This window comes from Tateyamaria sp. Alg231-49 (assembly GCF_900143535.1).
Classification (GTDB): Bacteria; Pseudomonadota; Alphaproteobacteria; order Rhodobacterales; family Rhodobacteraceae; genus Tateyamaria.
Window position 1 is genome coordinate 224,568 of sequence record NZ_FRFA01000007.1, and the last position, 57,671, is coordinate 282,238.

A 57,671-nucleotide genomic window follows, 5' to 3' on the forward strand; every position below is an offset into this window, starting at 1 on the left:
GAACACGGGGGCACACTGACCCTCGATGATGCGGCCGTTTTTGAAGGCCAAACCCATTCCGGGGCCATGGCGGTGGTGACACTGCCCAACGATGTCCCCGCACAATTTGAGGAGGAGCAGGTGGTATGAGCGATATTCTGATCGTCGATGATGAACGCGACATTCGAGAGTTGATTTCGGATATTCTGAAGGATGAAGGGTATGCAACGCGGCTTGCCGGGAATTCGGATGATGCGATGGCCGAGGTCAACTCTGAACCCCCGGCGCTGATGATCCTAGACATCTGGTTGAAGGACAGCCAGATGGACGGGATCGACATCCTGAAGGCCGTGAAACGTGACAATCCGGATGTGCCCGTTGTCATAATTTCGGGCCACGGCAACATCGAGATTGCCGTCGCCGCGATAAAGCAGGGCGCATACGACTTCATCGAAAAACCCTTTAATATTGATCAGTTGCTGGTCGTGATCCGGCGCGCAATGGAAACTGCCCGCTTGCGGCGTGAAAACTCCAGCCTGCGTCGTCCCGAGACCGCACAGTCCACGATGGTCGGCGCGTCTGCCAGCTTTCGTGGCTTGATTTCGCAACTGGATAAAGTGACCAAGTCCAATGGCCGCGTGATGCTGTCGGGCCCTGCTGGGGCAGGCAAGGAACTGGCCGCCCGCTACATCCATGCCAAATCGGGCCGCGCGCAGTCTCCTTTTGTCACGGTAAACTGTGCCGGAGTCGAACCAGAAAACATGGAAGACATGTTGTTTGGCCGTGAATCAACGGATAGGGGTCTGGAAAAAGGGCTGCTCGAACAGGCCCATGGTGGCGTGATCTATTTTGACGAAGTGGCAGACATGCCCATCGGCACCCAATCCAAGATCTTGCGTGTCCTCGTCGATCAACAATTCCAACGCGTCGGCGGCAATGACAAGGTGCGCGTCGATCTGCGCGTGATCTCGTCCACCAACCGCGATCTGGAACAAGAGATTGCGGCGGGCACTTTCCGCGAGGAACTGTACCACCGGCTCAATGTCGTGCCGATTTCCGTTCCAAGCCTTGAAGAACGGCGCGAGGATATCCCGTTGCTGGCGACCCACTTTATCGAAGAATGCAACAGCACCCAAGGCCTGCCAAAGCGTGATTTGAGCGAAGATGCGTCGGCCCTTTTGCAGACCATGGTGTGGCCCGGCAATGTGCGTCAGTTGAAGAATATGGTCGAACGGGTGCTGATCCTTGGGGACGGCACAGGTCCGATTGAGGCCCGCGAATTGCCAGGATCAGAAGAGCCGACCAGCGAAGAGGGGCGAGTGGTTCTATCGGGGGCGCTGGCCACCTTGCCTTTGCGTGAGGCGCGTGAGGCGTTTGAGCGCGAGTACCTTCTGACCCAGATCAACCGCTTTGGTGGCAATATCAGCCGGACTGCGAACTTTGTCGGGATGGAGCGATCTGCCCTGCACCGCAAGCTAAAGTCGCTGGGCGTGGTTACGTCGTCGAAGGCGGGCGCGCGTGTGGCGCATTTGGATGAAGAAGAGCAGGACGCCGAAGCCAGCTGACCGGATACCGACACGGTTTCCGGACCGTTTTTGTGGCATTAAGCGCTATCTAGCGAGCGCGTACCGAAAGCTGTGCCAGCACGTCTAGCCCCTGCATGTTCAGGAAATGCAGCATGTCGATGAAGACCCAGTTTTCAGCCAGTTTGTCGCCATCACGCCGGTAAATATCGACCACCCGCATGTCCGCCCATTTCCCTGATGGTGGAAGTCCCAGGTAAGGCCCTGTGCATTCCATTGTCAGGTTCGCCCATCCGAAAAAGCCGCCATAGCTTCCTTCGGCCATGCGGCAGATGTGCCCGTTGAACTTGCGCGCGCCCAGTTGGGTGCGGAACGGCTGCTGGTGCTGCTGTATATATCGGTCGACGGTGTAGGTCGCCCCGATTCCGGTCGGACCCCACCAGATCATGTCGTCCAGCCAGTCTTGGGCCAGTTCTTCCTGCGGGGTTGGCGGGTTTTCTGCCTTGTTGGCGTTGTCGATCGCACCAATCATGCGTTCGATCAGGGCGAGAGTCTTGGCGCTCTCATTTGCGTCCTGTGCATCACGGAGCAGCCCGTCGTGAGTCATCGGCCCAGGCTGGACCAGTTGTGCCCCAGTCATGTCAGGCAGCGGATACTGACCCACTTGTGCCATCAGGTGCAGCAGGTCGATGAACAGAGCCTGTTCGATGATCTGGTCATTCTCAACGCGCGAAAACTCGGCATATCGGACCATGACGATCTTGCCTGTCGGTTGAATGCCCAGAAACGGCGCGTCAAAAAGCGCCATGAAATGACCCATGGAAGCGACCCATCTGCCGCCAGTTTCCAAATGGTTGTCCCCGGCAAAAAACACATCCTCACGGCGCTGAACCCGTGACATGGCCCGCAGGAAAGGGGCCCAGAACTCTTTTGCGACTGCACCGGGTCCGGTCTGAACATGGAACGGATGCATGCCGCGCCAGATCACCTCTGGCGCCAAGTGTTGGCCTAATGCGCTGGCAACCGTTTCTGACGTTGCTGCTGCCATTGCGGCGTGGTGGGCCTGCACGCAGGCCTTTGCACTTGAAAAGTCGGTCATTGGTTATCCTTGGGTCACGATCCGGAGCCCACCATCTGTCTTAATAGCGCAGCTGTTGGAATTCAGGCGAGGCAAAACGGGCGAGGGGCCAGGAGGCGAGGCTTCGGCCACGCCGCGCGGGCAGGCGGGCAACTCCACCGGGGAATAGCCAAGATCACTCATGCAAATCCCTTTGACGCGGGCCCGCAAACTCGCGTTCACGTCGACGGTATAGATTTCTCCCGGCACCCAGTATCCGCCCCGATTGTAGCAATTGCCTCTCGAGTCGCAGGCGCGGCGTGGAATGTATCGGGGGGCAGACTGGCGCGTCTGGTTGGCCACGGGTGCATCGCGCAGGGCCTGCACGTCGCAATTGGTGTCGTCGCGCGCAAATTGGACGGCTGTCACGCCTTCTGCATAGTAGGTCGAAACCGGCAGACAGCCGGACAAACATACAAGGGCGATGGCAACGAACGGAGCACGCATGTCAGCGACTCTGGCCCAACACTTGCGCGTTTACAATCATGATTTGCTGATTTTTGCACACGTTTGCAACCGTTGACCGGAAACGCCCGCTCTGTCATGCAAACGGGATGAATAGGGGCCTCAGGCGGGTCCAAACACCGGGGATACATATGAAGGTCATTATCTGCGGGGCAGGTCAGGTCGGCTGGCAAATTGCGCGCCATCTGTCGGGGGAGCGCAACGATGTCACCGTGGTCGACAGTGATCCGGACCTTGTGCGCCGTGCCACGGATACGCTGGATGTGCAGGGGATTGCGGGCTTTGCCAGTTACCCCGATGTATTGGACAGGGCCGGGGCGCGGGATGCCGATATGATCATTGCGGCCACCCATTCGGACGAGGTCAACATGGTCACCTGTCAGGTGGCGCATTCGGTTTTTGGCATCAACCGCAAGATTGCGCGCCTGCGCTCTCAGGCTTATCTGACCGCGATTTATTCCGATCTGTTCCGGCGCGATCACATGCCGATCGACGTGGTGATCAGTCCCGAACGAGAAGTGGCGGCCGCCGCCTTGCAGCGCCTCAGCGCGCCTGCCGCCTTTGACACGGAGATGTTTATCGACGGGCAGGCCCAATTGCTGGGTATTTCACTGGACCAGGACTGTCCGGTGGTGAACACGCCCTTGCGCCAATTGACGGACCTGTTTTCCACGTTGCGCGTGGTTGTGGTGGGCGTGCGCCGAGAAGGCACGCTTTTTGCACCCGAGGCTGGGGATCATCTGTTGCCGGGGGATGAGACGTACATCTTTTCCCATGTGGATGACGTGCCGCGCACGATGGAAGTGTTTGGCAAGACAATGACCAAGCAAGAGCGCCTTGTGGTCGTGGGCGGCGGTAACGTGGGGCTTGCCGTTGCGCGCGCACTCGAAAAACGCACCACCCGCGTGCGTACAAAGATGATCGAACGCAACCGCAAATGTGCAGAACTGGCCGCCGAAGCGCTGGAGCGCACAATCGTGTTGCATGGCGATGGTTTGGATGTGGCGTTGCTGTCTGAGGCAGGTGTTGCGCGGGCTGATGCGATGCTGGCCGTGACGGATGACGACAAAACCAACATGCTGGCGGCTGTGCGCGCCAAGGCAGAAGGCTGCCCCTATGCGATTGCATTGATCAACGATCCCACATTGGTGCCGATGATGGGGCCATTGGGAATTGATGCCTACATCAATCCGCGCGCCACGACCGTCAGTTCGATCTTGCGCCACATCCGTCATGGACGGGTACGCTCGGTTTATTCCATTGGGGATGCCGATGCAGAAGTGATCGAAGCCGAGGTGCTGTCCACCTCTCCGATGGCCGGTCAAAAGATAAACGAAATAGACTTTCCCGAAGGCGTGCTTGTCGGCTCGATCCGCAAGGGAGACAAGGTCATCCGCCCGGTCGGCAGGACGCGCATAGATGAGGGCGATGTGATTGCGCTGTTTGCGCTGGCCAAGGATGTGCCCGAGGTGGAGCGCCTGATGCAGGTCTCTATCGACTTTTTCTGATGCAACTGCCTGCACGACAGCCATCGCGTATCGGGGCCAACATTCTGCGTTTGCCGCTGTTTTTGCTGCTGGTTGGCGTGTTCTCGGCGTCGATGATGTTGCCTGCGGTCTACGGTGGCGTGGCACGTGACCTAGAGGCGGCGCGTGCCTTTCTCTACACAGCCATACTTGGCGTCAGCGCCTTTGCCATGATCGGACTGGCCCATGCGGGCCGCGATCCACGCCATGGGGCCCTTGGGCCACTCATGTCGTTACTCTGTGCCTTTGTCTTCCTGCCCTTTTTACTTGCTGTCCCATTTTACGAAGGGTTGGGTACAACCACTTTTCTGAATGCCTATGTCGAAATGGTCAGTGCGATCACAACGACCGGGGCCACGATGTTTGATGACCCCGAGCGGCTCAATGGCACGTTGCATCTGTGGCGCGCGCAGGTTGCGTGGATGGGTGGTTTGTTGATGTGGATTGCGGCCTCGGCCATTCTCGCCCCCCTGAACCTTGGTGGGTTCGAGGTCACGGCAAGGGCCGAACCGGGGCGCATGCAGACCCGTGACACGACCATGGCCGCGCCCGAAGTGCGGGTGCGCATTACCAAAGTCAGCACTGTTCTGATCCCAATCTATTTTGGTTTGACGGTGTTGTTATGGATCTTGCTGGCGGTTGGGGGGGATACGGGGTTGGTGGCGTTGTGTCACGCGATGTCGGTCATGGCGACCTCTGGTATTTCGCCTGTTGGGGGACTCACGGGGGCAAGCTCGGGCGTTACGGGCGAGGCGGTGATGATGCTGTTTATGCTGTTCGCCTTGTCGCGGCTGACCTTTTCGACCGACACGGTGACGTCCGACACAGGCGGTTTGCGCAGCGATCCCGAATTTCGGATCGGTATTGCGCTGGTTATCATTGTCCCGTTGGTTTTGTTTTTTCGCCACTATATGGGCGCGTTCGACGTGAACGCAGAAGACGACATTCAGGGTGGGGCCCGGGCGTTTTGGGGCAGTGCGTTTACGGTTTTGTCCTTTCTCACCACGACAGGCTTCATCTCGGCCAACTGGGGTGAGGCGCAGGCATGGTCAGGTCTTGGCACGCCGGGATTGTTGTTCATGGGCCTGGCTGTCATTGGGGGCGGGGTCGCCACAACGGCCGGCGGGGTCAAGTTGCTGCGGGTCTTCGCGCTCTACCTCAATGGACTGCGCGAAATGGAGCGGTTGGTGCACCCGTCTTCTGTCAGCGGCGGCAATCCTATGGGGCGGCGCTTGCAAAAGGGTGGGGCGTTTATCGCCTGGATCTTCTTTATGTTATTCGCGCTCAGCCTTGCGTTTCTGACCATCGCGCTGACGGCCACGGGCGTTGCGTTTGACACCAGTCTCGTGATTGTGGTCGCGGGCCTTTCTACAACCGGGCCGTTACTGGACGTGGCCGCTGGAGCACCGATTTCACTGGCGGAACTCAGCGGGACGGCCAAGGGCGTTTTTGTCGCAGCCATGGTGTTGGGACGTCTTGAGATGTTGGCCATCATCGCCCTTTTGACACCTGATTTGTGGCGTGGTTAGGCGGGCCTGTGCAACAGGTCCGTAACGGACTGTTTTTTGGGGTGGAATCTTCTGTGACCCCAAGACATACTCCGATCTTGAGGGGCGGTCTGATCCGCAGACCAAGCAAGAAAAAAGGGCGAACCCGAAATGGCTTCGGACAGACAGAATTTGCAGGATGCATTCCTGAATCACGTGCGCAAGACCAAGGTGCCCGTGACGATTTTCCTGATTAATGGCGTGAAATTGCAAGGCGTTATCACCTGGTTTGACAACTTTTGCGTGTTGTTGCGCCGTGACGGTCAAAGCCAGCTTGTCTACAAACACGCGATTTCGACCATCATGCCAAGCCAGCCGATCAGCTTGTATGAGGGCGAAGACGCCTCTTGAGCGAAACCGCGCCTGACGTCACCCGCGCGTGGGTGATCCATCCTGAAATCAAATCCGATCCTGACCGGCGCGAGGCTTCTCTTGCGCTGGCAGAGGCCGTTTCGCTGGCCCATGCCTTGCCTGAACTGGATGTGGTCGGGTCCGAAATTGCGCGGTTGCCGCGTCCTCGTGCGGGTCTGTTGTTTGGCAGTGGCAAGATCGATGAGATCGCCGCCCATTTGAAGGACAACGAGATTGAACTGGTTCTGGTGGACGGTGCCGTCACGCCGGTCCAGCAGCGCAATCTTGAGAAAGCGTGGAAGGTCAAATTGCTCGACCGCACTGGACTGATCCTTGAAATCTTCTCGGACCGGGCTGCTACACGCGAAGGCGTGTTGCAGGTCGAGATGGCAGCACTCAGCTATCAGCGCACGCGGTTGGTCCGGGCGTGGACGCACCTTGAACGCCAGCGTGGCGGTCTGGGTTTTGTCGGTGGTCCCGGTGAGACGCAGATTGAGGCGGACCGGCGCGCGATTGATACACAACTGGTGCGTTTGCGCCGGCAGTTGGACAAGGTTGTTAAAACACGCAGCCTGCACCGCGCCGCACGGGCCAAGGTGCCGTACCCAATTGTTGCCCTTGTGGGTTACACCAACGCCGGCAAATCCACGCTGTTCAACCGCCTGACGGGTGCGCAGGTGATGGCCAAGGATATGCTCTTTGCCACGCTGGACCCAACGATGCGCCGGGTCGAACTTGACTCGGGCCCCGAGGTTATCCTGTCAGACACAGTTGGGTTTATTTCTGACCTGCCCACCGAACTCGTCGCCTCCTTTCGCGCCACGCTTGAGGAAGTATTGGCGGCGGACATCATCGTACACGTCCGTGATATCTCGCATCCCGAAACAGAGGCGCAGGCCGAGGACGTGGCCGCCATCCTTAACGATTTGGGCGTGGATGAAGAGCGCACGCAGATCGAAGTATGGAACAAGCTGGATGCACTGCCAGACGATCTGGCCGATGCAGCGCGCGCGCGCGCCGTGCGTGAGGAAAACGTGTTTGCCATTTCTGCACTGACGGGCGAGGGGATCGCACCGCTGCTGGATCATGTGGCAGAAGTATTACAGGCGGCTGTTACGACAGAGACGCTGCATTTGCCTTATGCGGAGGGGCGCAAACGGGCCTGGCTATTTGAACAGGATGTGGTCGAAGAAGAACGTCAGAACGAAGACGGGTTCGAATTCGATGTGCGCTGGAGTGCCATGCAAAAGGCCCGGTTTGAGGGGCTGTAAATTGCCCTCGTAATCACGCCTGCGCTTTCTTTTTCTTCTTTGCCTCAATCACTTTTTCCGCCAGATCACGGGCGATTGCAAAAGCGCCTTTGATCTTGTCGCTGTCACGCGCCCAATCACGACGTACAACGATCTTGTTGTCCTTGACCTTGGCAAGCCCACGTTGATCCTGAATGAAGGTCACAAGGCCTTCGGGCGAGGCAAACTTGTCATTGTGGAACTGCACAGTCGCGCCCTTTGGTCCGCCATCCAGTTTGGCAATCCCGGCCCGTTTGCACATCGCCTTGATGCGCACGACCAGCATCAGCGTGTTAACCTCTTTGGGTAATTCGCCAAATCGGTCGATCAGTTCTGCGGCAAAACCTTCCAGTTCAACTTTGGTGCTCAACCCACTGAGACGGCGATACAATCCGAGCCGCACGTCAAGGTCGGGCACGTATGCCTCGGGGATCAGAACAGGCACGCCAAGGTTAATCTGTGGCGCCCATTGGCCGTCTTCTTCGCTGAGGCCCTCCATCTGCCCGGACTTGATCTTGGCGATCGCCTCTTCCAGCATGGATTGGTACAACTCGAAACCAACGTCGCGCATCTGGCCCGATTGTTCCTCGCCCAGCAGGTTGCCTGCACCGCGAATGTCGAGGTCTTGGGAGGCCAGCGTGAACCCGGCCCCAAGTGTGTCGAGAGAGCCGAGAACCCGCAGCCGTTTTTCTGCCGTCGCGGTCAGTTTCGCGCGCGGTTTGGTTGTCAAATAGGCGTAAGCACGGGTTTTGGAGCGTCCCACACGCCCACGGATTTGATATAGCTGCGCAAGGCCAAACATATCGGCCCGGTGCACAATCATCGTATTGGCAGTGGGGATGTCGAGGCCGGATTCCACAATTGTTGTGGCCAACAACACGTCATACTTGCCGTCATAAAAGGCGTTCATACGATCATCCAACTCTCCGGCGGCCATCTGACCATGGGCGATGACGTAGGTGAGTTCGGGTAATTGTTCCTTTAGGAATGCCTCGATCTCGGGCAGGTCAGAGATGCGCGGGACCACGTAAAACGACTGCCCGCCGCGATAGTGTTCGCGCAGCAGCGCTTCGCGGATGGTGACTGTGTCGAATTCAGAGACGTAGGTGCGGATGGCAAGGCGGTCTACAGGCGGAGTGCCGATGATCGACAGATCGCGCACGCCCGTCAGCGAGAGTTGCAGCGTGCGCGGGATGGGCGTCGCGGTCAGCGTCAGCACATGCACATCGGAGCGCATTTGTTTCAGCCGTTCCTTATGTGTGACGCCGAATTTCTGTTCCTCATCAATGACAAGCAGGCCGAGGTTCATAAACTTTACCCCCTTGGCCAAAAGCGCATGCGTCCCCACAACGATATCTGCGGTACCTTTGGCCATGGCATCGCGTGCATCGGCGGCATCCTTGGCAGATACAAACCGGCTGAGTTGGCGCACATTTATCGGGAAGCCGCGAAAACGTTCGGCAAAGCTTTTGTAGTGCTGCCGCGCCAACAGTGTCGTCGGTGCGATCACGGCCACCTGTACACCGGACATGGCGGCGACAAAGGCCGCACGCATCGCCACTTCGGTCTTGCCGAAACCAACATCACCGCAGATCAGGCGATCCATCGGAGCACCGCTGGTCAGATCGTCGATCACATTGCCGATGGCCGTCAATTGGTCGTCGGTTTCATCGTAGGGAAAGCGGGCCGAAAATGCGTCCCACATGCCGGGCGGGGGTTCGAGCACCGGTGCCTTGCGCAAGGCACGCTCTGCGGCGATGCGGATCAGCTTGTCCGCCATCTCGCGGATGCGTTCCTTGAGTTTGGCCTTTTTGGACTGCCATGCGCCTCCGCCCAAGCGGTCCAGCAATCCTTCTTCATGTCCGTACTTGGAAAGTAATTCGATGTTTTCGACTGGCAGGTACAGCTTTGAACTCTCTGCATATTCCAAAAGCAGGCATTCGTGGGCAGCGCCTGCCGCGGTGACGACTTCCATGCCCTGATAGCGCCCAATGCCGTGATCGACATGCACGACCAGATCGCCCGGGCTTAATGATTGTGTTTCGGTCAGGAAGTTCTCGGCGCGCCGTTTGCGTTTTGGTGCACGGATCAGGCGGTCGCCCAGCACGTCCTGTTCAGAGATCACTGTGATGCCGGGCGCTTCAAACCCGTGTTCCAAGGCCCAGACAACCAGATGCAGCCCACGCTTGCCAATGCGCGTGGCGTCTGTGATCGGGATGACCTCAGCCAGCCCCTCATCCTCAATGAGGCCCGTCAGGCGTTCGCGCGCGCCATCCGAATAACTGGCGACAACGACCGGACCAGCGTCCATTTTCGCTTTAATATGATCTGCCAAAGCGCCAAAAAGGCTCAAGGATTCCTGTTGGCGCTCTGGAGAAAAATTTCGCCCGATCCGCCCACCTGCATCCGTGACACCCAGTCCGGTTGCCTGTGGCAGTGCGCTGAATTGCAAGACCCGCTTGGCGGCCACTGCCGTTTCCCATGCAGAATCGTCCAGATACAGCCCTTCGGGCGGTGCCGGTTTATAGACCGAGTCCATCTTGGAGCGATGCGCCATCGCCAAACGCCGTGTTTCGTACTGGTCCGCAATGCTATCCCAACGGGCCAGCCGGGTTGGGGTTACCTGATCATCGAGCGAAATGCTTGCATCAGGGATGTAATCAAACAGCGTCTCAAGCCTGTCATGAAAGAAGGCCAGCCAGTGTTCAGCGCCTTGATGCTTGCGCCCTGCGCTGATCGCCTCATAAAGCGGGTCGTCGGTGCCCGCGGCCCCAAACTCAAGCCGGTAGGACTGGCGGAACCGCGTGACTGCGGCCTCATCCAAAATCACCTCGGACACAGGAGCCAGCTCAACCACATCCAGCTTTTCCGTGGTGCGTTGGGTTGCGGGATCAAAACGGCGTGCGCCGTCCAATACGTCGCCAAACAGGTCCAGCCGCACTGGCCCCAGATCGCCGGGCGGATAGATGTCGATAATGCCGCCGCGCACCGCATAGTCGCCGGGCTCCATCACTGTTGGGCTTTGCACAAACCCCATGCGCACAAGGAAATTGCGCAACGCCGCCTCATCCACGCGACCACCCACACGGGCAGAAAACGCCGCCTCGCGCAGCAGGTTGCGCGCTGGCACCCGTTGGCTGGCGGCGTTGATGGTTGTCAACAGCACAAACTTGTCTGGCATCCCGTGTGTCAGTGCCGCCAGCGTAGCCATCCGCTGGGCTGAGATGTCGGCATTGGGCGACACGCGATCATATGGCAGGCAATCCCACCCAGGAAAGACCAACACAGGCATATCTGGCGCAAAGAAGCGCAACGCCCCCTGCATGGCCGCCAGCCGCTTGTCGTCGCGCGCAACGTGCACAACCGGGCCACGCGCTGCGACTTCGTCCAAGATCAGCTTGGCGTCAAAGCCCTCTGGGGCGCCGGAAACGGTGATGTGGTCTGGCTGGCTCATGGGCTCGGGCGGTAATGAAAGCGAGCGCCTTCAATTGGGGCAATCGCGTTCTCTGTCAACCGCCGAAGGGGCCCACGGACATGTTTTGGTACATCCCCCATAGGGCTGTTGCGAAAATCGCGACCATCCCGATGGCCTGCACATAGGTGCGATGGCGGCCAAGGCGGCGCCAAAGTGCTTCGCCCGTCGCCTGTTCGATCTGTATCAACCGGGCGGTCGAGAGGTTCAGAGCGCCCACAAGGGACATTGGAAAACCCAGCAGAAACACCGCTTGCGCAAACTCGACACCATAGACAAAGCCCAACAGCGCAAGACCGGTGAGGAAAAAGCAGGTGAAGCCCAGCAGCCAGAGACCCGACACTTTGCTAATGAACAACAGCCGGTTTGTGTTGATGTGCACCAGCGCATCCAGATCTTCGGACGCTTGCCCGCCATAGCGCCGCGCGCGAGCCACCATGTCATAAGGCACGCCCAGCACCCAATGGCTGGCTGTCGACCACACAACCGCCAGCGCGATCCAGAACCACAGGTTCGAGAACGAGCGCATGTCGATGAGTTCAAAGATGGTTTCGTGCCAGTCCACGCGTCGCCTTGCTTGCCTCTTACGGGGCTTGCCCGCAGTGTTTGGCGACCCTCTTAGCGCGCGCGGGGCAGGATGCCTAGACTTGGCAAGCGCAAAATTCCATGCCACCCATAGCCTGTCACCCAAACTGGACAACTGCACATGCGCCCGACCCAAAGCCCCTTTCCGGCAACCCGCCTGCGCCGCACCCGCGCCACGCCGGCGATCCGCAACCTTGTGCGCCAGAATACGCTAAGCGTCGATGATTTCATTTGGCCCGTTTTTGTTCGGAGTGGCGAAGGGATAGAGGAGCCTATTTCTTCTATGCCCGGTGTCTTTCGCCGCTCGGTCGATAAAGTGGTCGAGGCCGCCCGCGAGGCTGCTGATCTGGGCATCCCGGCCATTTGCCTTTTCCCCTACACCGGACTCGAAGAGCGCACCGAAGACTGTGCGGGCGCCTGGGATCCGAACAACCATGCCAACAGGGCCATCCGTGCCATCAAAGCGGCGGTGCCCGAGATCGCCGTTATGACGGACGTCGCGCTCGATACCTACAACATCAACGGCCATGATGGGTTCGTCGAAGACGGAGAGATCGTGAATGACCGTACCGTTGAGGCGCTGGTCAAGATGACGCTGGCGCAGGCCGATGCGGGTGCCGACATCATTGGCCCCTCCGATATGATGGATGGCCGAATTGGTGCGATGCGGGCGGCACTTGAGGGCGCGGGCCATCAAAGGGTGATGATCCTCAGCTATGCCGCCAAATACGCCAGTGCATTCTATGGCCCGTTCCGGGATGCTGTCGGGGCGTCTGGTGCGCTCACGGGGGACAAGAAAACCTACCAGATGGACCCGGGCAATGCTGATGAGGCGATGCGCCTGATCGAACGCGATCTGGCTGAAGGGGCAGACATGATCATGGTCAAGCCGGGCCTGCCGTACCTTGATATCTGTCGCCGTGCTCGCGACACATTCGGAGCGCCCACTTTTGCCTATCAGGTGTCGGGCGAGTTTGCGATGATCAAGGCCGCAGGACAGAACGGCTGGATTGACGAGGAGCGGGTGATGCTCGAAAGCCTGATGGCTTTCAAGCGGGCAGGGTGCGACGGCATCCTCACCTATTTCGCGCCTGCCGCCGCCCGCCTGCTGCAAGGCGCATGACGCGATATTCGGGTCGCTGTCACTGCGGTTTTGTCCGCTTCGAAGTCGAGGCGGACATTGATCACGCGCGCATCTGTAATTGCAGCATCTGTCACAAGCGCGGAGCGCTGAACTTCCGTGTGCCCAATGATGCTCTGACCCTTCATACACCTTTGTCCGAACTGACGCTGTATGAGTGGGGATCGTTCACCGCCAAAGATTACTTTTGCCCACACTGCGGAATCCTTGCCTTCCGGCGCCCTGCGGCGCTGACACGGGGCGAAAGGGCACAAGGCCAGACAGAGTTCGATGGCTGGGCGGTCAACTTGCGATGTCTTGATGGATTTGACACCGACGGCATCCCAGTTCGTCACATTCCCGGGCGCGATATTGCGTTCGACGCCTAATCCTCAATCTTAACTCATAGCAAAAACCCGCCAAACAGTTGCAAACACGTGACAGGGGCCAGCAATAGGCGTATGGTTGCGCCAAGCGCGGGCAAACCGCGCAGCACATTGAGCAATACAGGCGGTTCAAACATGACACATTTAGGTATGTCGCGGCGTGTCTTCACGCTTGGGGCATTGGCATCTACAGGCGCAGTTGCAGCATGCGGCAACGGCGTGGGCAGTCGCGGCGCGGTCACAATCGACGCACGCGTTGGGGCCACGCTGGACGAGATGTATCGCAGCTATCCCAACACGCGCCAACTGGCAGACAAAGCGGATGGCCTGCTGGTCATGCCGCTGGTGACCGAGGCCGGGTTTGGTTTTGGCGGGGCCTACGGGCGCGGCGCGCTTTTGGTCAACGACACGACCGTTGACTATTATTCGGTCATCAAAGGATCAGGTGGCTTGCAAATCGGCGCACAGCAGTTCGCCCACGTGCTGTTTTTCATGACCAATGAGGCACTCACTGATTTCCGCCGTTCTCCCGGCTGGGCGGCAGGCGCGGATCTGGAATATGTGATCTCCGACAAAGGCGAAAGCGTTGCGGCAGACACAACCACAACCTTGTCTCCCGTGTTGGCTGCGGTCTTTGCCCAAGCTGGTCTGCGTCTTGGTGCGACATTGGAAGGCACGAAGTACACGCGCATCATTCCCTGATGCGCGATTTGCGTTGTAACGGTGGGTGAACGTTTGCGCGACTGCGCATATTGGCGCCACCCACCGGGCTACATCATCCCATCGCGCGCAATCGCTTGATCAGGCTCGATGTATCCCACCGACCGCCGCCCAGCTTTTGCACATCTTTGTAAAACTGATCGACCAGTGCCGTGACTGGTAGGCTGGCCCCGTTTTCGTCCGCTGTGTCCAGGCAAATCCCAAGGTCTTTGCGCATCCAGTCCACGGCAAAGCCATGATCAAAATGATCATCCAGCATCGTTTCGTAGCGGTTTGCCATTTGCCAAGAGCCTGCGGCGCCCTGACTGATCACCTCAACCACGGCACGCCCGTCAAGGCCCGCCTTTTCGGCAAAGTGCAGCGCCTCTGACAGGCCTTGAACAAGGCCTGCGATGGCAATCTGATTGCACATTTTGGTGGTTTGACCGGTGCCGCTTTCACCGATACGGCGGCACAGTTTGGCATAGGTGTTCATAACCGGTTCAGCGCGTTCATAAGCGCCGGCGTCCCCACCGCACATGATTGACAGGGCGGCATTCTCAGCCCCCGCCTGACCACCCGAAATCGGGGCATCCACATAGCTGATCTGCAAGGCATCTGCCGTAGCATAAAGCTCTGAAGTTACCGCCGCCGACACAGTGGTGTGATCGACAAAGACAGCGCCAGATTCCATCCCGGCAAACGCACCATCTTCCCCCAGAGTGACCGAGCGCAGGTCATCGTCATTACCCACGCAGGACATCACAAACTCTGCGCCTGAGGCGGCTTCGCGCGGTGTTGTTGCCATGGCTCCACCATAGGCCTTGACCCAAGCATCGGCCCTTGCCGCCGTCCGATTGTAAACCGTAACGTCGTGCCCTGCCTTTTGCAGATGCCCTGCCATTGGTCCGCCCATTACGCCCAGACCCAAGAATGCTAGCTTTGCCATGTTTTTCCCTCACGTTTTGCGCCAAGCCCCGCTTGCGCTTTTGTCCCTGTCTACCTAACAGTCATGAGCCAAGGGTCAACGCACAGCAAGGGGGACCGGTCGATATGGCAGTGGTGTTTCAGTGGCTTGTGCGCATGGCCGCGGTTCTGATTGTTCTGAGCGTGATGGCCATTGCGCTGGTGTATTACCTCGCCTCGCGGTCTTTGCCCAATTACGACGCCGTGGTGCGGGTCCCGGGGATCAGCGACACGATCGAAATCGTGCGCGACAATGCCAACGTGCCCCATATTTTTGCGGCCACCGACGCGGATGTATTTCATGGGTTGGGCTTTGCCCATGCACAAGATCGCCTGTGGCAGATGATGATGCTGCGGCGAACCGCACAAGGCCGCTTGAGCGAGTTGTTTGGCTCCGCCACTGTCGACGTGGACAGCTTTATCCGCCGTTTGGATATTTACCGGCTGGCTGTGCAGTCGGTTGAGGTGCAAGACGCGGAGACACTTACCGCCCTTAAAGCCTACGCCGCTGGCGTGAATGCCCGCCTTGATCAGATCAATGCGCAAGCGCTCGGGCGCGGTGCGCCTGAGATGTTTCTGTTCAATACGGCGCTTGCCCCGTGGCGGCCTGCAGACAGTCTGGCTGTGGCCAAGCTGATGGGGCTGCAACTGTCGGGGCATATGAGCGAGGAAGTGTTGCGTGCACGCGTGTCGCTGGCCTTGGATGATCCGGCCCGTTTGGCTGATATCCTGCCGGATGTACCCGGACCCGGTGTCGCCAGCTTGCCGGAATATGCGAGCCTCGTGCCCGGCGCGACGCAGTCGTTTGCAGCTTTGCCAGATGATCCGCATCCGCTCTCGCCGTTCCGTCCGCGCGGGCTGGCCGGGGCGTCGAATGCTTGGGCTGCTGCTGCATCAAGATCTGCTTCGGGCGGCACGCTGTTAGCCAATGATCCGCATTTGGGTTTTTCGGCCCCTGCGGTGTGGTATCTGGCCCGCCTTTCCTTGCAAAGCGGGGCGGTCATTGGTGGGACGATCCCCGGTATGCCTATGGTATTGACGGGGCGGTCAGAAAATTTGGGCTGGGGGCTGACCACGGCCTATGTGGACGATCAAGACGTTTTGATCGAAGAGCTGAACCCCGAAAATCCAAGCCAGTACCGCACGCCGGATGGGTTCAAGGATTTTGAGAGTCGGGCCTCTATCTTACAGATCAAGGGAGAGGACCCGGTTACTCTGACGCTGCGGTGGAGTGACAATGGCCCCATCTTGCCGGGCAGCTTCCGGAACCTTGAAACCGTCACGCCGCCGGGGCACGTGGCCGCGCTCAGTTGGACGGTGTTGTCGCCTAGCGACACGTCGGTGCAATCGGGTTTGCGGCTCATGATGGCCCAGACCGTGGCCGAGGCTATCAGCGCCGCCGAAGGCCACATCGCGCCTGCCCAGAACCTGACGCTGGTTGACCGCTCCAGCATCGCAATGAAGACAATTGGTGCGGTGCCGCGCCGTGATACGGCGCATCAAAGTCAAGGGCGGATGCCCTCGCTTGGCTGGCGTTCCGAAAACCGTTGGCAGGGGCGTATGGCCTATCAGTCAAACCCGGGTTTCGTCGCACCCGTTGGGGGTATCCTTGGCAACACGAACAACAAAACGATCGATCGCCCGTTTCCCAACCACGTCAGTTTTACATGGGGGGACACGCAGCGTGTCCAACGCTGGCGCCGTCTGATGCAGGCCCGCGAAGTGCACACACGCGACAGTTTTATCGAAGCGCAATTGGACACCGTGTCGATTACTGCGCGCACCCTGTTGCCCTTCATGGGGTCCGAGCTGTGGTTTACGGGCGAGGCCGCACCGTCAGGCACCCCGGAACGTCAGCGTCAGCGTGCACTGGCATTGCTGGCCGAGTGGAACGGGGAGATGAACGAACATTGGCCTGAACCGCTGATCTATGCGGCTTGGCTGCGCGCCCTTCAGGACCGGTTGGTACGGGACGAGTTGGGACCGCTGACCGATACCCTCACACACCCCGAACCATTGTTTATCGAACGTGTCTTTCGCGACATCGATGGGGCCGCTGTCTGGTGCGATGTGCGCCAATCCGCCCCGGTCGAAACCTGTGCGGACATGGCCCGGTTTGCGCTGGACGATGCGCTTGTCTGGATCAACGAAACATGGGGCAGTCAGCTGGAATCCTTGCGTTGGGGGGATGCCCATCAGGCCACTCACGATCATCAGGTACTGGGCGAGGTGCCGGTGCTGCGCAACCTCGTTAACATCCGCCAGTCGACGTCTGGAGGAGACAACACGCTCCAACGGGGTTTGACAAGCGGGCAGGGGCGCAACCCGTTCCATAATGTGCACGGGGCAGGCTATCGCGGGGTCTATGACTTTGCTGATCCGAACAGCTCGGTTTTCGTCATCTCGACGGGCCAATCGGGGCATTTCCTATCGCGTCACTATGACGATCTGGCGCAGCTCTGGCGGCGTGGAGAGTACATCCCCATGTCGCTTGACGAAGGGCTCGCGCGGGCCGCAGCTGTCGGGGTCACCCGTTTGGAGCCGCTGCGGTAGTGTCTACCATCCTGTTCAACAAACCTTTCGGCGTATTGTCCCAATTCACGGATAAAGGCACCCAAGGGTCCGCCCGCCCAACCTTGTCGGCCTATATCGATGTACCAGGCGTCTATCCGGCCGGGCGTCTGGATCGGGACAGCGAGGGATTGATGGTGCTGACGTCCGATGGCGCTCTACAGGCACGCATTGCCAATCCCAAGTTCAAGGCTCCCAAAACATACTGGGCGCAAGTCGAGGGCAATATCACAGAAGATGCGCTGGCGGCACTGGCACAAGGCGTGACTTTGAAAGACGGTCCCACGCGTCCGGCAACTGCGAAACGGATCGACGCTCCAACGCAGCTTTGGGACAGGGACCCACCGATCCGGATGCGCAAATCCGTACCCGATTGCTGGATTGAACTCACCCTGCGGGAAGGGCGCAACAGGCAAGTGCGGCGCATGACAGCGCATGTGGGCTATCCGACACTGAGGTTGATCCGTGTTGCGATCGGCGACTGGTCCTTAGACGATTTGCAACCAGGACAGTGGCGCCGGGTTTAAGCCTGCGTGGGCATCGTGTCGGTACTCAACCGGTCTTTGATATCAAAGACTGACGCCTTGAACGATTTCAGCCCGTCGCATCCGCTGCATCAAAACAGAGCCAGCCGCACTCGCCAACAGCACTGTCACGATCAACGCCATGGGCGTGCCATCAAACAAAAGACCCACTGGAGAGGCGAGAGCTGCTCCCAAAACGGTTGATACGGCCCCGATGACGGACGCCGCCATTCCCGCAATATGGCCCATTGGTTCCATCGCAATGGCGTTTAGATTGGCGACGGTCAGACCACCCTGAAACATCACCCCCCAAAGCCAAAAGACAAACACAGGGAACAGGAAAGGCAGACCGGCCAGCATCCACAGCACAAACACTGCCGAAAGAAGCACTTGTGTTGCAAGCGCCCACGTCACCAGCCGCCGCATCCCAAAACGCCCTACCACGGCGGCATTGAGCAAGCTGGACACACCGGATGCGATTGCAATCGCGCCAAACCAGAGCGGAAAGCTTTCCTCGCGCCCAAATGTAACATCAAAGATCGGTTGCACCATCGTCAGCACCGAAAACAGGGTCATCAACATCAGGGTCTGAACATAAATCGACAAACGTACGGTTGGGTTCGCAAACATCTGGCGCACCGCATCCAGCATCAATGGGACGCGCAAGGGGCGCCGGGCCTCGGCCGGTAGGGTTTCGCCGATGCGTGTTGAGAACCAAACAAACAAAACGATGCTGAACACTAGGAAAGCTGCAAAAATCGAACGCCACCCGAACGCATCGGAAATCACGGCCCCGATCAACGGCGCCACTCCGGGCACCAGCAAAAACACAACCATGGTCAGGGACATGATGCTGGCCATGGCGCGCCCGGAATAAAGGTCTCGGATGATGGCCGCCGACACAACGCGCGGCCCCGCAGCCCCAAGGCCCTGCAAAACGCGCGCTGCCAACATCAGTTCCAGCGTAGGAGCCATCCAGCTGAGAACAGCGCCAAGCGCGTAGACGGCAAGGCCTGCGTAGACCACAGGCTTGCGCCCATAGGCATCCGACAACGGCCCGGTAAAGAATGTGCCAGCGCCCATGCCGATCACGAAAAACGTCATAACCAGAGCGGCTTGCGCCACACCCAGCGGCGCGATGTCGGCGGAAATCGCGGGCAGGGCTGGCATCATCGCGTCGATCGAAAATGCGATTGTTGCGAACATCATCGCCATCAGGGCGATAAATTCGACCTTGCTGAGGTTTTGCCCCTTTGGGGTTGCCACGGCTCATCCGCTCCATAGTTACAGACGCTAAGTCGCGTCACTTTGGTCGATGGAAGCGCGAGGTGCAACGACTTATGGTTGAGAAGTGGACAATTTTTTAACTTATGCGTGTTTACGTGAGGTCAATCCGCGCCAGCGCGCAGTTCATCGATGACCTGCGCCCAAAGCTCAGGGGGCTGGGCCCCGGGCACCGCGTGTTTGCCTGCCACGATGAACGTCGGTACCGAATTGATCCCCATACTCCGGCTATGGGTGTCGCGAGCGGAAATATCTGCCCGATCTGCATCTGACGCCAGCAGACGCGTTACGACAGCGGCGTCCATCTCTATGCTGTCTGCAATGTCAGCCAACACTTCATGATCGCCAATATCGCGTGCATCCACAAAATAGGCTTTGAACAGGGCGGATACGGCGGCGGTTTGTTTGCCCTCGATCCCGGCCCAGTGAATGAGGCGGTGTGCGTCCAGCGTGTTCGGGGTGCGCTGCATGCCTTCAAAGTCGATCTTGAGCCCGGCTTTGGCTGCGTTTTCCACGACGGGTGCATAGGCGCGCACAGCCCCTTCTTTGCCGCCAAACTTGCCCTCAAGATATGCGCGCCGATCCATTCCGCCTTCGGGCATGTCAGGGTTCAACTGGAATGGGTGCCATTCAATGACGAAGGGATGATCCGGATGTGCCGCCAGTGCACGGTCCAGATGCGCCTTGCCGATGTAACACCACGGGCAGATCGGATCTGACATGATGTCGAGTTTGATGGGGCCGTCAGTGGGTTCGGTCATGTCAGTGAGCTTTCGTATTCTTGGGCCAGTACAGGTGCAGGCGGCGGCGCAGGATTTTGCCATTGGCGCTCATCGGCATCTGTTTGACCCGGATATAGGCACGGGGCTGTTTGTACGTTGCTAAGTTGGGCTCCACATATGTGCGCAAGGCGTCTTCGTCCAGTGGGGCCGCGCTTGAATAAAAAGCGACGATCACATGTACACCTGGTTTGACCTCAACCTCTGCCGCCCCTGCGGACGTCACGCCCGGTGCTGCGGAGACCACCGCCTCTACCTCAATTGGAGAGACGCGATACCCACCCGCGTTCATCATGTCGTCATCGCGCCCAAGGTAGTGGATCTGCCCATCCGCGCTCATGCGGCCCAGATCCCCGGTGAGGAACCAGTCATCCTTAAATTTTGCCTGTGTCTCAGCAGGGTGCCCAAGATAGCCGATCATAAGGCCCGGATCGCTTTGGTGCACTGAAATGACACCGACATCACCTATCGGCACTGGCCCTTGCGCTCCAATGATGGCCACCCGGCGACCGGGTTGGGGGCGCCCAAGCGCTTGTGTCTCGCAAGGCGCTTCGGGGTTTGACGAGATGAAGGTGGAGCACTCAGACAACCCGTATGCTTCATAGATTTGGGTGCCGGTTGCAGTCTGCCACGCCTCTTGGGTCGCCGCGGGCAGCTTTTCACCGGCGCTGAGGGCATGGCGCAGGTCGGGCAGGGCGTGCAAGGGGCCGCGGGCCAACATCTGCCGGTAGACGCCTGGAGCGGCGGCAAACAGGGTGCCGTTGTGCCGGGCCAACAAAACGCAGAGCGTCTCTGGCGGCGTGCCAGAGCCTGGGACAAGTGCTGTGGCCCCGACGCTCCATGGATCCATCAGGCCTGTGCCCAACGTGTAGGTCCAGTTGAATGCCCCGGCATGCATCAGCACATCGTCCGGTCGCAGACCGTACCAGCCTTGGTGCATCATCCGACGGGCCCAGATCGCGCGATGGGCATGCGCGACGGCACGAGGCGCACCAGACGTTCCGGACGTATAAACGATATATCCCAACCGATCGGGATCGCCCATGTCCCATGGCGCCGGAGGAAGCGCACGCATTTCGCGCAGCGCCGCGAGACCGATTTCAGGAGCGCCGGGGACAGAGGTAACATCAGGATCGCGCAGAATGATACGAGGCTGCATCTGCGCGACAATCAGTGCGACTTCGTTCACGCTGAGCGCGGCGGACGTTGGAATTGGGACAAGCCCGACAGCCAACGCGCCGAGATAGGCAATGGGGAAGTCGATGGTATTGCCCAGCCGCAGCAGGATTTTGTCCCCGGGCTTGCACCCGGCTTGAAGAAACCCAGTCCCCGTGCAACGCACTGCCGCCACCAGCTTTGCATATGTAAAGCTCTCAACGCTTTTCTCGGACACCACCGCCACAGCAACCTTGTCTGGCAAGGCGTCCGCGCGTGAAAGAACGTATGCCGCCATGTTGAACGGGCTTGGGCAGGCAGGAAATGGTTTGGGGTTTGTGACGCTCAGCATGAGTCTAGCGCTACGGTCTGGCGACCAGTGTTGCAAGCGTGACTGCGGCACCATATAGAATGTGGCATGACCGGAAAAGATCCCAAATCTCTGATTGAAATCGCGCGCTCGACTGGCAGCGAAGAGATGCCTGAGCCGTTGGATCTGGGCGCACGGGTGCGGGAGTTGCGCAAAGCGCGAGACTGGACGCTCGAGCAGGCCGCAGGGCAGGCGGGATTGGCGCGGTCGACTTTGTCCAAGATCGAAAACGGACAAATGTCACCCACCTATGAGGCCCTAAAAAAGCTGGCCGTGGGGCTGGAAATTTCGGTTCCTCAACTGTTTACGCCGCCTGAAAAGGGGCAGATCAACGGACGCATGGTGATGACCCGCTCGGGCGAGGGCAACGCACAGGCAACAGTGACGTATGAGCATGAATTGCTTGCCGAAGCCCTTACGAAGAAAACTATGTTGCCCTACCGCGCGCGTGTGCGGGCGCGCACCATGGATGAATTTGACGGCTGGGTACGACACGACGGCGAAGAGTTTCTATACGTGCTGACGGGTGTGATCCGACTGTATACCGAATTCTACGAACCCGTAGAAATGCGGCGCGGAGACAGCGCGTATTACGACGCAACGATGGGCCACAACGTGGTGTCCACCAGCGACGATGACGCGCTGATCCTTTGGGTGACATCGCTAGCCTGATGATCAGGCGGTATGCCGTTCTGTGGATGTTTGCCGCGTCAGATACGCATCGAATGCATCTTGCGCCTCTTTAAGTGACATATCGTGCGTGGCGGCCAGATAACTCTCAAAACGTTCTTGGTCCGCTTTTAGAAACGGCATGGCGCTTGGTTCAAGGTTTGGGAACTCATTGCACAAGGCAGTAAAGCTCGCCGCCCAATTTTGGGTCAGGTCGTTCCAGTTCATGCGTACCCCCGTACGGTCTAGGTCTGGCCGTGTCAAAGGCCATAGTAGCGACGTTGCAGATTGTTTACGCACGTCAGACATCCAACCCGGGCAGACTCTATTGCAATTGGCAGAGCGATCAAGGTTTATCGCGCGAAAAATTTTAGATACAACCTATGATAGAATATGCCTGTGGCCAGTTGGGCAACGACAAAGCCAGTCACCAGCGGCCCCGCAATATCGCCGTGCAAGTGAAGACGGGGTCACAGCAGGATTGAGGTGTGCACCTGAAATAGAGCCAACAACGGTGATGATGTCGTAGAGCATACATCGGGTGGCAATCGCTTTGCCCAGCAAAGCGATTGCGTCACTTTCCTATGCAAGGGGCGCACCCAAAGTGCCGTAGCCGATGACGCTGAATGGCAGCGTCATTGTGCCGACCCCTTGGGCGATCAGTTGCAGGCGTATGGGACTACTCTTCGTACCACCAGAACTGTGGCATCCAATCCGGCCCATCGCCGTAGATTGGGATAACGTCAGGGTGTTTCATCTCTTTGACATGCGCGATCCGGCCTGTCGTGAACTGCCAGAACGGCACCACATAACGTCCCGCGATCAAAAGACGGTCGAGGGCGCGGGTCGCGGCAACGCTCTCTTCGGCACTGCGGGCTGTGAGCATAGCGGTGATCATCGCGTCAATGGCAGGGTCTTTGGCCCCCATGAGATTGCGTGAGCCTTCTTGATCCGCGGCTTCAGATCCCCAGTAGAAAAACTGTTCGTTTCCGGGGCTCAGTGACATGGCGCGGCGATGGTATGTCATGTCGAAGTCATAGGTGGTTGTACGGGCCGTGAATTGCGCGCCGTCCACCAGTTCGGTTGTGACGTCGATTCCCATTTGTTCAAGCGCCTGAGTGTAGAGATCCGCGATTGCGCGGTCTTCACTGCGTTGCTGATCCAAGAGAATGGTAAAGGCCATGGCCTGACCATCGGCATTGCGCAATTTGCCGTCTTGAGTCGTCCATCCAGCCTCTTCCAGCAGGCCAAGGGCGCGGCGCAGACCGGCACGGTTGCGCAAAGTGCCATCGCTTTGGGGCAGTTCATAACCTTCCATCACACCTGGCAACAGTTTCCCGTTGAAGGGCGCGAGCAATGCGGCAACCGCGCCTTTGGCTGGTCCGGGTTCCATGGCAAGTGGCGAATTGGAGAAGTATGAGGTGATGCGCGGTTGTGCGCCGCCTGTAAGGGTGTCGTTGATGTATTCAAAGTTGAATGCGGTGATCAGCGCCTCGCGCACGCGCCAGTCATCAAACGGCGCCCGCCTTGTATTCATGACAAAGCCGGTGATGCCGGATGGCTTTTGGTGTTTGATTTCTGACTTCGACACTGCGCCAGATTCGACGCGGGGGAAGCTGTACTGGTTGGCCCAGGCATCTGCGTTGAACTCGCGCATGGCAGATACGCCGCCTGCCTTGAAGGCTTCGAACACCACATCGCCGTCGCCGTAAAAATCGATTGTGATTTCGTCAAAGTTGAAAGTGCCGCGCATAAAGTTCAGGTCGGCACCCCAATAGTCAGGATTGCGCGTCAGGACGACATTACGGGCCGCCTCGTAATCGCTGATCACGTAAGGTCCGCTTCCTATCGGGATATCGCCAAGGGCAGCATCGGCGAAGGATTTCCCTTCCCACTGCGCCTTTTGCAGAATCGGACGCATGCCTGCCAGCAACGCCAGTTCGCGATTTTCGGTGTTGAAGGTAAACCGGACGGTGGCCGGGCCGACCTGCTCAAGAGTTTCGATCTGGGTCCAGAGACTGCGGTAGCGTCCATGCCCTTCGGTCCCAAGCGTTTCGTAGGACCAGATCACATCCTCGACCGTCACCGGGCTGCCATCAGAGAACCGCGCCTCGGGGCGCAGGGTGAACTCCACCCAAGAGCGATCGTCCGGCACCTCAATCGATTCGGCGAGCACGCCGTAGAGCGCAAAGGGTTCGTTGCGGTTGCGCCCCATCAGGGATTCGTGGGTTAAAAAACGCAGCTGCCAGGGCACGTTGCCCTTCTGAATGTAGGGATTGAGCGAATCAAAGCTGCCAGTGTTTGCCAGCGTTATGGCGCCGCCTTTTGGGGCATCGGGATTCGCGTGCGGAAGAGACACAAAATCCGGTGGTAGGGCAGGCGCTCCATACATAGCTATGCCATGGCTTGGCTCTGCTTGTGTCTGCGTCACACCTGACACAAAGGTTAACAGAATCGCGCCAAATGCGATTAAACGCACCTTCTCAAATTGGAAATAATCCCGGCCCATATCGTAAACAATCCTCAATTGCCCTTGTTTTGTTAACAATAGCGAGCGTTGGACCTTTACGCATTATCAAACTTTTAGCTTGGACTCTTTGAGCGCATTTGCTTATAACTAAGTCACTGCTCGATAGGTTTCTTGCCTGTATGAAACCTGCCTCAATAACTTAACGCCAGCTTCGTGCTGGCGTTTTTTTTTGTTCGAATTTGTGTCAGTGCAGAACACGATCACCAAAAGAATATGTGGCGTTGATCCCGAATCTGATGGCGCAGGTGAACGATTGGCATGCTTCAACCAATGCTTACTTGGGTGGCTGCGTCGGGTCCTTGCCATTCGGATAAACGAGCCCCGCCGAGATCACCAGTTTGGCTGCATCCTCGACACTCATATCCAGTTCGATCACGTCTTCGGCAGGGAAGAACAGCAAAAATCCAGAGGTCGGGTTTGGTGTCGTGGGCACAAAGATGCTGCGCAGCTCACCTGTATTACCAGCGCGCTCGCTGACCTCGCCTTTGGCGGTCGTTGAAATAAAGCCGATAGCCCAGATGCCCTTGCGCGGATACTCGATCAGGCAAGCCTTTTCGAAGGACCTTTCGGACTGCGCAAACACCGTTTCCGAGATTTGTTTGATGCCCGAATAGATAGAACGCACCACTGGCGTGCGCTCAACAAGACTTTCGGCCCATCGGATCAGCGACCGTCCGATATAGCCTTTGGCGATCCAGCCGATAAAAATGGTGAACAGCAAAAAGACGATGACACCGACGCCGCGCACGTTGACGCGTATCCAATCCGGGTTGGGAATGATCACGCCGTCCTGATTGATCATCCGCGGATTGCCGAGCCAGTAATTCACAATCGAATCCGGCTGCCAGACATTTGGCACCAACGGCCAGACAAAGCCGTCGATCCATCCGATCACCGTCCAGATCAGCCAGATCGTCAGGCCCACCGGAGCGATAACCACCAATCCGGTCAGAAACGAGGCCCGCAATCTGGACAACAGACCGGGGCGGCGGGGTTTTTCAGGATCGAAAGGGGTGTTCATGTGCGTCCCGCGACTGGTTCGTGGGATACGTAGGGGAAGGCAGAGGGCACTACAATGGTTGCGCCCCGGCTTTGTGCCTGTGGATCAGGCATTATGGGTCACGTTGCCTAATTGCGTGGCAATTTCGGCGCCGAGCCGCGCGTTGTTACGGACAAGCGCAATATTGGCGGTCAGGGACTGTCCGTCTGTCAGTTCGAAAATTCGTTGCAGCAGGTAGGGGGTAACTGCCTTGCCTGTGATGCCATGGGTGTCCGCATCCTGCGTCGCCTGTGCGATGATCGGGGCGAGGGTGGCGCGGTCGATTTCAGCCTCATGAGGGATCGGGTTGGCCACCAGTTGTCCGCCGGGAATCTCCATGTCGCGGCGCATGGCATGTGCTTTTGCGATGCTTTTCGCACTGTCCATGCGCAACGGCGCGGCGATACCTGCACTGCGCGACCAAAAGGCGGGCATGTCGTCCTGGCCATAGGCGATCACGGGCACGCCTTGGGTTTCCAGCACTTCGAGGGTTTTGGGGATATCGAGGATCGCCTTGGCACCGGCCGCAATGACGGTAACCGGGGTCTGGGCCAGTTCCAGCAAATCGGCCGAGATATCAAACGTGCCTTCGGCACCTTTGTGCACGCCGCCGATGCCGCCTGTGGCAAAAACTTCGATCCCCGCAAGCCGGGCAGCGATCATGGTTGCGGCAACGGTGGTCGCGCCTGTCCCGCCTGTGGCGATGCAGGCGGCCATATCTGCGCGCGACAGTTTGGCGACATTGCGGGCCTGTGCCAGCGCTTCCAACTGTCCATCGTCCAGACCGATGTGCAACGTGCCTTCAATCACGGCCATGGTGGCGGGTTCAGCCCCATGCGCGCGGACGTCCGCTTCGACCTGCCGGGCGACCTCAAGGTTTTGAGGATAAGGCATTCCGTGGGTGATGATGGTGCTTTCCAGTGCCACAAGTGGCGTGCCTGCCGCCTGAGCGGCGGCCACGGCGGGCGCGCGGGTCAAAGAAATCATATGGGCGTTTTTCCCGAAACATAGATTGAAGCGGCCTCTAGAGCGCGCATGAGGGACATTTCACGCGATGCTCCGCGCACTTCGGCTGCGATATGGGCGGCCATAAAGGTATCGCCCGCACCGGTGACGCGGGTCACATCGGCTTTGGGCGGTGTTTGAGATATCAATCCATCGCGGGAGCCCTCGGTGGCGTTGTTGCCGCCATCCGTGACCAGTACCCGCTGTGCGCCTGCATCCAGCATCGCCTCGGCGCCCTCAAAGGAGTTGGTTACGCTGCGCCCGCTCAATGTCCCGGCCTCTTCGAGGTTGACATAAAGTGTGCCGCGTTTGTGAGCCAAAAACGGGGCCAGCCGGTCGGCCTTGCCGGGGGATGCGGGTGCGATGCGCAGGTCCGCACCGACAAGGATTGGACTGGTGGCGATCTCGGTCAGCAAGTCCACGGTCAGGTTCCCGTCCAGCGCAACAAGGCCCATGTAGGGCGCGTCCTGCGTTGCCAGCCTGCCATCGATGAGGGGGCTCAGGATCTTGTCCCCGGCACTTTCAAGAGAATGGGCGTCAGCCACGGCTGCGATCAGCCCATTGGCGCCTTCGATCGCCATATACTGATCGGTGGGCAGATCAACAGATCGATGGACAAGGTCGGTGATCAGGCCGCGCGCCTCGCAGGCGGCAATCAGTTCGTCGCCCGCCGCATCGCGCCCAACTGCGGTTAACAGGGCCGGGGTCAGGCCCGTGCGCGCAAGTGTCATCGCGATGTTCAGAGCCACTCCGCCGGGGATACGCTCTATGCGACCCGCGTTATCAGACCCAACGCGCATGGCGACGGGAGCGCGGGCGATCATGTCCCAAAGGACCGATCCGATACAAAGGATGTCAGCGGCTTTGCTCATGCGACCCTTGTGCCGCTGTGTGCGCTTAGAGGCAAGCCGAACTAGCGCGCGGGCACGCCGAAGGTGAGGGCCGCCCAGAACGTGTCCCAAACCGCCGCATCGTCGTCCAAGATCGGCTCCAATACAACTGCGTCAAACAGGTAGTCGTGACCGGGTTGCACAGAAATTGTCACCCGGCCGTTCTGGTCGGTGCGATGCAGACTGACTTGTACCTCGCCGGACGGCGCGCGATCAAACACTTCGACCTGAGCATCAGAGCGCGGGGTACCAAGGTAAAGCACCTGCACCCGCATTTGACCGTCAAAACCGGGCGCGTAAGGGTTGGTGAGCGCTACGAACTCGGTTTTGAGTCCAAGCGCTTGGTCCGTTCCTTCGCCGTTACCCACACCGATCAGCGCCTTGGCGTGGCGTGTATAGCGTTCCTTAAAGGGGGGCGGCGGAAAGCCATTTGCGCTGTGGCGCGCGGCCATGTCCGGGAAATCCTTGTGATCTGCAAATTTTTGAAACTTGTCCCACTCTTTGTAATTCACAAAAGAGGGCGTGGTTTCGTGTACGATGGTGACCAGACCTTCGCCCGGCGCGGGTTGATCAAATGCCGGTCGATCGCCCATGCGGCCCTGCACATTGGCCCCTTTGTTGCCCTGGATCACGTCAAAACGTGAAAAGCTGCGGGTGAAATATGACAGTGTCGTGCCCTCAAAAACTTGGCCGTTCTTTAGGTTTGCAACGATATTTTCGCCGGGGGCGACTTGATACCTGTCCGCTTCGATCCAGAACTCATGTGCAGTTGCACTGCTTGCGAAAATCGCGCACCAGAAGATCAGCACAAATGGGGAGAGTTTCATGACATCAGCCTTGTTCAGTATTGCCAGAAAGCTGCGGCTTTGGGGGGTGATGTCAAGCCTTTGGGCTTTGCTTTGCGTCAGTATGGCGAGCGCTCACGAAGTTGTGCCCACCATTGCCGACCTGACGGTGGCGGACGGGTCAGTGACGTTTGAGATGCGCGTGAACATCGAAGCGCAATTGTCCGGCATAAATCTGGACGAGGTGGAAGATACGGATGAGGCAGAAAACGCGAATGATTACGATACATTACGCGCGCTTTCTAATGCAGATATCACTGCCCGCGCACCTGACTTGATCAGGACATGGGATGCAACACCGTTGTTGAGCGCCGGGGGCGTTCAATTGATGCTGACATTGGACCGCGTGGTTGTGCCGGATGTGACTGACGGCGAATTGCCGCGCATCTCAGATTTGGTTGTCATGGCAACCCTGCCGGAAGGTGTGTCCGCGATAGAAGTCACATGGCCGGAGGGCGCGGGCGATCTGGTCGTACGCCAGCAGGGAGTTGATGAACCCTACACCGGCTTGATCGACGGCGGTGGCACGTCCGGGCCAATCTCGCTGGCAGGCGGAGACGCAGCGACGGGCTGGCAGGCCTTCGGTACATACATCCCGGTCGGCTTTGACCACATCTTGCCCAAGGGTCTGGATCACATCCTGTTCGTGCTGGGCTTGTTCTTCCTGTCCACGCAGCTTGGTCCACTGCTTTGGCAAGTGTCAGCCTTTACGCTGGCGCACACAGTAACACTCGCGCTGGGGGCCTTGGGCCATGTCAGCGTACCGGGCAGTATCGTTGAGCCTCTGATCGCGGCCTCCATTGTATATGTTGCTGTCGAAAACATCTTTTCGCGCGGGCTTACCCCTTGGCGTCCGGCGGTTGTTTTCGGATTTGGCCTGCTCCATGGCCTCGGTTTCGCCTCGGTGTTGGGCGAGTTTGGCCTGCCAGAGGGGCAATTTATTCCAGCTCTTATAGGCTTCAACGTGGGGGTCGAACTTGGGCAACTGGCAGTGATTGCCATGGCAGCGACTGCGCTTTGGCTTGGGTGTCGGGCTGCTGTGGCAGCGCGGCTGACAGGAGTTGAAGAACTGGTGGCGGAATACCCTGTCATGTTCCGTGCATGGTCCATGACAGGATCGTTGATTATCGCAGGTATTGCTGTCTATTGGGTGATCGAGCGGACGCTGTTGTAAATGCGGAGGTTGGGGGTCACCCCGCCTTACGCGATCGGTGCAGTTAGAGCCGCAAAGGCGGCAACCGGATCATCCGCTGTCCAGATTTCTTCGCCGATGGCAAAGAAATCCGTGATTGGGGCAAGCCGGGCAATGCTTTCCTTGCTCAAACCACCCTCTGCCACCACAGGTACTTCGACCACATCGGACCACCATTGAAACAGATCATCTTCGGCTGCAGCAACATCGCCAAATGGCGTGATGGGACCGAAGGCGACGTAATCCGCGCCAGCCTCACCAGCGGACAGCCCGTCATGGCGTGACGCTCCGCAATAGCTGCCCACGATGGCGTCAGGGCCAAGCGCCTTGCGGGCATCGCGCACCGACTGTTTGGCATTGGACAAGTGTACACCATCAAGACCCAGCCGTTCGGCCAGACCAGTGTGATCTGTGACCACGATTGCAACGTCGCGTGCATGCGCCACTGCGCGGCACGCGTCGGCTGCACGGGCAATGCGGTCTTCGTCATGGGTGGCTAGCGACAATCGCATGCAGGCAATGTCATAGGCATCGAGAACGCTGGCCAATTGATCGGGAAATGTCGACAGGTCGAACACCGGCGGAGTCAGCAGGTACAGCTGCGGTTGCTCGGGGCCTTGCTCGGGCTCACTCATCTTGGTCGTCCTTTTGCTTTGGGCGTTCTCTAGCGGATTGATGTGCAGAAGAAAACTTTTATGCCTCCGTCAGGTGTTTATTTGGCGAGATGAAGGGATTGCGCGCCCGGCTTTGGTCGCGGTAGATGCGCGCCATGACACCAACCTTTGTGCTGACACGGCCCCAGATGGGCGAAAACATTGGGGCCGCGGCCCGTGCGATGCTGAATTTCGGCGTGGACCGGATGCGTATTGTGGCACCGCGCGACGGATGGCCCAATCCGGCGGCTGTGGCGATGGCCAGCGGTGCCGGGCGCGTTCTGGATGCAGCGACAGTGCACGATGATCTGGCGGGATCGCTGAGCGACTGCACCTACGTCTACGCCACAACGGCACGCCAACGGGATCTGACCAAGTCCGTCCTCAGCCCGGAGGCGGCAATGCAAGACGCGGCCGCGCGCATTGCGGACGGCCAGCATGTCGCTGTCCTTTTTGGCCCAGAACGTTCTGGCTTGGAAAACGAAGACATCGCGCAGGCCAATGCGCTGATCTCTGTCCCGGTGAACCCTGAGTTTCCGTCGCTGAACCTTGCACAATGCGTGCTGCTTGTGGGGTATGAATGGATGCGCGCCGCCGGAGACGTGACGGCGGTCACCACTGAAATGGCCGGAACAGACTGGGCAACGGGTGATGAGGTCGAGCACCTTGCGCGTCACTTTGAAGAGCGGCTGGAAGAGGCGGGCTTTTTCTTTCCTGACCACAAGGCTGCCAGTATGAAGATCAATCTGCGCAACATGTGGAGCCGAATGCCGCTTACCCGCGCGGATGTGCAGACCCTGCACGGCACACTGCGTCAGATGGTCCGCTGGGCACAGGCGCGCTGACGCTGGACGTCTGTGGGTCGCGACCTTACGTTGCGCGGCGAACGTGAGACATGAGGGCCGTGAATGGCAAAGAACCGCAGCATTTTCGAAGAGGTTGAAACGACTGAAAAACAGGTCGTGGAAACCGGTGTGATTGATCGTGGACGCGGGGGGGCACGTGGTGCGATCCGCGTCTGGCTGATTATGCTGTTTACGCTTGTCGTAGTGATGATTGCAGTGGGGGGGCTGACCCGGTTGACGGACAGCGGCCTTTCGATCACCGAATGGCGCCCGTTTACAGGTGCGATACCGCCCATGAGTGCTGCGGATTGGGACTCCGAGTTCGCCAAATATCAGGCGATCGATGAATTCCGCATCCAGAACAGTTGGATGGAACTCTCTGATTTTAAGGTGATTTACTGGTGGGAATGGGGCCATCGCCAACTGGGTCGGGTTATTGGCGTGGTCTGGGCCATCGGGTTCTTTTGGTTCCTGTTGCGCCGCAAGATACCCACTGGTTGGACACCGTCGCTGCTGGGGCTGGGTGTGCTGGGCGGACTGCAAGGTGCCATTGGCTGGTGGATGGTTGCCAGCGGCGTGACGTCTGGCGAAGGCATGGTGGATGTTGCGAGCTATCGCCTCGCGACGCATCTGGGCCTCGCTTTTGTCATTCTGGGCCTGCTTGCGTGGTACATCTACCACATGGGCCGAGCTGAGCGGGACTTGATGCAGGCGCGCCGGGACAAGGAGGCCAAGCTGTTTTCGATGTCTACGGGCCTTATGCACTTTGCGTTTCTGCAAATCCTGATTGGGGCGCTGGTGGCTGGGATTGATGCCGGGCGCAGCTATACCGACTGGCCCTTGATGGGAGGGCAGGTGTTTCCGGCCTCTGCGTTCATCTTTGAGCCGTGGTGGCGCAACCTGTTTGAAAGCCCGGGACTGGTGCAGTTCGTTCACCGCGTGTCGGGTTATCTGTTGGCGATCTTTACCGTGGTTGTGTGGATGCGCGGGCGGCGGTCGGCACATCCCAACACGAGATTTGCGTTCAATGCGGTGATGGCGGCGATGGCGCTGCAAATCGCGCTTGGGATTGTAACTGTTGTGTACGGTGCACCGTGGCAGGTCGCTATTATGCACCAACTTCTGGCCGTCGTCCTGTGGGCATTGATCTTGCGGGCGCGGTTTCTGGCGGCCTATCCGCTTGCCACGTCTCTTCGAGGAAAAATAGCATGAACGCTTATGCAGACCTGATGGCTTTTGAACATGACACGCAGGCGCTTGGGCAGATTGCCGGGCGGCTCGGTTGGGATCAAGAAACCATGATGCCCCACGGCGCGCGCGACCAACGGGGCGAAGAGATGGCAGCCATCGAAAAAGTGCTTCATGCCCGCCGCACAGACCCTCGCGTCGGCGATTGGTTGGCTGGTATCGATGCGGCGAGTCTGGACGCTGTAGGGCAGGCGCAACTGCGCGAGATTCGGCGCAATTTCGAGCGTGCGAGCAAGGTGCCTGCCGATCTGGCGGCGGCCTTGGCCCGCCAGACGTCGCTTGCGCATGGAGTTTGGGCTGAGGCGCGTGCAAATGACGATGTTGCCGCCTTTCTGCCCGCCTTGAGCGAAGTAATCGACCTCAAACGTGAAGAAGGAGTGGCCCTTGCCGCAGGCGGCGATGTCTATGACGCGATGCTGGCAGATTATGAACCTGGAACGACGGCTGCCGATCTGGATGCGATGTTTGGCGCTTTGCGTCCTGAACTGGCCGACTTGCGCGCTGCCATCCTTGAACGCGACGAACCTGCTGGCGTGCGCGGGCCATTCGACGAAGCCGCGCAACTGCGCCTGAGTGAAACGCTTGCGGGCGCCTTTGGCTACGATGTCAAAAACGGGCGGATCGACAAGGCCGTGCACCCGTTTTCGTCCGGCTCTGGCCTTGATGTGCGGATCACGACGCGCACCAACGCAAATGATCCGTTCAACTGCTTTTACTCGACCATCCATGAGGTCGGCCATGCCTGTTACGAACAGAACATCGACCGCGACTATTTGCTGACCCCATTAGGTCAGGGGGTATCGATGGGCGTGCATGAAAGCCAAAGCCGGATTTATGAAAACCAACTGGGGCGCAGCCGTACCTTTACCGGGTGGCTTTTTGGACAGATGCGGGACGCGTTCGGCGACTTTGGGATCGCGGACGAAAACGGGTTTTACGCCGCCGTAAACCGCGTTTCAAACGGGTACATCCGTACCGAAGCAGATGAAGTTCAGTACAATTTGCATGTTCTGTTGCGCTTTGATCTGGAACGCGCATTGATGTCCGGTGATCTCCTTGTGGGTGATCTTGAAGCCGCATGGAACGATCGCTTTGCAGCTGATTTTGGGTATCAGGTCGACAAACCATCAAACGGGGTTTTGCAAGATGTGCATTGGTCCGAAGGGCTGTTTGGGTACTTCCCAACGTATAGCCTTGGCAATGTTTATGCCGGGTGCCTGAATGAAGCGCTGCGTGTGGCGGTTCCAGATCTGGACGCGCAATTGGCGCGTGGCGATACGTCAGCGGCAACGGGATGGTTAAAGCAAAACTTGCAACGCCACGGTGGGCTGTATCAACCGCGCGACGTGATCACACGTGCGTGTGGGCAGGCACCCGACCCGGCGCCATTGCTGACCTACCTCAAGGATAAGTTCAGCGGTATTTATGCGCTGTAAAGCATCGTTTCGGTCGGAGATGGCCAAACTGGGACATCTGACAGACTGGTTATGCGCGCATTCTCTGTGCAGACCTTGGCACGGTTTCTGATCGTTACGGTGGCTGACCACCAGTGCATCTGCCGTGTGAAACTGTGCGCGTAGGCGTGCGACGGCTCGGAACTATTCCGCGCGCGCCAGTTGGGCAATTTCATCGGTCGCGTCCTGAACTTTGGTCGCCACCGATTTGACCTGAGACGCGACCACGGCAAATCCTTTGCCTACATCACCTGCGCGGGCAGCCTCGATTGCTGCGTTGATGGCCAACATCTTGGTCTGGGTAGAGAAATCACCAATCGATTTCGATATGCTCATGATCTTCTTGTTGTTTTCGGCGGTGAGTTTCTGGCGCTCCTGCCTGTTCTGGGCCTCCATAGCTTCGAAATAGCCGCTCATCGATACGCATGCATCGCTTTGAAGCCCACGATGCAACGCGTTGAACATCGCCTCGTCTACCTTGCCGCTGCCGGCGGCATGGCGGGCAAGACACAAGGCGCCTTCGCGGTGATAGATGACGTAGCACATCAGATATTTGTCAAAGGCGACCCCTTTTTCCATCAAAAGCTGCGTGGTTGTGCGCTGCGTCTCGATGTATTGGGGCGAGAACCGCCCCTGAAGGATGTTTTCGAATTTGATGCGACCGCGTTCAATCTGTTCGCGCGTCACCGCTTCGGGCCGCGTACCAATCAGAAAGCCGTAGATATCGCGCATGATGCGATCGAGCTCAGGCTCGATCAGTATCCAGACTTTTGAACCCGCTGCACGCTGCGACGGCGTCCATTGGTCTTCAAGGATTTTGATATCCATCATACGCCCTACAATCGGTTGTCCTCCTTTCACTATCGCAACGAGTGATAATGAGAGGTTACCGATGGGCAGAAAGTCTGCGCGTGAACCGCGCGCAGGAATGACGCGAACAGAAATGCAGTGGCTCAGTCACTACAGGAACTGTCGCGATCAACTTGGACCAATTACGTTATTCAGCGTCCTCGGTGTCTTCGCCCTGGTCTGCAATCCAGGCAACGCTAACAACCACTTCGCCCTTGCCGGTGTCGAACACTTTGACGCCGCCTGCGCTTCGTGAGCGGAAGCTGATGCCTTCGATCGGCACGCGGATGGACTGGCCTTTTGACGTGGCAAGCATGATCTGATCGTCCATTTCGACCGGGAACGACGCCACGATCTGGCCGCCACGCATCGCCTTGTCCATGGCGGCAACGCCCATGCCGCCGCGCCCACGCACTGGATAGTCATGGCTGGACGACAGTTTGCCAGAGCCTTTAGCCGTGACGGTCAGGATCAGGTTTTCGGCCGCTGACATCTCTGCATAGCGAGCCGGATCAATGGTCGCATTTGCATCCGTTTCTTCCTCATCTGATACATCAGCATCGTCTGCCAAGCCCGCGACAGCTCTGCGCATTTTCAGATAGGCAGCGCGCTCGTCGCTGGTGGCATCAAAGTGACGGATGATCGACATAGAGACCACTTTGTCCGACCCGGACAACTTGACGCCGCGCACCCCAACCGAACTGCGCGAGTTGAACACACGCACGTCGGTGGCCGGAAAACGGATCGCCCGGCCCGAATTAGTGATCAGCATAACATCGTCGTCGTTTGAGGCGATGCGTGCATTGATCAGCGTCGTGTCGGCGTGCTCATCCTCGAACTTCATCGCGATCTTGCCATTGGACTTCACATTGGTGAAGTCCGACAACTTGTTGCGTCGCACCGTTCCGGCGGAAGTGGCAAAGACAACTTGCAGGTCGTCCCATTCCTTTTCATCGCGATCTACTGGCATGATGGCTGCAATGCTGACGCCCGTAGGGATGGGTAGGATATTGACGATGGCCTTGCCTTTGGATGTGCGACCGCCTTGCGGCAAGCGCCATGTTTTGAGTTTGTAGACCATGCCGTCTGTCGTGAAGAACAACAGTTGCGTGTGTGTGTTCGCCACAAAGAGGGTGGTTATCACGTCCTCTTCTTTGGTCTGCATACCGCTGACGCCCTTGCCGCCGCGTTTTTGACTACGGAAGTCGGCCAGAGGGGTACGTTTGATATAGCCGCCCGAGGTGACGGTCACGACCATATCCTCGCGCTCGATCAGGTCTTCGTCTTCCATGTCGCCGGACCAGTCGACAATCTCGGTGCGGCGGGGAACGGCAAACAATTCTTTGGTTTCAGAGAGTTCAGCGGCGATGATCGCCATGATCCGCTCGCGGCTGCCAAGAATTTCGAGGTATTCCTTGATCTTGGCCGCCAGTTCTTCCAGTTCGTCCGTAACTTCCTTTACGCCAATCTGAGTGAGGCGTTGCAGGCGCAGTTCCAAAATGGCGCGGGCTTGGGTTTCGGACAGGTTATAGGTGCCGTCCTCGTTCGCGGTATGGGTCGGATCGTCGATCAACGCGATGTAGGGCAGGATGTCGCTGGCCGGCCAGCGGCGCTCCATCAACTTCGCGCGCGCCTCGGCGGCGTCAGCGGAGGAGCGGATCGTGGCGACAACTTCGTCGATATTGGTGACGGCAACGGCCAGACCACACAGGATGTGACTGCGCTCGCGTGCCTTGCGCAACTCAAACGCAGTGCGGCGCGCAACGACTTCCTCGCGAAAATCGATGAACGAAGTCAGGAAGCGGCGCAAAGTGAGCTGCTCGGGCCGTCCGCCGTTCAAGGCTAGCATGTTGCAGCCGAAATAGACCTGCATGGGCGTAAAGCGGAACAACTGGTTCAAAACCACTTCCGCCGTTGCATCTCGTTTCAATTCAACGACGACACGCACGCCGTTGCGGTCGGATTCGTCCTGAACGTGGGCGATGCCCTCGATCTTTTTGTCGCGCGCGGCCTCTGCGATCCGTTCGATCATCGTGGCCTTGTTTACTTGATAGGGAATCTCATCAATAACAATGGCGTAACGGTCTTTCCTAATCTCTTCGACACGCGTCTTCGAGCGGATGATGACGCTGCCGCGTCCCTCGAGATAGGCCTTTCTTGCGCCAGAACGGCCCAGAAGGATGCCGCCCGTCGGAAAGTCCGGGCCGGGGATGTAGTCGATCAGCTGTTCAGAGGACAAATCAGGGTCTTCGATCAGCGCAAGGCACGCATCGACGACTTCGCCCAAGTTGTGGGGCGGGATGTTGGTTGCCATGCCCACAGCAATACCGCCGGCGCCATTGACCAGCATATTTGGAAAGCGGGCGGGCAGGACGGTTGGTTCGCGGTCTTTGCCGTCATAGTTGTCCTGAAAGTCGACTGTATCCTTGTCGATATCGGCCAGAACATAAGCGGCAGGCTTGTCCATGCGTACTTCGGTATAGCGCATAGCCGCCGGGTTATCGCCGTCCATCGAACCAAAGTTGCCCTGACCATCCAGCAACGGCAGGGACATCGAGAAATCCTGCGCCATGCGCACCAGCGCGTCGTAAATCGCGGAATCCCCATGGGGGTGATATTTCCCCATGACGTCGCCAACAGGGCGAGCCGACTTGCGATAGGATTTGTCGTGGGAATTTCCGGTCTCGAACATCGCATAAAGGATGCGGCGGTGCACAGGTTTTAGGCCATCGCGCAAATCCGGAATCGCGCGGCTGACAATGACGGACATCGCATAGTCCAGATAGGACGTGCGCATCTCGTGCTCGATAGACACAGAGGGGCCATCATAGGCGGGCCGTTCTGGCGTCATTTCATCATCATTATCAGGGGGTTGCGGCGTGTCGGTCACGTGGTTCTGCCCAATCTTTGCGTCACTCTACATCTTGGGGGACAACCTATCAGAAAGCACAGATAATGTGCAACGCCTGAGCGCACGCGCTGTTAGCAGTCTTGGCAATAGGCTGCTAAAATATTGTTTTTGTTGCTTATTAATCTTTGTCGCGCTCAACTGAACGCAGAAAAGAAAACAGAGGTACAAAATGGAGCAAAATGAAACGGAACTGATGTTGAAGGGATATGGGCTGACGACGGCTGAAATCTTTTACCGCATGCCGGACTTTACCCATGTCCTGAACACCTTTGTCTGGCAGGACTATGACATTGCGCCGGATCATCCGCGTTTGCTGAAATTCATCGATTTTTGGAAGGCCGAGATTGAAGGGCCGCTACATTCGGTGCGGTTTACGCACCGCAAGATGATGTCATGCGGGGAATGGCGCAATGTGACCGGAGAGTTCACGGTGCACTAAGGCGCTCTTCTCTGTTCAGGCCGAACAGGACGCCCCACCCAGAACGCAGAACTTGGCGCAATGTGGATGGTTTAGCGAAACTTCGCCTTCGGCCTCGGCCAGCGTCGCGCCCAGTTCAAATTGTGGATCATAGGGCAAGAGTGTGCAGGCCAGTACCGCCGGACGTGCCGCACCCTTGCGTTTGACCACCATGCGTGACGATGAACACATCACCGCTTCGGGGCGCTTGTTCAGGATCGACCAACATTCTGTCGTAATTTCAGGCACTTCAACGTTTTCGTCCATTTCCGGGAACAAAACAGTGGATCCGGGGTCAAAAGCGTCAATACGCCAACCTTTCGTGGCAAAAAGTCTGGCATAGCCCTGACGTGCCTCGTCTTCGCTTTCAGCCATCTCAACCCGACCGGCAACTGCCATCCGTGCACCAACGGAGGCAAGCCACGCCATCCCGCGCATCGACTTTTCGAACGCGCCGACACCACGTTCGGCGTCATGCACCGCGGGGGCATGGTGATCGAGGCTGACCCGAAATGTGATCTTGCTGCCATAGCGGGTGACGAGATCCTTGATTTCCGCCTGCACAGCGGGGCGCATCATCGGGGCCATCGCGTTGGTCAGCACCAACACGTCGTATCCACGCGCTAGGCTGCGTTCCAGCATTTGGATACAGGCCGGATTCATGAACGGTTCACCGCCCGTGAACCCGATTTCGCGAACATTCCACCGACGTATTTCAAGCTGGTCGAGATAGTCGCTGACCTCGTCCGCACTCAGATATACAAGAGCGTCATTGGTGGGAGAGCTTTCGATGTAGCAGTTGGTGCAGGTGATGTTGCAAAGCGTGCCCGTGTTGAACCACAGCGTTTCGGGGTGGCTGAGCCCGACTTTTGCCCGTTTCTCGCCTTTGGCCGTGATGTCCGGGTTTTCGAATTTGCCTAGGTTGGCCAAGTCTTTCATCGAACAACGCCCTGCCGTGTATTGGTTATATCACGCATTCATTCCTAGGAGTTGGGGGCGGGTTGGAAAAGGCTCCTCCTGACGGTTTGACAGCTTTGTGATAAGCATTGATGCAGATAAGGCGCACAGCGTGTTTGACCGTTGAGTACCCTGTTGAATCTGATAGTGTTTGCGCAAACATTTTTTAGGAGTACCAAGCCATGGTTTCGCGTGTCATTCCGGTCGAGCCTTTCGATCTGGTGATCTTTGGGGGAACAGGCGACCTTGCACGACGCAAGATTTTGCCCGGTCTATTCCGTCGTTTTTGCGCGGGGCAAATGCCTGGCGATGCGACAGTCATCGGCGCGGCCCGTTCGGACATGGATGCAGATGGCTACCGCGCATTCGTGGCCGAAGCGGTGCAAGAGTTTGGTGGAGAAGAAAAGGCGTCTACTGACAAGCTGCAGGCTTTTCTGGCGTGTATGGCTTATGTGTCGATCGATGCGCGCGGCGAAAAAGGGTGGCTCGAACTGGTAGAGCTGATCCAGCCGGGACGCGTACATGCGTTCTACTTCTCGGTTGCACCCAGCCTCTTTGGTGATCTGGCAGAACGTTTGAACCAGCACGGGCTGACCAATGATGCCAGCCGGATCGTGGTTGAAAAACCCTTTGGGCGCGATTTGGCGTCGGCCAAGGAGCTCAATCGTGATCTGGCAGCTTACTTCGACGAAAGCCAGATTTACCGGATCGACCATTATCTTGGCAAAGAAACGGTTCAGAACCTTATGGCCGTGCGCTTTGGCAACATGCTGTTCGAACCTCTTTGGAACAGCCAATATGTCGATCACATCCAGATTACCGTGGCTGAAACTGTCGGTGTGGGCGGACGTGGCGAGTATTACGACAAGTCCGGCGCGATGCGGGACATGGTCCAAAACCATCTGATGCAGCTTCTTTGCCTTATCGCGATGGAGCCGCCCAGCAAGTTTGACCCAGATGCGGTGCGTGACGAAAAACTCAAAGTCATTCGCGCGCTCGATTCCGTGGAACCGCACCACATCGTGCGGGGGCAATACGAGGCTGGTGCAGAAGGCCCAGGCTTTCGTGAAGAAGTTGGCGACCCGCGCACCCGGACCGAAAGCTATATTGCCATGAAAGTCGGTGTCAGCAACTGGCGGTGGGCTGGGACGCCGTTCTATTTGCGGACAGGTAAACGTCTCAAGGCGCGCTGTTCAGAGATTGTCGTGGTATTCAAAGAACTCAACCACTCGATCTTTGGTGAGCAAGAGGACCATCGCAACGTGTTGTCGATCCGTCTGCAACCGAACGAAGGCATGACGTTGGGTGTAACCATCAAGGAGCCCGGCCCGGGTGGTATGCGCTTGATTGACGTACCGCTCGACATGTCATTCGCGGATGCGCTTGGCGCTGACGGCGCAGACCAGACAGATGCTTATGAGCGTTTGATCATGGACGTGATCCGCGGCAACCAGACCCTGTTCATGCGCGGCGACGAGGTTGAGGCCGCATGGGCCTGGACTGACCCGATCATCGACGGTTGGGAGACCCGCGGCGAAGTGCCCAAAGTTTATGACAGCGGCAGCGAAGGCCCGGTGGATGCCGTGCAGTTGCTGGCCCGTGACACCCGAGTGTGGCGAAAGGTGGCCTCATGAAAATCCAAGAATATCCCGACCGTGAACTGCTGGCCATGCGGCTGGCGGATCAATTGGCCAGCGAGTTAAAGAACTGTCTGCTAATCCATCCCTGGGCCTCATTCGTAGTGCCGGGTGGGACGACTCCGGGGCCGATCTTTGACAGCCTTTGCGCCGTGGGGCTGGACTGGAACCGAGTGCATGTGATGCTCAGCGACGAACGCTGGGTGCCCGAAGATCACGACCGCTCCAACGCCAAATTGCTCAAGACCCATCTGTTTGTGGAGCAGGCAGCAGGGGCCAAGTTCATGCCCTTCCACATGGACGGCGAAACGCCTGAGAGCGCGGCGCCTATCCTGTCTGAACGATTGGCCGAAGAGATGCCAATTTCGGTTCTGTTGCTTGGTATGGGGGCAGATATGCACACCGCGTCCCTGTTTCCCGGAGCCGACGGTTTGCCTGCGATGATGGCAGACAATGCCCCCTTGGTCGTACCTGTGTCTGTTGAGGGCCAGGAACCACGCATATCGTTTTCCGGCCCCGCACTGGCGGGTGCTATGGCCAAACATCTGGTGATCTACGGCGACGAAAAACGGCGCGCGCTTGAAGCGGCGCAATCCATGTCACCAGTTGAGGCCCCGATCCGGGCCGTGATGGACGGCCTGATCGTCCATTGGGCGGAGTAAGTAATATGTGGAACGACTTGAACGCATTGGCCGCCCAAATGGGCGAGCGGCACATCCTTGAGCTGTTTGATGAGGCGCGCGCGGACGACTTTGCTGTGCAGACCCAGTTCATGCGGTTTGACTATGCCAAGACAAATATAGACACAGCCACGCGCGATGCATTGTTGGCCCTGTCCGATGCCGCCAGTGTTTCAACGCGACGCGACGCGATGTTCTCCGGGGAAAAAATTAACGAAACTGAGGGGCGGGCAGTGCTGCACACGGCGTTGCGCAATCTCGATGGTGGCCCGGTTATGGTGGATGGTCAGGACGTCATGCCAGAGGTGCTTGCGACGCTGGACCGGATGGCGGCCTATGCCGAAGAGGTGCGCAGCGGACCGATCACTGACGTGGTCAATATCGGGATCGGTGGATCTGACCTTGGACCCAGCATGGCGGTGCAAGCCTTGTCGCCATACCGTGACGGCCCGCGCTGTCATTTCGTCTCCAACGTAGATGGCGCACATATCGCGGATGTGCTGCGGGAACTGGATGCGAAAACGACACTTGTGATTGTCGCCTCCAAAACTTTTACCACGATCGAAACCATGACCAATGCGCGCACTGCGCGGGCGTGGATGCTTGATGGTGGGGGCGATCCTGCGACCCAATTCGCGGCTTTATCCACCGCCGAAGACAAGACAGCAGATTTCGGCATTCCGTCCGAGCGTGTCTTTGGGTTCGAAGACTGGGTCGGCGGGCGCTATTCCATGTGGGGGCCTATTGGGCTGTCCATAATGCTTGCCATTGGCCCTGACGGTTTCCGTGCTTTCCTGCGCGGTGGGCAAGAAATGGATCACCATTTCTGTTCCGCTCAAGGTACTGAAAACATGCCGCTTATGCTGGCACTCGTGGGCATCTGGCACAGACAAGTTCTGGGCCATGCAACACGCGCCGTGCTGCCATACGATCAGCGGTTGGGGCAATTGCCAGCCTATCTGCAGCAGCTGGAAATGGAATCAAACGGTAAGTCGGTTGGCATGGATGGCCAACCGTTGCCGGTAGACAGCGGTCCCGTGGTCTGGGGCGCGCCCGGCACCAATGGACAGCACGCGTTCTACCAGTTGATCCACCAGGGCACATCTGTGATCCCCTGTGAATTCATGGTGGCCTGCGACGGGCACGAGGATGACCTGAAACACCATCACGACCTGCTCATAGCCAACTGTCTGGCGCAATCCGAGGCGTTGTTGCGCGGCCGCGATCTTGATGAGGCGCGCAGCAAGGTGGCGGATAAGTTCGAAGGCGCGGAATTGGAACGCCAAGCTGCCCACCGCGTCTTTGCGGGAAACCGTCCCTCGACCACGCTGATCTATCCAAAGCTTGACCCGTTCACGCTGGGGCAGATCATCGCTCTTTATGAACACCGGGTCTTTGTCGAAGGGGTGATATTGGGCATCAATTCCTATGATCAGTGGGGGGTTGAACTGGGTAAAGAACTGGCCACAGCTCTTCAACCTGTGATCGAAGGGGCAGATGTCCCTGCGGACAAGGATGGTTCGACCCGCGCGCTCGTCAGCTACCTTCGGACCCATAAAAAATAGGTATTTCTGCAAGCGGAAAGCCGTACATACGTCAGCGATTATCCGCTGACGTATGCTTACCTATGGGGGAATACCTGACCTAACCACCGGTTGCGTAAACCTATTTTGGCGTCCTATTGTTGGTTGGGGCGCAGCATATTTTCGCCCTTCCATTTTTAAGACTTATATTTAGGAGGCCTGATTATGGCTGGAACTCAACATGGGCTCACGCGGCTCGACCAACTCGTAAAAACTTGTATCCACGGCAACGGACCATCTCGGCCCTTTGCCCAGACCCTAGGGCGCGTGATGCCCCCCAATCCGGTGCGGATCACGAACATCACCCATGCTGACGTGATCGCAGCACTTGATGAATTGTCTCAAAGCATGGGCGTAAACGGAAACACCGATGGACCAGCGGACGCAGGTATGACGTTCTTTGGTCAGTTCGTGGATCACGACATCACGTTGGATGCCACATCAGCCCTTGGCACCCGGATTGATCCCGCAACTATCCCCAATGTGCGCACGCCGTCCCTTGATTTGGACTGTGTCTACGGCGCAGGCCCTGAGGCGTCGCCGACGCTGTATGGTGCGGGCGATGCTGAACAGTTCCTGATGTTCGGTCGCAAGGACAACCCGCGCGATCTGGCACGCACTTGTGCAGGCAAGGCGCTGATCGGCGATTTTCGCAATGACGAGAATATCATCGTCGCCCAAATACAGGCGGTCTTTATCGAGTTGCATAACCTCTTGATGTCCAAGCGGGTCGAAGGTGGTGGCGAGGCTGATGACATCAAAGCCTGTGCCCACGACGGCATCGACAAGCACATCTGGCACGACCATGTCAGCCCGAAACTGTCAAACTTCGAAGAGGTCCGCCGCTTTATCCGGCTGCACTACCAATGGATGGTGTGGTGCGAGTTGCTACCTTCCTTCATTGAGCAAGAGTGTCTGGATTGGGCGCTGAACGACCCAAATCCATTTGGTTGGGACGCTCCAGTGATGCCTGTTGAGTTCACCGGGGCCGGGTACCGTTTTGGCCATGCAACCACACAGTTTGAGTACGCACTGACCAATGGTGGCGATCCCAAGGGGCTGTTCGCGCTGCCCGGCTTTGGTCCTCGCCCTGTCGATGGCAACATAGAAATGGCCATGTGGTTCGAAATGAATGGCGCGGTTTCCTCGCAAAAGGCGCGCCCGGTTGGCCCTCATCTGGGTCTGCCTTTGCTGAACCTGCCTTTTGTGCATGCGCCCATCGAACTTGCAGATATCGAGGAAACACTGACCCTCGATCAATCCCGCAATTTGGCGCTGCGCAACATGGTACGCGACCGCTACACCTACCAACTGGCCAGCGGTCAGCAGCTTGCGGCCAAACTCGGGACCAAGGCGGTCCCTGTGCCGGATATCCTAAAGCACAAAGGGTTCACCAAAACGCCGCTGTGGTTCTACTGCCTGCAAGAGGCCGAAGCGCACGGGCAAGGCAAGTTGACCGGGGCAGGGGGCAAGTTGGTGGCGTCCGTCTTTGCCAACCTGTTGCGGCGTGATCCGACAACCTTCATCCATATGCCGCACTTCAAGCCGTGGCATGGGTTCAAAGGCCAGCCAAGCGTGATGGCTGGTATCATCGCCTACATCGATGCCAACCGGGCCCATATGAAGCACGTAGAAGAGCTGCAATGCGGCTGAAACGTATCGTAGGGCGGGGGTTAACCCCGCCTGACGCACCACGTCACGCGCGCTCATCAGGCTTGCATGGGCGCGCGCACCTTGGCAGGGTTCCTCACAAAGGGGAGCAACTAAAGACTCCTATCAAAAATCTGAATGGGAGGTGCCAAATGCTTGGCCAAATGATGAATTTCCCCCTGACCATCGGGTCGCTTGTGGATCACGCCGCACGGTACCACACAGAGACCGAGATCGTGTCCGTCAACACGCTTGGCGGCACCGAAGTCACGACTTGGGGGCAGGTCGGATCGAACGCACATCGGCTGGGCGATGCGTTAACCAAGCTGGGGCTAGACCCGCAGACTCGCTGCGCGACAATTGCATGGAACAACCGCCGCCATCTCGAGATTTACTTTGGCGTCTCAGGGTCTGGTTTCGTCTGCCACACGATCAACCCACGTCTTTTCCCCGAACAACTGGCCTACATCATCACGCACGCCGAAGATCGCGTGCTCTTTATTGACAAAAGCTTCGTCCCACTGGTCAAGGCCATCCGAGATCAGATCCCATGCGTCGAACATATTGTTTTGATGGGAGCGGAAGACGCAGACGCGGCGACTATGATTGATGGGTTGACGTTCTACGATGATCTCATCGCAACTGGCGCGCCCGATTTTGATTGGCCTGAGTTTGACGAAAACACAGCATCTTCCTTATGTTATACGTCCGGAACAACAGGGAACCCCAAAGGTGTTCTCTATTCGCATCGCACAACCGTGCTGCATGCCTTGGCCGCGAACACGCCCGATTGCATCGGCTTTTCAGCGCGCGACGTGGTTTTGCCCGTGGTACCAATGTTCCACGTCAACGCGTGGGGAACACCTTATGCCTGTGCGCAGGTCGGTGCGCGCATGGTTCTTCCGGGTCCGGGTCTGGACGGTCCATCATTGGTGTCGCTGATCGATGCGCATCGCGTGAACATTGCCCTTGGTGTGCCAACGATCTGGCAGGGTTTGTTGGCAGAGGCCAAGAAATCGGGCTCAAAACTTGCCAGCCTGACACGCACCGTGGTGGGTGGTTCGGCATGTCCGCCTTCGATGATGGCGACCTTCCGCGACGACTATGATGTCGAAGTGATCCACGCATGGGGCATGACCGAGATGTCTCCGCTTGGCTCATCCAACCAACCGTTGGCAAAGCACGCTGATCTACCCATCGAACAGCAACATGCCTTGCGCGAAAGTCAGGGGCGCCCGCCTTGGGGTGTTGACCTCAAGATTGTGGACCCGGACGGCAAGGAATTACCGCGCGACGGGGGGGCGCAAGGTGATTTGATGGTGCGAGGGCATTGGATACTAGATGCCTATTTTCAATCAACGGCGGCGGAAACTCTGACTGAGGGCTGGTTTCATACCGGCGACGTGGCCACGCTGGATGCTGATGGCTATCTGTCGATCAAGGACCGGTCCAAGGACATCATCAAATCTGGGGGTGAGTGGATTTCTTCCGTAGATCTGGAAAACATCGCGCTTGCGCATCCTGAACTGGCGGATGCAGCGGTGATCGGTGCGCGGCACGAAAAATGGGACGAACGGCCCGTGTTGATCGCTGTCCGCGCCGAGGGGCATGCTCCCAGCGAAGAGACGGTGCTATCGATCTTTGAGGGCAAGATTGCGCGTTGGCAGGTACCTGATCGGGTGGTCTTCACGGATGTACTGCCACGCAATGCGACCGGCAAAGTGCTGAAGCGGAACCTGCGTGACACGTTTGGGGATGTCTTGATCGACTAAAGCAGGCGATCAATGCTGGACGTGATGGCCCATGTGAGTGGGGCGAGTGGCCGTCCCATGACGGGCCAAAAGTGTTCGTAAACTCGCTCTTTTTTGAGGGTACGCCCGCTAATTGCCTTGGATTTTTCTCGATCCTGCGCCGTTGGCACCACATTTTTGAGGCATCCAGTCCTGCAAAGGCGGTAAATTCAATGACCGCCAATGAAAGATTGGGCAGCAGTGGCCATATATACAGATCAAACGATTGCCGGAAATTACGATCCGGGCGCGTCACCTACTCCGTTTACGGCAACCATCATTACGATGGAGATCAATGACGCTGATGATAGCGGCGTCATCCGCGCAGACGGGGGCGATCAGGTCAACGGTAGTAACGTGACCGCCGTCTGGGTTGGCGATACAATCACCCTTGATGGTGTGGTCATCTCCGGTGTGACTTTTTATACGGCTGACGGTGGCCGCTACTTCACCCCAGACGATGGCGCTGTACTGGAAGATGGCACAATCACGGCACAGACGTTTGTGAACACCAGCACGCAATTCCCAGTTGGCAACTTTGGGCCGCCGTGTTTTGTGGCGGGAACCCGGATAAGAGTGCCAGGCGGGCAGGTGCCCGTTGAAACGCTGTGCGTTGGCGACCTTGTCGAAACGCGGGATCACGGCGCGCAGAGGGTGCGCTGGGTCGGATCGCGGACTGTCACCGGGCAGGGCGCTTTTGCACCGGTGCGCATCGAGCGCGGCGCGCTTGGCAATGCAGATCCACTGACTGTTTCCCCGCAGCATCGCATCATGATCGATGATTGGCGCGCTGGGTTTTATCTTGGCGACGACGAAGTGTTGTGCCCGGCGCGATTGCTGGTCAACGGAGACACGATCACCCGTGAAACTTGCCCGACCGTCACATACGTACATTTCATGTTTGACCGCCACGAAATTGTCTATGCCAACGGCATCGCTGCCGAAAGCTTTCTGCCCGGTGAATACTTGTGCCATGAAAACAGCACCTTGCGGACTGAAGTGGATGCGGTTTTCCCTGAAAAAAGTGCGACCCAACTGCAGATGTCTGCCGCCCGGCGGATTGTGCGCTCCTTTGAGGCACATTTGTTTATTCCAACGATTGATCCATCCATGATGCGCGCTGCCTGAGACACGTTGCGTGTGGCGCGCAAGGTATCCCGCTCGCAATAACAAGCTGGCCGCAAGGAATGCCTCGCGCCCAGCTTTATGCTTTGTCAGACCAGCCTTTAACCGACCAAAGCGCCATCAGTCCGTTTGACCACAACGATTGACGAGCGTGGCAGCGATCCTTCGCCATCCGGGAAGGGTGCGCTTGGGTGCTGGATGCCGACAAACATAGTACGTCTGTCGCTGGACCACGTGAGGCCCGTCACTTCCGATCCATTCGGGCCCGTCAGAAAGCGGCGAATTTCGCCTGTCACAGGGTCACCGGCCAACATCTGGTTGTTGCCCATGCCCTCGAAATCGCCTTCGTTGTCGTCATTGCCGTCCGTCTGAATCCACATGATGCCTGTGGTGTCGAACTGCATGCCATCGGGCGAATTGAACATGTTGCCTTCGTTTATATTGGAAGACCCTTTGTAGGCGCCTTCCTGATTGGTCGGGTTGCCGGCCATCACGTAAAGGTCCCAGTCGAAGGTGCTGGATGCGTGGTTATCTCCGGATGGACGCCACCGCACGATCTGACCATAGTTGTTGACCTCACGCGGGTTGGGCCCGTTGGCAGACGTGTCATCGCCACCCGCATTGGGTTTGACGCCACGGTTCTTGTTGTTCGTCAGGCAGCAATAGCCTTCGACGGCTGTGGGATTCACCGCAATCCATTCAGGGCGGTCCATTGTGGTCGCGCCAACGGCAGAAGCCGCCATACGGCTGAATATGGCGATTTCCGGGGCATTCATTCCGGTGGCCTCTGGGGTTAGGGCGACCCATTCGCCGGACTGGTCCATGTTGAATTTTGCCACAAACAACTGACCTTCGCTGAGCAATGTCGAAGTGTCGCCGCCGGGCACATATTTGTCACGGCTCAGCCATTTGTACATGAACTCGCCACGCTCATCATCGCCCATATAGACAACCACGCGGCCATCCGGGGCCAGCGCATAGGCGGCATTCTCATGCTTGAAACGGCCAAGGGCGGTGTGTTTGACAGGCGTGCTTTCGGGGTCAGCCGGGTCGATTTCAACGATGTAGCCCGCGCGATGCGGCTCATTCGGGTTCTTGGAGATATCAAAACGCGCGTCAAACCCGTGGTAGTTGTAGCGGTTGGTGTCAACTTCGGTGTTCACGCCATAGCGCGAGAAGCCAGCAACATGGGCGTCGTCCAATGTCGGCTCTTCGGTGGTGCCGAAATAGCCGTTAAAGTTTTCTTCACAGGTCAGGTACGTCCCCCAAGGCGTGCGGCCCGAGCCGCAATTGTTGAACGTGCCAAGCGATGCTGTGCCCGTTGGGTCGGCTTGTGTTTTCATCAAGTCGTGTCCAGCGGCAGGGCCGTCAATGACCATAGGTGTGTTGTGGTGAATGCGGCGGTTGAATGGGCTGTCGACGACAACTTCCCAACCGTTTTCGCCTTCGGTGACTTCCATGACGCTCACGCCCTGAAAGTTCTGCAATCGCAGCACGTCACCCGCTGACGTGGGCATACCGTCATTTGTGTGGGCCAGATTGTATTTCGGGTTCACATATTCGGAGTTCACCACGAGCAACTCGTGGTTGCCAACTTTGAACAACTCCATACCGTCTGTGTTCTCGCCGAATACGCGGTCTGACCCTTCTGTCGGGATACCGGTGGTGGGGTCAAAGGCAGGGGCGTCCGAAAACAGTGGGTCGCCCCAGCGCACCAGAACGTCCCAAGTGTAACCCTCTGGCACATGTACGGTGCCGTCTGTCTGGATTGGCAACTGTTCAAAGGCAAAGCGGTCCGCCTGGCCGGCCATCGCCGTTGTGCCCCTAAGCATGGACGTGCCCATCACAGCAGCCCCAGACCCAAAAGTGAGCACACCACCCATGAAACCGCGTCGCGTGATCGCCGCCTCCACGACGTCGTCAAACCCCTGCACATCAGGTCGGGAAAAATTCATCTCATCCCAATCATCAGGCGACATTTCGTGTTGTTCGATATCTTTCATGGTCGGTTCCATTCCTTGATTGTGTATCTGGGTGTGGCGGACGCACAAGTGCGCGTTCAACAACGAGATATCGGGTCGATTCAAAGGTATTGTGACAGATCTCGGCTTATACACAGAATAAATTGCAACCATAACGATTTCGGCGAGGTCGCGCCGAGGGTGGTCTTGCAGCCTGATTTTCTACATGGGCGAAGTATATTGGACCGGTGCCATCGGGCCAAATGTAGCAATTCCCTCAACCGTCAAACAGGTGTGCATAACTGCTGGTGTACTATGAGGCGGATAGAGCGGGCGACGGGAATCGAAACTTGGGATGCTCGCGAGATTTCCATAAAACAGGAAGAATTCGCCATTTTGTTCAAAAAGTATCCGCCGTTGTTGGGCTTTGCGGCCAAACCGGGTTCACGATGCGGGGTAGGGTTGTCGCCTCGCCTCACCTGAGCGGATCATGCCACGAGCGCCGATACGATCACGAGGCACCAACAGAAAAAAAGCGTCCCGGTTTTCTGCAAATCTTCATGCCCAACCTTGGTTTTCCCGGCACGCGTCTTTTTAAAGGTGCGACAGGCCGCGCATTGAGCGCGGCCTGTGTTTCTGCTGTCTAGGCGTGTTTTTCCCGAATGCTGTCACGATACAGCGCCTTCACGAGCGAAATCATCATGAACACCATGACGATCGTGAACGGCAATGCGCCGATGATCATCGCATTTTGCAGAGCGCCAAACGGATTTGCTTGTGCACCGCTGTTGCCTGCAATGATCAGGGCCCCAATGACGGCCGTTAGGATCAGGCCCCAGATGATGCGGTGCTTGATGCCAGTATCCTGCTCACCGCCGGACATGATGGTGTTCATCACCAGAATGCCCGAGTCAGCCGAGGTCACAAGAAACGTCATAATCAAAACCACACACATGATTGTAATGGCTGACAAGAACCCACCGGAGATCATTTGCTCAAGTGTCGCGAACAATTTGGCGGTGTTGGTCGCGCCGATCAGGGAACCGGCGGCGTCGCCATTCAGTTCCAGATCAATGGCTGTACCGCCCAGAATGGTCATCCACAAAAAGCACACAATCGCCGGAGCAATCACGCACCCAAAAATGAACTCACGCACGGTGCGGCCCTTGGAAATGCGCGCCAGGAACAGGCCAACAAAGGGCGAGAACGCGATCCACCATGCCCAATAGAACGTGGTCCAGCCTGCTTGCCAACCGAACTGACGGCCCTGTTCACCAGCAGCGTAGATGGCTTTGGCGTCCAATTCGGCGGCCGAGGCCGGCAAGCCTTCGGTGAACCCAGCCAGCGATCCCCAAGGGGACGTGGCAGATCCGTAGATCGCCGCGACATCTTCCGCGGGCAGCGCTTGCGCTGCCGCCGGAATAGCCGCTGCAAAGGCGTCAGCTGTTTGCGGTCCATAGGCTCCGAAAGACATCTGAACGAAGTGCAGGATGTAGTCGACCAGACCAGCACCGAACTGTGTCATCGCAAAGAAGAAAGAGCCAAAGATCACGAAGGTCAGAAGCAAAATTACCGACAAAACCAGATTGAGGTTCGAAAGGTATTTGATCCCCCGTCCCACACCTGAAACAGCAGATAGAATGGACAAACCCATGATCACCAGCAGCGCTGCGATCAGGCCAACTGTGCTGGGTTTGGGGGCTTCTGTATCGCCATTCATCAGCCACTCCATGCCCGAGACAGCATAAACCCCGTCAACGAACTGGCTGACACCAAAGCCAATGGTGACTGACACGCCAAGAATTGTGGCAACAACGCCAAGTACATCAACCAAGTGACCCAGGAATCCATTGGCTGCCTTGCCCAACAATGGGGTCAGCGCCGAGCGGATCGTCAGAGGCATTTCGCGAGTATATGCGTAATAGGCCAGTGACAGCCCGGTCAGCACGTAAATGGCCCAAGCGTGGAAACCATAGTGCAGAAACGTATAGCGATAGGCTGATTGTACCGCCTCTTGAGAGTTCGCGGCCACATCACCGGAAAGGATCACGGGGTTTGAGCCCCAAAGGCCAAGTGGTTCGGCGGTCGCAAAGACCATCAGTCCGACACCCAGACCTGCGCCGAACATCATTGAGAACCATGAAAAGTTCGAAAATTCGGGCACTGTTTCTGCGGTTCCCAGTTTCTTGCTGCCGGTTGCTGGCAAAAGGGCCAGCACAAACAGGAAGAACGCGAAAATACCAACTGAGACGATGTAAAAGCTGTTGAACCCGTTCAGCAAGCTGCCGTTCACGGCAGATAACACACTGCTGGCGTTGCCGGGCCAGACAAGTGCCCAAACGACCAGCGCGACCATGATGGTTTTGCTGATCAGCGCGATGGGAAGGCTGTAGCCTTCGTAGAACCCGGATGGAGCCTTTTCGATCTCCAACTCGGTAAAGGGTGGTTTAATAGACATTGTAAGTCCCCTGTTTCTTTGGTCGCGCCGTTTTTCGGTTTCCCACAGCCTGTCCGCGCATCAGCTGCAGGATTGTGTGGTTCGCTTTAGTCATTGTCAGCCGCGCCGGCGCCTGCACCTAACAGGCGTGAAGCAGCGGTTGCGGGTGCAAAGGTGCGTTGCGCAAATGTGTCCAGTTTTTCCCAAACTCCGGGGGCGACGGTGCCGCGAAAGCGAGGGTGGGTGGCAGCATCTGTGCGCTTTCTGGCAATCTGGCAGGTCAAGGCGGCGGTTTGGTTTGTGTTGATTTCGCTCTTTAGGTCGTTGACCCAGACCCCAACGCCATCCGTGTCGATCCGCAGGTTTTGCCAGCGGATCTGTACGTGTTCATTGAGATGGATCGCGGCCCAGGCCGCAAACGGTACCACCAGCAAAGGATGTGAAACGTTGGCCATTTTGACTGGCTGTCCTTTGGCAAGCCGATCAGCGCAATCATTCAGCGCGGTGCCAGCGGCAAGTGGGCACAGTTCGCCCACCGGCGCGCGCCATTCACCGTCGAGGGAGACGGGGGCAACCTGTTTATGGGCCAGCCCGTCATTTTTCGCGAGAATATCAGACAGCAACGCAGGCCCCGACAGATCATGAGAGGCAAGCCATCTCGTCGCACGTGCGGCTTCTTCCGCCATGCCCCACGACAGGCCAGCACCGCGGGCAGCACGTTTGGCGTGGGCTTCAATTTCGTTCAGGGAACGGTTCACTTTGCCGCCTCCACCAAAATCGGATAGGACCAGTCGTCGTTTTGGCTGCTCTGTAATTCTTCGGGAAAGGGTGCGTTTCCAAACATGCAAATTCGCACCCATCGGTCTGACCTTGGGTCAAAATGGGTGGCACCGAAGAAGGAGAGTTTGCATCGCAACATGTCAATCGGGACAAGGTCGGACCCGATCGTGTTATCGCGGATTTCGGCAAATGGCGCATGTTCCACGATCTGTGCGCGTCTGACAGTGTGGCGGTGTTCGGGGTGGGCCAACAGGAAGGCCGCCAGATTGCCGTCGGCGTCTTCCTCTTTCAATGCCGCATAAAGATTGGCAGCATCCCGACCCGGTGCCAAAGGCTGTTCGTAGGGGGCAATGGGTTCTTCGAAACGTTCACCCAGACGGGGTTCCAGTTTCTCTTGAGAAATGTACCAAGCGCGCGCGCAGTTTTCTTTCTCTGTCCAGTCAATGTTCAGTGCCCAGCCATAGGCATCTTCCAGAATAGCACGCAGGTCTGCGACACGCATCGTGCCGTCAATGCGAAACGCGTGTCTTTCCTTGTCGGACATCTGATCGGCAAGATGGTCGACAAGCCTGCCATAAGGTTCCAGCATCAACGATGCCAAACATTCCTGAGCATCCTCACCCAGCGTGCCTTCGGCCCAGGAAAAGAGCATGTTCCACGGGTGCGGGCCATGAAGGTCAGTGTTAGCAATATGGGTCGCGAGTTCCGACAGATCGCTGCGCAATCGCTTTAGCTTCTCGGTCTGGATTGGATGCTCTGAATGCCAGATATCGGCCGAGAGGATGGAACGGTTCAGCAACTCTTTGAACGTCGCAATCTCGACATCGGTCGCTGAGGGCACATTGCGCACAATGGCAATCGCCTCTTCCCGGGCAGAGATCCAATTGTTGAGCAGCTTTGGATGGTTCACGAGAAACGGGGCCATGCCCAGCCCGGTGGAGTTGCCAATCCCCATGCGACGCGCAATGTCTGCATCCAGATTGACGGCCGCCGCGCCGCCCTTGAGGTCAGCCATATGCTGGACCAGATCACGCACGTAGGCGCGGGTCAAAAACACGGACAGCATTTCGATCTGAAAAGGTGCCGCGCATTCGGGGCGGTCTGCAATCATCTCGCGATCCGCCGCACCCAGTTTGCCAGATCCGTAAACCGCCGTGGTGCGCATCAGATACCCAACCTTGTCGATCTGCGCCTGATCAGGTTGTACGCCCGCAGCAAGGCAGGACACGACGTGATCCCACAACCTGACCGAACGATTTGCGCGCGACACCGACAGTTCTTTTTCGCTCACACGGCCCGCTTCTTGAAGCGGGATGTTTTGGCGCAATCGTTCGATATCAGCAGCATCTGGCACGCCGTCAAACACAGTGAACGTGCTGTCCCAGCGCGTCGCGATCACCCGGTCAGAGCGGTCTTCGGCGGGAAGATCATGGCCAAAGGCGATCAGCGAATAGGTGCGGTCTGGCGTTTGCGCGCAGTACACGGCGTGACCGACCCCCTTGGCGTCAAACTCAAACACCGGGCGGGAAAAGGTCCAATCTTCGCCGGCCATTCGGCGGGTGAGGATACGCATGAAAGACAGACGGGACTGGTGGAAAGACCCCAGACGCGACAGCCGCATGACCAACGCAGGAGCACGTTTGGCAATGGTCTGTGATCTGTTCGCCTGACGTTGCATCGATTGTCCTCCGCCTAGTGTGATGGTGTGAAATTGTCTGCGTAAAACCTGTGCCAATTGTCGCCCATGATGCCCGCAACTTCACCGTCGCTTAGCCCAGTGGCACGCAAGCCCGCTTCGATATTTCCAAAGTCGCGATTGTCGTTGAACCAGGAGGGCATGGGTGGAAAACCGGGGGCGGCGGCTGATCCCTCGCCATAGTCAATTTCTTTGCTCCAGCGGCCAACGCGCATCCATTCGACAACGCTGTCGGGGTGGTCCTGGCACAAGTCCGTCCCAATACCGAGGTTTTGGGCGCCGTATTTTTCAGCTGCGTGCGCGATCATTTCGCAGAAACTGTCCAACGTGCAGTCGGACTTGTTCCTGAGGTGATGCGGATAGACAGAGAATCCCATCATCCCACCGTTTTCGGTCACGGCGCGGATCACATCGTCCTTCTTGTTGCGAAGTGCAGGCGACCATTCGTAAGGATTGGCATGTGTGATGGCGATGGGTCGTTCGGACAGATCAGCGGCCTCGATAGTCGAGCGATCAGCCGAATGGCTCATGTCCACGACCAGCCCAACGCGGTTCATTTCTTTGATGATCTGGCGGCCCATGCGGGTGATGCCGGTGTCTTCCGCCTCGTAACAGCCCGTCGCCAGCAAAGACTGGTTGTTATAGGTCAACTGCATGAAGCGCGCGCCAAGGGTATGTACAATCTCGACGAGGCCAATGTCGTCCTCGATCGGACTGGGATTCTGAAAGCCAAAGAAGATCGCAGTTTTGCCCTCAGCTTTGGCGCGGTCCACGTCGCTGGCCCATTGGCCCTTCACGATCAGGTCCGGGTATTGCTCGAACCAGCGGTTCCACTGTTCAAAGTTCAGCACCGTTTCGCGGAAATTCTCATGATAGGCGATGGTGACATGCACCGCATCCACGCCACCCTCGCGCATCTGCCGAAAAATCTTTTCCGACCAATTGGCATATTGAAGGTTGTCGATCCGCATCATGTCGGGGTGCCCGAAGAAATGTAGGCCGTCTTTACAATCGTGTAGAATTCCGCCGCCGTGCGACCCTGTTCGCGTGGACCGTAAGAGCTGTCTCCGCGTCCTCCGAATGGTACGTGATAATCGGTTCCGGCTGTGGGCAAGTTCACCATCACACAACCCGACTGCGCGCTACGGCGGAAATGTGTGGCGCGGGCCAGATTTGTGGTGACAATACCTGCTGTCAGACCGAAGTTCGTGTCGTTGACCACGTGCAGCGCCTCGTCATAGCTGGCGACGGGGATAACGCAGGCAAGGGGCGCAAACATCTCTTCGCGATTGATGCGCATGTCGTTTTTTGTGCCGACAAAAACGCCAGGCGACATATAGTAACCGTCTGTCGCCATCTCCAACCGTTGGCCGCCGCACAGCAATTCAGCGCCTTCCGAGGCAGCAAGATCGACATAAGCGAGGTTTTCACTCAGCTGTTGCTCGGACACAACCGGCCCCATCTGGGTACCTGCCTCCAATGCATGACCAACCTTCATGGCCTTGGCCCCCAAGACCAGTTTTTCGACGAACTGATCATGGATAGATTGGTGGACAACAAGTCGCGAAGACGCCGTGCACTTCTGTCCTGAACCGCCAAACGCGCCACCCAGTGCAAGCGAGACGGCCAGATCCAGATCCGCGTCATCCATCACGGCCAAAGCGTTCTTTGACCCCATCTCCATCTGCACACGTGTCAGGTTCTGGATCGCGCTTACCGCGATACCTTTGCCCACGGGCACCGAGCCCGTGAAGCTGATGGCATTGACCTTGGGGCTTTCGACCAGTCGCTGCCCAATAGAACTGCCTGCGCCCATCACCAAAGAAACCAGGCCTTTCGGAATGTCTTGGCGCGCGATGATTTCAACCAGTGCTACGGCCGAGGCCGGAGTGACATTTGCAGGCTTCCAGACCACGGCATTGCCGTAGCAAAGCGCCGGTGCGATCTTCCAAGAAGCAGTTGCGGTTGGAAAGTTCCAAGGTGAGATCACCGCCACAACGCCAACAGGTTCGCGGCGCACGTCAATTTCGATCCCGTCACGCACGCTGTCGGCTGTGTCGCCCATTTGGCGCAGGGTTTCGGCGGCGTAGTAGGTAAAGAACTGCCCGGCGCGATAGACCTCGCCTTTGCCTTCGGCCAGCGGCTTGCCTTCTTCACGGGCGAGCAGGGTGCCCAGTTCTTCTGCGCGGTTCATCATTTCTGTGCCGATGGCCATCAGCACGTTATATTTCCGCTCGATCCCATATGCGGCCCATTCAGCCTGCGCTTGCCGGGCTTGCTCAAGTGTTGCGTCCAATTGATCCGGAGTTGCCTGCGCGAACATCCCAATCAGGTCACTCAGATCCGAAGGGTTCCGGTTTTCGATTTCGGTTGCACCCGCCACCCATTCCCCGGCGATGTAGTTCATTTTGGTGTCGTGCATGATGTATCCCTTTGACCAAGCGCCTGAGGCGCGCGCACGCACAGTATACCCGGTCAAAGTATTTCAGGCTTTTAGAATGATTTGTAGATTTATTCAGAAACTCTGAATTTAGAGGTAGGGAGCCAAGCTGCCATCCCGCTTCATCTCGGTCATCAGTTTCAGAAACTCTCGCGCTGCGGGCATCAGCAAATTGTTGGGCCGGGACATCAGATGCACAGTCCGGCGCGCGGTCGCATCGGCAAGGGGCAGAAATGCGAATTCATCAAGCAAGTTAGCAACGGCCAGTCGCGGAAGGACGGTTACCCCAACCCCTTGTCGGACCAGCCCCAACAAGGACGCCGTGTTCGGAACCATAAGCCGCGAGCGTGCAAGGATGGGCGCAAAGTCCGGATCCGTGATCTGCTTGCACAGGCCGTTCGCGATGATCGTCTGATCACCAAGTGTGCGCCATGTCAGTTGGTCCCAGTTTTCGGCAAGCGGATGGTCTTTGCGACACACCAGCCCAAATGCGTCGCTGAACAATTCGGTGCGGCGCATCCCCTCAACGACGGAAAAGGATCCAATGCCGATATCGGCCCGCTCGCGGTCTAGTTCGCGCGCGATTGTTGCTGAGTCCATATCACGCAGATCAATCTGAACATTCGGATGTTTCTGGGCG

General features: G+C 57.9%; 49 protein-coding genes (2 of these 49 cut by a window edge). 23 read left to right on the plus strand and 26 right to left on the minus strand.

The features are described from left to right. Together DHN60_RS13095 and DHN60_RS13100 are read left to right on the plus strand one after the other, a co-directional pair. A protein-coding gene (locus tag DHN60_RS13095) for an ATP-binding protein (RefSeq protein ID WP_368773171.1) crosses the window boundary here: on the plus strand, window positions 1–129 show its end. Its footprint begins 2,112 nt before the window's first position; 129 of the gene's 2,241 nt are visible here — the last part of the coding sequence; its start codon lies beyond the left edge, outside the window; it ends in the stop codon at window positions 127–129. Continuing rightward, window positions 126–1,544, plus strand: a complete 1,419-nt coding sequence (locus DHN60_RS13100; RefSeq protein WP_108837754.1) for a sigma-54 dependent transcriptional regulator — start codon at window positions 126–128, stop codon at window positions 1,542–1,544. Before DHN60_RS13095 ends, DHN60_RS13100 begins: the two co-directional genes overlap by 4 nt. A gap of 49 nt (window positions 1,545–1,593) precedes the next feature. On the opposite strand, the gene DHN60_RS13105 is transcribed toward DHN60_RS13100, so the two are convergent. Further along, window positions 1,594–2,601, minus strand: coding sequence for an ester cyclase (locus DHN60_RS13105; protein ID WP_108837755.1), 1,008 nt, complete (start codon window positions 2,599–2,601; stop codon window positions 1,594–1,596). A gap of 3 nt (window positions 2,602–2,604) precedes the next feature. Further along, window positions 2,605–3,066, minus strand: coding sequence for a hypothetical protein (locus tag DHN60_RS13110; RefSeq protein WP_108837756.1), 462 nt, complete (start codon window positions 3,064–3,066; stop codon window positions 2,605–2,607). Between the two features lie 149 nt (window positions 3,067–3,215). Here DHN60_RS13110 and trkA point away from each other — a divergent pair, with 149 nt between their 5' ends. The 4 genes from trkA to hflX all read left to right on the plus strand — a co-directional run bounded on the left by trkA (window position 3,216) and on the right by hflX (window position 7,779). Further along, on the plus strand, window positions 3,216–4,592 hold the full coding sequence (gene trkA, locus DHN60_RS13115; RefSeq protein WP_108837757.1) for a Trk system potassium transporter TrkA: 1,377 nt from the start codon (window positions 3,216–3,218) through the stop codon (window positions 4,590–4,592). Next, window positions 4,592–6,139, plus strand: a complete 1,548-nt coding sequence (locus DHN60_RS13120) for a TrkH family potassium uptake protein (RefSeq protein ID WP_108837758.1) — start codon at window positions 4,592–4,594, stop codon at window positions 6,137–6,139. Before trkA ends, DHN60_RS13120 begins: the two co-directional genes overlap by 1 nt. 129 nt (window positions 6,140–6,268) lie before the next feature. Next, window positions 6,269–6,508: an RNA chaperone Hfq gene (gene hfq, locus DHN60_RS13125; RefSeq protein ID WP_007119530.1), complete on the plus strand. Its 240-nt coding sequence runs from the start codon at window positions 6,269–6,271 to the stop codon at window positions 6,506–6,508. Next, window positions 6,505–7,779 (plus strand): GTPase HflX, encoded by a 1,275-nt coding sequence (hflX, locus tag DHN60_RS13130; RefSeq protein WP_108837759.1) that lies wholly within the window; start codon window positions 6,505–6,507, stop codon window positions 7,777–7,779. The genes hfq and hflX overlap by 4 nt, the downstream gene beginning before the upstream one ends. Before the next feature lie 13 nt (window positions 7,780–7,792). On the opposite strand, the gene mfd is transcribed toward hflX, so the two are convergent. Together mfd and DHN60_RS13140 are read right to left on the minus strand one after the other, a co-directional pair. Beyond that, window positions 7,793–11,251 carry a transcription-repair coupling factor gene (gene mfd, locus DHN60_RS13135; RefSeq protein ID WP_108837760.1) on the minus strand — a complete coding sequence of 1,153 codons (3,459 nt, stop codon included), beginning with the start codon at window positions 11,249–11,251 and terminating at the stop codon, window positions 7,793–7,795. Between the two features lie 55 nt (window positions 11,252–11,306). Then, on the minus strand, window positions 11,307–11,834 hold the full coding sequence (locus DHN60_RS13140; RefSeq protein ID WP_108837761.1) for a component of SufBCD complex: 528 nt from the start codon (window positions 11,832–11,834) through the stop codon (window positions 11,307–11,309). Window positions 11,835–11,975: 141 nt separating this feature from the next. Here DHN60_RS13140 and hemB point away from each other — a divergent pair, with 141 nt between their 5' ends. The 3 genes from hemB to DHN60_RS13155 all read left to right on the plus strand — a co-directional run bounded on the left by hemB (window position 11,976) and on the right by DHN60_RS13155 (window position 14,062). Continuing rightward, window positions 11,976–12,977 (plus strand): porphobilinogen synthase, encoded by a 1,002-nt coding sequence (gene hemB, locus DHN60_RS13145; RefSeq protein ID WP_108837762.1) that lies wholly within the window; start codon window positions 11,976–11,978, stop codon window positions 12,975–12,977. Next, window positions 12,974–13,363, plus strand: coding sequence for a GFA family protein (locus DHN60_RS13150; protein ID WP_108837763.1), 390 nt, complete (start codon window positions 12,974–12,976; stop codon window positions 13,361–13,363). Before hemB ends, DHN60_RS13150 begins: the two co-directional genes overlap by 4 nt. Window positions 13,364–13,495: 132 nt before the next feature. Next, window positions 13,496–14,062, plus strand: coding sequence for a YSC84-related protein (locus tag DHN60_RS13155; RefSeq protein ID WP_108837764.1), 567 nt, complete (start codon window positions 13,496–13,498; stop codon window positions 14,060–14,062). A 73-nt stretch (window positions 14,063–14,135) separates the two neighbouring features. On the opposite strand, the gene DHN60_RS13160 is transcribed toward DHN60_RS13155, so the two are convergent. Beyond that, window positions 14,136–15,008, minus strand: a complete 873-nt coding sequence (locus tag DHN60_RS13160) for an NAD(P)-dependent oxidoreductase (protein WP_108837765.1) — start codon at window positions 15,006–15,008, stop codon at window positions 14,136–14,138. A 104-nt stretch (window positions 15,009–15,112) separates the two neighbouring features. On the opposite strand from DHN60_RS13160, the gene DHN60_RS13165 reads away from it, so the two are divergent. Together DHN60_RS13165 and DHN60_RS13170 are read left to right on the plus strand one after the other, a co-directional pair. Continuing rightward, window positions 15,113–17,578, plus strand: coding sequence for a penicillin acylase family protein (locus DHN60_RS13165; protein WP_108837766.1), 2,466 nt, complete (start codon window positions 15,113–15,115; stop codon window positions 17,576–17,578). After that, complete coding sequence (locus tag DHN60_RS13170) at window positions 17,578–18,123, plus strand: rRNA large subunit pseudouridine synthase E (RefSeq protein ID WP_108837767.1); 546 nt, start codon at window positions 17,578–17,580, stop codon at window positions 18,121–18,123. The genes DHN60_RS13165 and DHN60_RS13170 overlap by 1 nt, the downstream gene beginning before the upstream one ends. Before the next feature lie 42 nt (window positions 18,124–18,165). Here DHN60_RS13170 and DHN60_RS13175 read toward each other — a convergent pair whose 3' ends face one another. The 3 genes from DHN60_RS13175 to DHN60_RS13185 form a co-directional block, all read right to left on the minus strand. Next, complete coding sequence (locus DHN60_RS13175) at window positions 18,166–19,386, minus strand: multidrug effflux MFS transporter (RefSeq protein ID WP_234423634.1); 1,221 nt, start codon at window positions 19,384–19,386, stop codon at window positions 18,166–18,168. Window positions 19,387–19,508: 122 nt separating this feature from the next. After that, window positions 19,509–20,165 (minus strand): DsbA family oxidoreductase, encoded by a 657-nt coding sequence (locus DHN60_RS13180; RefSeq protein ID WP_108837768.1) that lies wholly within the window; start codon window positions 20,163–20,165, stop codon window positions 19,509–19,511. A gap of 1 nt (window position 20,166) precedes the next feature. Next, a complete protein-coding gene (locus tag DHN60_RS13185; protein WP_108837769.1) occupies window positions 20,167–21,690 on the minus strand; it encodes a class I adenylate-forming enzyme family protein in 1,524 nt (507 codons plus the stop codon). Between the two features lie 66 nt (window positions 21,691–21,756). Here DHN60_RS13185 and DHN60_RS13190 point away from each other — a divergent pair, with 66 nt between their 5' ends. Then, entirely contained in the window at window positions 21,757–22,380 is a 624-nt protein-coding gene (locus DHN60_RS13190; RefSeq protein ID WP_108837770.1) for a helix-turn-helix domain-containing protein, read from the plus strand. Window positions 22,381–22,383: 3 nt separating this feature from the next. Here the strand turns inward: DHN60_RS13190 and DHN60_RS13195 are convergent, their stop codons facing one another. The 7 genes from DHN60_RS13195 to DHN60_RS13225 form a co-directional block, all read right to left on the minus strand. Next, window positions 22,384–22,605 (minus strand): hypothetical protein, encoded by a 222-nt coding sequence (locus tag DHN60_RS13195; protein WP_108837771.1) that lies wholly within the window; start codon window positions 22,603–22,605, stop codon window positions 22,384–22,386. Window positions 22,606–22,758: 153 nt separating this feature from the next. Continuing rightward, window positions 22,759–22,941: an aquaporin gene (locus DHN60_RS22840; RefSeq protein ID WP_255415568.1), complete on the minus strand. Its 183-nt coding sequence runs from the start codon at window positions 22,939–22,941 to the stop codon at window positions 22,759–22,761. Between the two features lie 115 nt (window positions 22,942–23,056). Beyond that, window positions 23,057–24,769, minus strand: coding sequence for an extracellular solute-binding protein (locus DHN60_RS13205; RefSeq protein ID WP_108837828.1), 1,713 nt, complete (start codon window positions 24,767–24,769; stop codon window positions 23,057–23,059). Between the two features lie 412 nt (window positions 24,770–25,181). Then, window positions 25,182–25,928, minus strand: a complete 747-nt coding sequence (locus tag DHN60_RS13210) for a DUF502 domain-containing protein (protein WP_108837773.1) — start codon at window positions 25,926–25,928, stop codon at window positions 25,182–25,184. Between the two features lie 84 nt (window positions 25,929–26,012). Further along, a complete protein-coding gene (locus DHN60_RS13215; RefSeq protein WP_108837774.1) occupies window positions 26,013–26,933 on the minus strand; it encodes a pseudouridine-5'-phosphate glycosidase in 921 nt (306 codons plus the stop codon). Then, window positions 26,930–27,823: a PfkB family carbohydrate kinase gene (locus DHN60_RS13220; protein ID WP_108837775.1), complete on the minus strand. Its 894-nt coding sequence runs from the start codon at window positions 27,821–27,823 to the stop codon at window positions 26,930–26,932. Before DHN60_RS13220 ends, DHN60_RS13215 begins: the two co-directional genes overlap by 4 nt. Before the next feature lie 41 nt (window positions 27,824–27,864). Continuing rightward, complete coding sequence (locus tag DHN60_RS13225) at window positions 27,865–28,668, minus strand: DUF4198 domain-containing protein (protein ID WP_108837776.1); 804 nt, start codon at window positions 28,666–28,668, stop codon at window positions 27,865–27,867. On the opposite strand from DHN60_RS13225, the gene DHN60_RS13230 reads away from it, so the two are divergent. Continuing rightward, entirely contained in the window at window positions 28,667–29,860 is a 1,194-nt protein-coding gene (locus tag DHN60_RS13230; RefSeq protein WP_108837777.1) for a HupE/UreJ family protein, read from the plus strand. The two genes, DHN60_RS13225 and DHN60_RS13230, sit on opposite strands and share 2 nt — an antisense overlap. Window positions 29,861–29,886: 26 nt before the next feature. Here the strand turns inward: DHN60_RS13230 and DHN60_RS13235 are convergent, their stop codons facing one another. Further along, the gene (locus DHN60_RS13235) at window positions 29,887–30,513 is read right to left on the minus strand and encodes a thiamine phosphate synthase (RefSeq protein WP_108837778.1); all 627 of its coding nucleotides are present in this window, start codon (window positions 30,511–30,513) and stop codon (window positions 29,887–29,889) included. A gap of 134 nt (window positions 30,514–30,647) precedes the next feature. Here DHN60_RS13235 and DHN60_RS13240 point away from each other — a divergent pair, with 134 nt between their 5' ends. The 3 genes from DHN60_RS13240 to DHN60_RS13250 all read left to right on the plus strand — a co-directional run bounded on the left by DHN60_RS13240 (window position 30,648) and on the right by DHN60_RS13250 (window position 34,060). Further along, a complete protein-coding gene (locus tag DHN60_RS13240; RefSeq protein ID WP_234423635.1) occupies window positions 30,648–31,376 on the plus strand; it encodes an RNA methyltransferase in 729 nt (242 codons plus the stop codon). Between the two features lie 63 nt (window positions 31,377–31,439). Beyond that, window positions 31,440–32,588 (plus strand): heme A synthase, encoded by a 1,149-nt coding sequence (gene ctaA, locus DHN60_RS13245; RefSeq protein ID WP_108837780.1) that lies wholly within the window; start codon window positions 31,440–31,442, stop codon window positions 32,586–32,588. Beyond that, window positions 32,585–34,060: a carboxypeptidase M32 gene (locus tag DHN60_RS13250; RefSeq protein ID WP_108837781.1), complete on the plus strand. Its 1,476-nt coding sequence runs from the start codon at window positions 32,585–32,587 to the stop codon at window positions 34,058–34,060. The genes ctaA and DHN60_RS13250 overlap by 4 nt, the downstream gene beginning before the upstream one ends. A 162-nt stretch (window positions 34,061–34,222) precedes the next feature. Here the strand turns inward: DHN60_RS13250 and DHN60_RS22900 are convergent, their stop codons facing one another. Both DHN60_RS22900 and gyrA read right to left on the minus strand, forming a co-directional pair. Beyond that, complete coding sequence (locus tag DHN60_RS22900) at window positions 34,223–34,909, minus strand: methyl-accepting chemotaxis protein (RefSeq protein ID WP_108837782.1); 687 nt, start codon at window positions 34,907–34,909, stop codon at window positions 34,223–34,225. 166 nt (window positions 34,910–35,075) lie between these two features. After that, window positions 35,076–37,778 (minus strand): DNA gyrase subunit A, encoded by a 2,703-nt coding sequence (gene gyrA, locus DHN60_RS13260; protein WP_108837829.1) that lies wholly within the window; start codon window positions 37,776–37,778, stop codon window positions 35,076–35,078. Window positions 37,779–38,007: 229 nt separating this feature from the next. Between gyrA and DHN60_RS13265 the strand changes: the two genes are divergently transcribed. Further along, the gene (locus tag DHN60_RS13265; protein WP_108837783.1) at window positions 38,008–38,277 is read left to right on the plus strand and encodes an usg protein; all 270 of its coding nucleotides are present in this window, start codon (window positions 38,008–38,010) and stop codon (window positions 38,275–38,277) included. A 15-nt stretch (window positions 38,278–38,292) separates the two neighbouring features. Here the strand turns inward: DHN60_RS13265 and DHN60_RS13270 are convergent, their stop codons facing one another. Beyond that, window positions 38,293–39,234, minus strand: coding sequence for a radical SAM protein (locus DHN60_RS13270; RefSeq protein WP_108837784.1), 942 nt, complete (start codon window positions 39,232–39,234; stop codon window positions 38,293–38,295). Between the two features lie 200 nt (window positions 39,235–39,434). Here DHN60_RS13270 and zwf point away from each other — a divergent pair, with 200 nt between their 5' ends. The 6 genes from zwf to DHN60_RS13300 all read left to right on the plus strand — a co-directional run bounded on the left by zwf (window position 39,435) and on the right by DHN60_RS13300 (window position 47,720). Beyond that, complete coding sequence (gene zwf / locus DHN60_RS13275) at window positions 39,435–40,886, plus strand: glucose-6-phosphate dehydrogenase (protein ID WP_108837785.1); 1,452 nt, start codon at window positions 39,435–39,437, stop codon at window positions 40,884–40,886. Continuing rightward, the gene (gene pgl, locus DHN60_RS13280; protein ID WP_108837786.1) at window positions 40,883–41,551 is read left to right on the plus strand and encodes a 6-phosphogluconolactonase; all 669 of its coding nucleotides are present in this window, start codon (window positions 40,883–40,885) and stop codon (window positions 41,549–41,551) included. Before zwf ends, pgl begins: the two co-directional genes overlap by 4 nt. 5 nt (window positions 41,552–41,556) lie before the next feature. Next, window positions 41,557–43,134, plus strand: a complete 1,578-nt coding sequence (gene pgi, locus DHN60_RS13285) for a glucose-6-phosphate isomerase (protein ID WP_108837787.1) — start codon at window positions 41,557–41,559, stop codon at window positions 43,132–43,134. Between the two features lie 183 nt (window positions 43,135–43,317). Beyond that, window positions 43,318–44,805 carry a peroxidase family protein gene (locus DHN60_RS13290; protein WP_108837788.1) on the plus strand — a complete coding sequence of 496 codons (1,488 nt, stop codon included), beginning with the start codon at window positions 43,318–43,320 and terminating at the stop codon, window positions 44,803–44,805. A 149-nt stretch (window positions 44,806–44,954) separates the two neighbouring features. Further along, the gene (locus DHN60_RS13295) at window positions 44,955–46,574 is read left to right on the plus strand and encodes a long-chain-fatty-acid--CoA ligase (RefSeq protein WP_108837789.1); all 1,620 of its coding nucleotides are present in this window, start codon (window positions 44,955–44,957) and stop codon (window positions 46,572–46,574) included. A 201-nt stretch (window positions 46,575–46,775) separates the two neighbouring features. Further along, window positions 46,776–47,720: a Hint domain-containing protein gene (locus DHN60_RS13300; protein ID WP_108837790.1), complete on the plus strand. Its 945-nt coding sequence runs from the start codon at window positions 46,776–46,778 to the stop codon at window positions 47,718–47,720. Between the two features lie 98 nt (window positions 47,721–47,818). On the opposite strand, the gene DHN60_RS13305 is transcribed toward DHN60_RS13300, so the two are convergent. The 7 genes from DHN60_RS13305 to DHN60_RS13340 form a co-directional block, all read right to left on the minus strand. Continuing rightward, entirely contained in the window at window positions 47,819–49,720 is a 1,902-nt protein-coding gene (locus tag DHN60_RS13305) for a PhoX family phosphatase (RefSeq protein ID WP_108837830.1), read from the minus strand. Between the two features lie 601 nt (window positions 49,721–50,321). Next, on the minus strand, window positions 50,322–52,136 hold the full coding sequence (locus tag DHN60_RS13315; protein ID WP_108837792.1) for a BCCT family transporter: 1,815 nt from the start codon (window positions 52,134–52,136) through the stop codon (window positions 50,322–50,324). An 86-nt stretch (window positions 52,137–52,222) separates the two neighbouring features. After that, window positions 52,223–52,873: a DUF3726 domain-containing protein gene (locus DHN60_RS13320; protein WP_108837793.1), complete on the minus strand. Its 651-nt coding sequence runs from the start codon at window positions 52,871–52,873 to the stop codon at window positions 52,223–52,225. After that, complete coding sequence (locus DHN60_RS13325) at window positions 52,870–54,573, minus strand: hypothetical protein (protein WP_108837794.1); 1,704 nt, start codon at window positions 54,571–54,573, stop codon at window positions 52,870–52,872. The genes DHN60_RS13320 and DHN60_RS13325 overlap by 4 nt, the downstream gene beginning before the upstream one ends. A 14-nt stretch (window positions 54,574–54,587) precedes the next feature. Continuing rightward, window positions 54,588–55,562: a membrane dipeptidase gene (locus DHN60_RS13330; protein WP_199913675.1), complete on the minus strand. Its 975-nt coding sequence runs from the start codon at window positions 55,560–55,562 to the stop codon at window positions 54,588–54,590. After that, entirely contained in the window at window positions 55,562–57,013 is a 1,452-nt protein-coding gene (locus DHN60_RS13335) for an aldehyde dehydrogenase family protein (protein WP_108837831.1), read from the minus strand. Before DHN60_RS13335 ends, DHN60_RS13330 begins: the two co-directional genes overlap by 1 nt. A gap of 108 nt (window positions 57,014–57,121) precedes the next feature. Next, window positions 57,122–57,671, minus strand: the 3' portion of a protein-coding gene (locus DHN60_RS13340) for a LysR family transcriptional regulator (RefSeq protein ID WP_234423637.1). It continues 323 nt past the right edge of the window; 550 of the gene's 873 nt are visible here — the last part of the coding sequence; its start codon lies beyond the right edge, outside the window — the gene reads right to left on this strand; the stop codon is at window positions 57,122–57,124.

Coding starts and splice junctions, on each gene's coding strand:
- DHN60_RS13150 (WP_108837763.1), top strand. CDS start 12,974: ATGACGCGATATTCGGGTCGCTGTCACTGCGGTTTTGTCCGCTTCGAA.
- DHN60_RS13100 (WP_108837754.1), top strand. CDS start 126: ATGAGCGATATTCTGATCGTCGATGATGAACGCGACATTCGAGAGTTG.
- DHN60_RS13330 (WP_199913675.1), bottom strand. CDS start 55,562: ATGCGGATCGACAACCTTCAATATGCCAATTGGTCGGAAAAGATTTTT.
- DHN60_RS13305 (WP_108837830.1), bottom strand. CDS start 49,720: ATGAAAGATATCGAACAACACGAAATGTCGCCTGATGATTGGGATGAG.
- hfq (WP_007119530.1), top strand. CDS start 6,269: ATGGCTTCGGACAGACAGAATTTGCAGGATGCATTCCTGAATCACGTG.
- DHN60_RS13335 (WP_108837831.1), bottom strand. CDS start 57,013: ATGCACGACACCAAAATGAACTACATCGCCGGGGAATGGGTGGCGGGT.
- DHN60_RS13215 (WP_108837774.1), bottom strand. CDS start 26,933: ATGATTTCTTTGACCCGCGCGCCCGCCGTGGCCGCCGCTCAGGCGGCA.
- pgl (WP_108837786.1), top strand. CDS start 40,883: ATGAAAATCCAAGAATATCCCGACCGTGAACTGCTGGCCATGCGGCTG.
- DHN60_RS13300 (WP_108837790.1), top strand. CDS start 46,776: ATGAAAGATTGGGCAGCAGTGGCCATATATACAGATCAAACGATTGCC.
- DHN60_RS13165 (WP_108837766.1), top strand. CDS start 15,113: ATGGCAGTGGTGTTTCAGTGGCTTGTGCGCATGGCCGCGGTTCTGATT.
- pgi (WP_108837787.1), top strand. CDS start 41,557: ATGTGGAACGACTTGAACGCATTGGCCGCCCAAATGGGCGAGCGGCAC.
- hemB (WP_108837762.1), top strand. CDS start 11,976: ATGCGCCCGACCCAAAGCCCCTTTCCGGCAACCCGCCTGCGCCGCACC.
- DHN60_RS13185 (WP_108837769.1), bottom strand. CDS start 21,690: ATGCTGAGCGTCACAAACCCCAAACCATTTCCTGCCTGCCCAAGCCCG.
- DHN60_RS13220 (WP_108837775.1), bottom strand. CDS start 27,823: ATGAGCAAAGCCGCTGACATCCTTTGTATCGGATCGGTCCTTTGGGAC.
- DHN60_RS13210 (WP_108837773.1), bottom strand. CDS start 25,928: ATGAACACCCCTTTCGATCCTGAAAAACCCCGCCGCCCCGGTCTGTTG.
- DHN60_RS13250 (WP_108837781.1), top strand. CDS start 32,585: ATGAACGCTTATGCAGACCTGATGGCTTTTGAACATGACACGCAGGCG.
- DHN60_RS13205 (WP_108837828.1), bottom strand. CDS start 24,769: ATGTATGGAGCGCCTGCCCTACCACCGGATTTTGTGTCTCTTCCGCAC.
- DHN60_RS13105 (WP_108837755.1), bottom strand. CDS start 2,601: ATGACCGACTTTTCAAGTGCAAAGGCCTGCGTGCAGGCCCACCACGCC.
- DHN60_RS13230 (WP_108837777.1), top strand. CDS start 28,667: ATGACATCAGCCTTGTTCAGTATTGCCAGAAAGCTGCGGCTTTGGGGG.
- DHN60_RS13225 (WP_108837776.1), bottom strand. CDS start 28,668: ATGAAACTCTCCCCATTTGTGCTGATCTTCTGGTGCGCGATTTTCGCA.
- DHN60_RS13240 (WP_234423635.1), top strand. CDS start 30,648: ATGACACCAACCTTTGTGCTGACACGGCCCCAGATGGGCGAAAACATT.
- DHN60_RS13270 (WP_108837784.1), bottom strand. CDS start 39,234: ATGAAAGACTTGGCCAACCTAGGCAAATTCGAAAACCCGGACATCACG.
- DHN60_RS13110 (WP_108837756.1), bottom strand. CDS start 3,066: ATGCGTGCTCCGTTCGTTGCCATCGCCCTTGTATGTTTGTCCGGCTGT.
- DHN60_RS13120 (WP_108837758.1), top strand. CDS start 4,592: ATGCAACTGCCTGCACGACAGCCATCGCGTATCGGGGCCAACATTCTG.
- zwf (WP_108837785.1), top strand. CDS start 39,435: ATGGTTTCGCGTGTCATTCCGGTCGAGCCTTTCGATCTGGTGATCTTT.
- gyrA (WP_108837829.1), bottom strand. CDS start 37,778: ATGACGCCAGAACGGCCCGCCTATGATGGCCCCTCTGTGTCTATCGAG.
- trkA (WP_108837757.1), top strand. CDS start 3,216: ATGAAGGTCATTATCTGCGGGGCAGGTCAGGTCGGCTGGCAAATTGCG.
- ctaA (WP_108837780.1), top strand. CDS start 31,440: ATGGCAAAGAACCGCAGCATTTTCGAAGAGGTTGAAACGACTGAAAAA.
- DHN60_RS13265 (WP_108837783.1), top strand. CDS start 38,008: ATGGAGCAAAATGAAACGGAACTGATGTTGAAGGGATATGGGCTGACG.
- DHN60_RS13235 (WP_108837778.1), bottom strand. CDS start 30,513: ATGAGTGAGCCCGAGCAAGGCCCCGAGCAACCGCAGCTGTACCTGCTG.
- mfd (WP_108837760.1), bottom strand. CDS start 11,251: ATGAGCCAGCCAGACCACATCACCGTTTCCGGCGCCCCAGAGGGCTTT.
- DHN60_RS13315 (WP_108837792.1), bottom strand. CDS start 52,136: ATGTCTATTAAACCACCCTTTACCGAGTTGGAGATCGAAAAGGCTCCA.
- DHN60_RS13195 (WP_108837771.1), bottom strand. CDS start 22,605: ATGAACTGGAACGACCTGACCCAAAATTGGGCGGCGAGCTTTACTGCC.
- DHN60_RS13155 (WP_108837764.1), top strand. CDS start 13,496: ATGACACATTTAGGTATGTCGCGGCGTGTCTTCACGCTTGGGGCATTG.
- DHN60_RS13290 (WP_108837788.1), top strand. CDS start 43,318: ATGGCTGGAACTCAACATGGGCTCACGCGGCTCGACCAACTCGTAAAA.
- DHN60_RS13295 (WP_108837789.1), top strand. CDS start 44,955: ATGCTTGGCCAAATGATGAATTTCCCCCTGACCATCGGGTCGCTTGTG.
- DHN60_RS13180 (WP_108837768.1), bottom strand. CDS start 20,165: ATGACCGAACCCACTGACGGCCCCATCAAACTCGACATCATGTCAGAT.
- DHN60_RS13190 (WP_108837770.1), top strand. CDS start 21,757: ATGACCGGAAAAGATCCCAAATCTCTGATTGAAATCGCGCGCTCGACT.
- DHN60_RS22900 (WP_108837782.1), bottom strand. CDS start 34,909: ATGATGGATATCAAAATCCTTGAAGACCAATGGACGCCGTCGCAGCGT.
- DHN60_RS13325 (WP_108837794.1), bottom strand. CDS start 54,573: ATGCAACGTCAGGCGAACAGATCACAGACCATTGCCAAACGTGCTCCT.
- DHN60_RS13160 (WP_108837765.1), bottom strand. CDS start 15,008: ATGGCAAAGCTAGCATTCTTGGGTCTGGGCGTAATGGGCGGACCAATG.